Source organism: Dactylosporangium sp. NPDC049140 (assembly GCF_040648435.1).
In genome coordinates, this window is sequence record NZ_JBEZDS010000014.1 from 151152 (window position 1) to 207190 (window position 56039).

Sequence of the window (56039 nt, forward strand, 5' to 3'; positions counted from 1 at the left end):
GCGGAGAGGCCGCTCACCGGGGACTCAGCCTGGCGCCGCGGCGCCACCGGAGCGAAGCGGAGGTGGCGGCGTGAGCGGTTCGGAGCGAAGCGGAGAGGCCGCTCACCGGGGACTCAGCCTGGCGCCGCGGCGCCACCGGAGCGAAGCGGAGGTGGCGGCGTGAGCGGTTCGGAGCGAAGCGGAGGTCGTGTGAGCCTCGTCATCGATGCGCGGGGGAAACGGTGCCCGCTGCCGGTGATCATGCTGGCCAAGCTCGCCGCGCAGCAGGAGCCCGGCACCGAGATCGCGGTGCTGGCCGACGACCCGGCCGCGGCGATCGACATCCCCGCCTGGTGCCGGATGAAGGGGCATTCGTTCGTGTCCACCGAGGGCGACCGCCACACGGTGCGGCTCTAGACCGGCACCGCGACCCGGTCGACCTCGTGCAGCGTGATCCGGCCGCCGGTCGCGCTACCCCGTGTCACGGACCGCTCACGCGGCCGGCGCCCCCGCGCGGAGGCGGCGGATCAACAGGTACGCCTCGCAGCCCAGGCACAGCCCGAAGAAGCCGTTGAGGAACGCGGCGACCAGGGCGAACGCGGCGAAGACGATGCCGAGCACGGTCGCGCCACTCAGGTAGCCGGCCACCGTGACCACGGTGAAGAACAGCCCGACGGCCTGGGCGAAGCGGACCGGGGCCGGGTCCTCGCGCTCGGCCGGCGGGGCCAGGCGCGGGGCGACGAGGTAGCGGTAAAGCAGCGCGTACGGGGTCCGGCGGGGGTCGTAGGCGCCGATGGCGAAGATCACAGCCTGGGCGAGCGCCAGCCAGCCGGAGCCGGTGAGCAGGACGACCACGAAGACGACCGTGGTGATCATCGCGGCGAAGCGGGGGCCGCGCGGGTCGAGGCCGGGGGCGGTCATGCGGCGAGCACCTCCGTGACGGACCGGCGCAGGTCGGCGCGGTCGGGGACGCCGACGGTGCGGCGGGCGACGCGGCCGTGGCGGTCGACGATCAGCAGGGTCGGCAGCCGCCAGATGTCCAGCGACTTCACGGCCTCGAGGTGCTCGTCGGCGTCGACTTCTACATGACGTACCGCCGAAAGGTCTTTCGCCAGGTCGGCGCAGACGGCCCGGACCTGCCGGCACGGGGCGCAGGTGGCCGAGGTGAAATGCAGCAGGGTGACACCGGTCGAACCGGCGTCGGGCAGCAGGCCGGGCGGCAGATCGCCGCCGGAGGCACGGAGGCGACCGTAGCGGGCCCGGTAGACCAGGCCGGCCACGGTCGCCGCGGCGAGCACCGCCAGGACCACGTACGTCACGGCGGCAACGATACTCGCAACCCTACTTACTCGATAGGGATAGACTTCTCATAGGGATAGGTCCGTCACGCAGGCAGGAAGGCGCGGATCTCGTCGGCGGCGGTCTCGCCGTAGGTGTCCGAGATGCGCTTGGCGAACTCGTCGCGCTGGACCGTGTACTCCTGCGGGCCGACGGTCTCCAGGACCAGGGCCGCGACCATCGAGCCGACCTGGGCGGCGCGCTCCAGGCTCAGCCCCCATGACAGGGCGGCGAAGAAGCCGGAGCGGAAGCCGTCGCCGACGCCGGTCGGGTCGACGGTCTGCACGCCCCGGATCGCCGGCACGCGGATCTCCTCGTCGAGCTTGCGGCTGCGGATGACCACGCCGTCCTTGCCCAGCGTGGTGATCACGATGCCGACCCGGTCGAGCAGGTCCTCGGTGGTCAGGCCGGTCTTGCTCTCCAGCAGTTCCTTCTCGTACTCGTTCGTGAGCAGGTACGCGGCCCCGTCGACGAGCTTGCGGATCTCCGAGCCCGGCATGATCGCGAGCTGCTGGGAGATGTCGGCGGCGAAGGCGATGCCCCGCTCGCGGCACTCCTCGGTGTGGCGGATCATGCCCATCGGGTCGTTGGCGCCGATGATCACCAGGTCGAGGCCGCCGAGGCGGGCGGCGACCGGCGAGAGCTCGATGTTGCGGGCCTCGGACATGGCGCCCGCGTAGAACGAGGCGATCTGGTTCATGTCGTCGTCGGTCGTGCACACGAAGCGGGCGGTGTGTGCGACCTCACTCACCAGGATCGAGTCGCAGTCGACCCCGTGGCGGGTCAGCCAGCTGCGGTAGTCGGCGAAGTCGGCGCCGACCGCACCCACGAGGATCGGGCGCAGGCCCAGCAGGCCCATGCCGAAGGCGATGTTGGCGGCGATCCCGCCGCGCCGGACCGTGAGGTCGTCGACGAGGAACGACAGCGAAACCTTGTGCAACTGGTCGGCCAGGAGCTGCTCCGCGAAGCGGCCCGGGAAGTGCATCAAGTGGTCGGTCGCGATCGAGCCGGTGACGGCGATCTTCATAGGAGAACCTCGATGGTCGGGCGGGTGAGAGCCTCGACAGCCTACCTTGAGGACGCCGAACGGCCGCCCGGACGTAACCGGACGGCCGTTCAGGGAATTCGGGTCAGTGGAACGAGTCGCCGCAGGCGCACGAGCCCTGGGCGTTGGGGTTGTCGATGGTGAAACCCTGGGCGTCGATACGGTCGGCGAAGTCGATCGTCGCGCCGGTGAGGTAAGGCACGCTCATGCGGTCGACGACGACCTCGAAGCCGTCGTAGGTGCTGACCTTGTCCCCGTCGAGCGCACGCTCGTCGAAGAAGAGCTGGTAGCGCAGGCCGGAGCAGCCACCGGGCTGCACCGCGACGCGCAGCCGCAGGTCGTCACGGCCTTCCTGCTCGAGCAGAGCCTTCACCTTGAGAGCGGCATCCGCGGTCAGGCCGATGCCGGCCGGATTGTCCGTCTGAACGGGCTCGGCAAGCTGCGAAGCGGTCACGATCAAGCTCCCTGCGGTGATGTCTACAGTTCCTCGAAGGTCAACGCCACGGCCTGCGAGGGCATTCCCGTCCCATAGTGACACGACTTTCTGCTAGCGGCTCCACTGGCGGGCGAGGCGTTGTCCGAGTTCACGCAGCCCGTCGGCCGGGCGCCGCATCGCCTCGGCGACGCTGCCGAAGTGCTCCACCAGCGAATGGGACTCCGTGACGCCGATGGACGCGGCCTCCCGGCGGCCGGCGTCGACCCGCCCGGCGAGCACCACACAGGGCACGCCCAGATCACGGGCCGCGTTGGCCACACCGGCCACGACCTTCCCGCGCAGCGACTGCTCGTCGAAGGAGCCCTCCCCGGTCACGACCAGGTACGCCCGGTCGAGCTCGTCGTCGAGGCGGGTGAGGCGCCGCACCAGCCCGATGCCGGACTCGACCCGCCCGCCGAGGGCCAGGACCGCGGCGCCGAGGCCACCCGCCGCGCCCGCGCCGGGCCGGTCGGCCAGGCCGTCCGGACAGGACGGAAGAGTCTGCAGTACCTCCGCGAAGCGCGCCAGCGCCCCGTCCAGCGCGAACACGTCCTCCCTGCTCGCGCCCTTCTGCGGGCCGTAGACGGCGCTCGCGCCGTGCAGGCCCAGCAGCGGGCTGTCGACGTCGGTGGCGGCCACGAGCGTCGCCGCGCGCAGCCGGGGCACCCCGCCCAGGGCGGTGCACGCCGCCAGGGCGGCGCCGCCGTACGGCAGCGCGTAGCCGGCCGCGTCGAGCGGGGCGGCGCCGAGCGCGGCGAGCAGGCCGGCCCCGCCGTCGTTCGTCGCGCTGCCGCCGAGCCCGACGACCACCTCGCGGGCGCCCGCCTCGACCGCGGCGAGCACCAGCGGGCCCAGGCCGAAGGTCGTGGTGTGGGCAGGATCACGTTCGTGCTCGGCGAGCAGGTGCAGGCCACAGGCCTCGGCGCTCTCCACGTAGGCGGTCTCGCCGTCGAGCAGCACGTGCCCCTCGACCGGCCGGCCCAGCGGGTCGGTGGTCGGCACCGCGAACCGCTTCGCGTCGGGCAAGGCCGCGGCCAGCACCGCGCCGAAGCCCGGGCCGCCGTCGGAGAGCGGGCGCAGGACCAGCTCGTCGCCGGGCTTCTCGGCCAGCCAGCCGGCGGCGAAGGCCTCGGCGACCTCCGGGGCGGAGATCGTGCCGGCGAACTTGTCCGGGCACACGAGCACGCGCATCCGGCCATTGTGCACGTCACAGTCGCGGGGGTGACGCACCGTGCGACGATCGGTACGTGACCTGGGCTGAACCATCGTCAACCGCCACCGCGCTGCTGCTGCTGGGCCGCGGCACCGACCCCGACACCGAAAAGGGCGTCGAGTGCCCCGGCGACCTGCCCGCCCCGAGCGACCCTGACCTGGTCGAGCGCGCCCGCGCCGCCAAGGCCGCCCTCGGCGACCGCGTCTTCGTGCTGGGGCACCACTACCAGCGCGACGAGGTGATCCAGTTCGCCGACGTGACCGGCGACTCCTTCAAGCTCGCCCGCGAGGCCGCCGCCCGGCCCGACGCCGAGTACATCGTCTTCTGCGGCGTGCACTTCATGGCCGAGAGCGCCGACATCCTCACGACCGACCGCCAGAAGGTCGTGCTGCCGGACCTGGCCGCGGGGTGCTCGATGGCCGACATGGCCGTGCTCGCGCAGGTCGAGAAGGCCTGGGAGCGCTTCACCGAGCTGGGCATCGCCGGCGACGTGGTGCCCGTGACCTACATGAACTCCTCCGCCGACATCAAGGGCTTCGTCGGGCGCAACGACGGCGTGGTCTGCACCTCGTCGAACGCCGAGACCGCCCTGCGCTGGTCGTTCGAGCAGGGCAGCCGGGTGTTCTTCCTGCCCGACCAGCACCTCGGGCGCAACACCGCCGTGCTCAAGCTCGGCCTCGAGCTGTCCGACTGCGTGCTCTACGACCCGCACAAGCCGGGCGGCGGCCTGACCGACGAGCAGCTGCGCGACGCGAAGATGATCCTGTGGCGCGGCCACTGCTCGGTGCACGGGCGCTTCTCGCTCGACGCCGTCGAGGACGTGCGGGCCCGGGTGCCCGGGGTCAACGTGCTCGTCCACCCCGAGTGCCGCAACGAGGTCGTGACCGCGGCGGACTACGTGGGCTCGACCGAGTACATCATCCGCGTGATCGACGACGCCCCGGCCGGATCGGCCTGGGCCGTCGGCACCGAGCTCAACCTGGTCCGGCGCCTGGCGCTGGCGCACCCGGACAAGCAGATCATGTTCCTGGAGCGCAACGTCTGCTACTGCTCGACGATGAACCGCATCGACCTGCCGCACCTCGTGTGGGCGCTCGAGGAGCTCGTCGCCGGGCGGGTGCCGAACCAGATCACCGTCGACCCCTCCACCGCGCACTACGCGCGGGTCGCGCTCGACCGGATGCTGGCGCTGCCGTAACCGCGATCGGATCATCACCCTGTGTGGTGATCCGTGTCGGAGTCCCGTCTTCGTGCCAGCGCTGACGTGCGGCCGACTTTTGCATGCAGTAGATGTGGATATGCTGCGCGGGCGACGCGGTGCGCGATCCGCGCTCCCGTAACGCTGCGTGTCAGCGTCAAGCTTCTTCGTTCCTGCCTGCAGGAGGGTTTCCGTGACCAACTACGACGCCGGTGAGGTCCTCACCGTGCACGGCGGCACGCCGCTCAACGGCGAGCTCCGTGTGCGCGGGGCCAAGAACCTCGTCTCCAAGGCGATGGTCGCCGCGCTGCTCGGCGAGACCCCGAGCCGGCTGTACGACGTCCCCGAGATCCGCGACGTCGAGGTGGTCACCGGCCTGCTCGAGCTGCACGGCGTGAAGGTCACGCGCGGCGCCACCGACGGCGAGCTGGTCTTCGACACCTCCGACGTGGAGTCGGCGAACGTCGACGAGATCAACGTGCACGCCGGCTCCAGCCGCATCCCGATCCTGTTCTGCGGCCCGCTGCTGCACCGCCTCGGCCACGCCTTCATCCCCGACCTCGGCGGCTGCAACATCGGCGGGCGCCCGATCGACTTCCACATCCAGGCCCTGCGCGAGTTCGGCGCGGTCGTCGACAAGTCCGAGAAGGGCATGGACATCACCGCGCCCGACGGGCTCAAGGGCGCCAAGCTGGAGCTGCCCTTCCCGTCCGTCGGCGCGACCGAGCAGATCCTGCTCACCGCGGTGCGGGCGGAGGGCGTCACCGAGCTGCGCAACGCGGCCGTCGAGCCCGAGATCATCGACCTCATCTGCGTGCTGCAGAAGATGGGCGCGATCATCAAGGTCCACACGGACCGGGTCATCGAGATCCAGGGCGTGCCGCGCCTGGTCGGCTACAGCCACCGGCCGATCCCCGACCGCATCGAGGCCGCCAGCTGGGCCGCGGCCGCGCTGGCGACCCGCGGCGACGTGTTCGTCAAGGGCGCGCGCCAGGTCGACATGATGACCTTCCTGAACCTGTACACGTCCGTCGGCGGCGCGTTCGAGATCGACGACACCCCCGGCGAGGGCGGCATCCGCTTCTGGCACCCGGGCGGCGAGCTCAAGGCCGTGGCCATGGAGACCGACGTCCACCCCGGCTTCATGACCGACTGGCAGCAGCCGATGGTCGTGGCGCTGACGCAGGCCCGCGGCCTGTCGATCGTGCACGAGACCGTGTACGAGCGGCGGCTGGGCTACACCGCGGCGCTCAACCAGATGGGCGCGACGATCCAGACCTACCGCGAGTGCCTGGGCGGCACCCCGTGCCGCTTCGGCCGGCGCAACTTCATGCACTCGGCGGTCATCGCCGGCCCGTCCAAGCTGCACGCGGCCGACCTGGTGATCCCCGACCTGCGGGCCGGGTTCAGCCACCTGATCGCGGCGCTCGCGGCCGAGGGCACCTCCCGGGTCTACGGCGTGAAGCTGATCCAGCGCGGGTACGAGGACTTCGAGGGCAAGCTCAACGCCCTCGGCGCGCACGTCGAGCTCGGCTGAACAGCACTTCGAGGGATTTCGGCTGAGACGTAGCCGACGCTGCTGATCTTTCGCGGCGTCGGCTACCCTTCGTGTCGTGCCGTCGCTGTTTCGTCGTAAGCCAGAAGTGCCCGCCTCCGTCGTCATGTCGGAGCCCGAGCCGGAGGTGGGCCCCCGGGGTCACACCCCGAGCAAGCGCGACCAGGGCCTGAAGACGCCCAAACGCGTCATCGCCGGACGCCGGATGCCCGAGCCGCCCGCCGCCGATCGCAAGGAGGCCGCCAAGCGGCTCCGCGAGAAGCAGCGGCAGGAGCGCGTCGAGGCCCGCGAGGGCATGGCCGCCGGCGACGAGCGCTTCCTGCTCGCCCGCGACAAGGGCCCCGTGCGCAAGCTGGTGCGCGACATCGTCGACTCGCGGCGCACGATCGGCACCTTCTTCTTCGGCACCACGTTCCTGGTCATGCTCGTGGGCTTCAACCGCAACCTGAACTCGAGCATCTACTACGCGGCCAACGCGCTGTTCTTCGTCATGTTCCTGGCCACCGCGGTCGACGGGTTCATGATCTCGCGGACGGTGAAGAAGCTCGTCCGGCAGCGCTTCCCGGACGCGAAGGACCGCATGGGCTCGCTGTACCTCTACGCGATCATGCGCTCGATCTCCTTCCGCTTCATCCGCAACCCGAAGCCGCAGGTCAAGATCGGGCAGGCCATCTGACCCACCGCAGCACGCGGACACGTTTCGGCGGCGACGGTGGCGTCGGGAGGGTGCTAGGCCGTACCCTCCCTTCGCGACCGGACCACAGTTTTCACCGGGTAGCACGTGGCGGGCGCCGGTGCATGCGTTGTGCCGGAGTGTGGCGAGGAGAGCGAAGCTGTGAGCGACGAGTACCCGGGGGAAGAGCCGGGAACCGCCGCGCCCACCTGGGCGGCCGTGCCGACCATGCCGTGGGGCCAGCGTGGGCCCGAGCAGCGCCGCGACGAGCCCGAACCACGCCGCCGCGGCTCGCGTGAACACGGCCCGGACCAGGGCGAATACGAGCAGCACGGCTACGACGGCCCGCGCGCCCACGACGACCGCGCCCGGGGCGAGCGCCGGCGTGACGAGCGCGGCTACGACGACCGCCGGGCCCGTGACGAGCGCGGCCGCGACGACCGTCAGGGCCGCGACGACCGTGACCGTGCGTATGGGGGCCGCGGGTACGACGACCGCCGCGAGCGCGACGAGCACCACCGGCGCGACGAACCCCGCCGGGGCCACGACGACCGCCGCGATCCCCGCGAGTTCGACGACCGGCGCGACCCCCGCGGCTACGAGCGCGACCCCCGTGAGTACGACCGGGACCCGCGCGAGTACGAGCGCGATCCCCGCGACTTCGACCGGGACCCGCGCGACTACGACCGGCGCCCCCGTGAGGACCCGCGTGGCTACGACGACCGGCGCGGCCACCCGGACCAGGGCGGTTACCGCGACCCGCGCGACTCCCGGGACCCCCGCGGTCGCGATCCGCGGGAGCAGGGGCGGCCGGGGCCGGGCACCGCGTACGGGCGGCCCCGCAGCCGGGCCCTCGACGAGCCGACCGACGAGGTCCCCCGCGTGCGCCGCGACGCGCCCGGGCACCCGCGCAACCCCCAGGGCAGCGCGCCGGCGGCCGGGCGGTCGTCGGGGCGGGCCAGCGTGGGCGGCGTGGGCGGCGTGTACGGCTCGCCCCGCAACGCACCGATCAGCGGCGCGCCGGTCAGCAGCGGGCCGCTGAGCAACGCGCCCGTGAGCAGCGGCCCGCTGAGCAACGCCCCCGTCAGCAGCGGACCCCTCAGCAACGCCCCGGTGAGCAGCGGCCCGCTGAGCAACGCCCCCGTGAGCAGCGGACCCCTGAGCAACGCGCCGGTCAGCAGCGGCCCGCTGAGTGGCGGACGCCACAGCGGCGCGCCGCTCGGCAACCCGCCGGTCGGCAATGCACCACACGGCAACGCACCGTTGAGCAACGCCCCCGTCAGCGGCGGGCCGCTCAGCAACGCCCCCGTGAGCAGCGGCCCGCTGAGCGGCGACCCACTGAGCGGACCCCTCGGCAACACGCCGCTGAGCAGCCCGTCACTGAGCCCACCGCTCGGCAACGCGCCCGTCAGCAGCGGTCCCCTCAGCAACGCCCCGATCAGCGCCGCCCCGGTCAGCTCCGGGCCGCTGCACCAGGAGAACTCGTTCTTCGGGGCGCCGCCGGCCGAGGACCTGCTCCCCGAGGCGCCCGTCAGCGGCGCCGGCGAGGCGGAGGGGTCCGGCATCCGGGTCGAGTTCGTCGAGGCGCCGCCGCCCGCGGTCGCCTCCGGCACGGCCATGGGCACGTACCAGTCGGGCCGGGTCACCGGGGCCGGGGTCGACGGGCTGCAGGCGACCGGGTACCTGCCGATCGTGCGCCCCGGGGCCGAGGGCTTCCCGCCCGAGCTCGCCGCCATCGCGCCGACGTCGCCGCCCGGGCCGCGGGCCGAGCCGGCCGAGGAGCGCGGGCCCGACCCGGAGCAGGTGCTGGCCGGGTTCGTGTGGCGGTTCGACCCCGACACGCTGCGGGAGCAGATCGAGGGCGACGAGGTGACGCAGCTCACCGACATCCGCGAGCAGCTCACCGCGAAGCTCAACAAGGTCGAGGACAACCCGACCCGGGCGCGGCTGCTGAGCCTGCGCGCGGTCGTCTCGCGCATCCTGGGCGACCTGCCGAAGGCGTTCGCCGACGGCAAGCTCGCACTGGCCCACGCGGAGGCCACCGGGGAGCTGCGGCGCATCGCGATCGCCCAGGCCCGCCTGGCCCACGTGCTGCAGTGGCGGGAGGAGTTCGAGGAGGCCGACCGGCTGTTCACGCTGGCCAACTCCTCCGAGCTGCCCGACCGGCTGCGGGCCACGATGCACCAGCACTCGGGGCGGTGCGCGTACGACCAGGGCCGGTACATGGAGGCCTGCAACCACTTCGAGCGCGCGCTGGACCTGCGCAAGGAGGAGGACCCGGAGCTCATCGCGCAGACCGAGCTCGCGCTCGACGCGGTGTTCCGGCGGGTCGCCGAGAAGGGCTGGGGGCCGTACCCGCGCAGCCGCGAGGAGATCCTGCAGATCCGCCGGGCCCCCTCCCCCGCGTTCGACGAGCAGACCCAGCGCTGGGGCTACATCGAGCCCGACGGCAACTTCGTGATCGGGCCCGGGTACCTCGACGTGCAGCCGTTCCGCGACGGCGTGGCGTGGGTCCAGCGGCAGGGCGCCCAGACCTGGGAGCTGATCGACGACTCGGGCCGGGTGCTCATCGAGCCGTCGGCCGGGTACAGCGGCGTCGGGAGCTTCTCCGACGGCGTGGCCTGGGTCTCGCGCGACGGTACCAACGGCTGGATCGCGATCGACAAGAACAACACGGTGCTCATCTCCACCGGCTTCGACGACGTGCGGCCGTTCCGCCGGGGCGTCGCCGCGGTGCGCCGCGGGCCCTACTGGGGCGCAGTCGACCCGGCCGGGCGGATCGTCGTGCAGTTCCAGTACGACGGCTTCGCCACCGCGCTGCTGGACGGGCGCTACATCGACGGGTTCAGCGACGAGGGCCTCGCCGTCGTGTCCCTGGACGGGCGCAAGGGCGTGGTCGACCGCTCCGGGCGGGTGCTGGTGCCGCCGGTGCACCACACCATCATGATCCATCCGGTGGCGTTCCTGATCGTCGACGACGCCCAGCGGTGGGGCGCGCTGGACCGGCGCGGGCGGACCATCATCCAGGCCACGTTCGCCAGCCGGACCGGGGTCACCGACGAGATCGACCGCCTGCTCGCCGACACCCGGCCGGTCATGTAGCACGCAGCCGGGCGATAGGGTCGGAGCATGGAGTTTCGACACCTCGGCCGTTCCGGGCTGCTCGTCAGCGAGATCTCGTACGGCAACTGGATCACCCACGGCTCGCAGGTCGAGGCCGAGCAGGCCACCGCATGTGTGCACGCCGCCCTCGACCTCGGCATCACGACCTTCGACACCGCCGATGTCTACGCCGGGACCCGCGCCGAGACGGTGCTGGGCGACGCGCTGAAGGGCCAGCACCGCGACGGTCTGGAGATCTTCACCAAGGTCTTCTGGCGCAGCGGGCCCGGGCGCAACGACAGCGGCCTGTCGCGCAAGCACATCATGAAGTCGATCGACGGCTCCCTGCGGCGCCTGCAGACCGACCACGTGGACCTTTACCAGGCCCACCGGTTCGACTACCACACGCCGCTCGAGGAGACCATGGAGGCCTTCGCCGACGTGGTGCGCTCCGGCAAGGCGCTCTACATCGGCGTGTCGGAGTGGCGGGCCGAGCAGATCCGGGCCGCGGCCGCGCTGGCCAAGGAGCTGCGGATCCAGCTGGTGTCGAACCAGCCGCAGTACTCCGCCCTGTACCGCGTCATCGAGGCCGAGGTCGTCCCGGCCTGCGAGGAGCTCGGGCTCGGCCAGGTCGTCTTCTCGCCGCTGGCCCAGGGCGTGCTCACCGGCAAGTACAAGCCGGGTCAGCCGCCGCCGGCGGGCTCGCGGGCCACCGACGAGAAGTCGGGTGCGGCGTTCATCTCACGGCTGCTGCAGGATGACGTGCTGGCGGCGGTACAGCAGCTGCGCCCGCTGGCTGAGCAGGCCGGATTGTCGATGGCCCAGCTCGGGGTGGCCTGGGTGCTGCAGAACCCCAACGTGTCGTCGGCGATCGTCGGCGCGACGCGGCCGGAGCAGCTCGAGGACAACGTCAAGGCGTCCGGGGTGAAGCTCGACGCGGAGCTGCTCAAGCGCATCGACGAGTTGCTGGACCCGATCGCGCAGCGGGACCCCGGGCTGACCCAGAGCCCCGCCGAGCGGCCGTAGTTTCAGTAGCGGTCCCAGAACCGGAACAGGTGCAGGCCCAGGGAGGCCTGGTAGGACGGGAGTCCTATCAGGTCCCCCAGCCAGTACACGACATCGAAGAAGTAGCCGTTGATCTTCGGTGACCAGAGCAGCGCGATGAGGATGAGCATCCCCCAGGGCGCCATGTGGTTGAAGCCGCGCTGCCACTGCGGGGACAGCCACGGGTAGATCAGGTTGCCGCCGTCGACGCCGGGGATCGGCACGAAGTTGAGCACGCTCGCCGTCAGCTGCAGGAAGGCCAGGAACGCGAGCCCCGCGAAGAACACCGGGTGCTCGCCGGTGTCCAGGCCGAACGTGAACGGCAGCACCAGCAGGATCGCCAGCACCAGGTTCATCGCCGGGCCGGCGAAGCTGATCAGGCTGTCGACGAACCGGCTGCGGATCGCGCCGTGGTTGACCCACACCGCGCCGCCGGGCAGGCCGATGCCGCCCAGGATCACGAACACGAGCGGCAGCACGATCGACAGCAGCGGGTGGGAGTACTTCAAGGGGTTGAGCGTCAGGTACCCGCGGTGTGCGATGTCGTCGTCGCCGCCCTTGAACGCGACCAGGGCGTGCGAGTACTCGTGCAGGCACAGCGAGATCGCCCAGCCCGCCGCGACGAAGAGGAAGACGTTGAACTGCGCGTCTCCGAAGTCGGCCCAGGCCATCCAGCCGCTGACCGCCAGCAGCGCGATGAGCCCGAGGAAGATGGCGCTCGGCCGGAACGCCTCCCGGGGCAGCCGGCCGACCCGGCTGCCGTATCGCCCGTACGACACGGTCAGCCCCCGGCCGGCAGCAGGCTCATCTTGTACTCCGTGCGGTCGTCCTCGGTGAGGATCGCCGAGGCCGCGCCCTTGGCCACCAGGTCGCGCCAGGTCTGCCCGAGCCACGACTCCGCGTCGGACTGGCTGGAAAACGCCTCGGTCGGGCCATCGACGGGCCTGCTCTCGGCGTCTTCGAACTGCCACGTCCACGCCATGGTCACTCTCCTGTCCCAGGTAGAAGACTTCGAGCGTATCGGCCGCGTGGCCCTGAGCCGAGTCCGGCCACCGGTGTCCCTCTAAAGTACGGGGCATGCGGTTGCTGGTGCTCGGAGGAATCCGGTCCGGGAAGTCGGAAGTGGCGGAGGCGCTCGTCGCCGGGGCCGGGGCGGTGCGATACGTCGCCACCGCGCGCGAGAGCACGTCGGACGCCGGGTGGGCGGCGCGCATCGCCGCGCACCGGCAGCGCCGGCCGGGGTCCTGGGCGACCGAGGAGGTCGGTGACTCCCCGGAACGCCTCGCCGAGCTGCTGACCGGCGCGAAGGCCGAGGACGCGATCCTCGTCGACGACCTCGGCAACTGGCTGACGGCCGTGTACGACGGCGGCGGCGACCTGTCCGACGCGCCGATCGCCGCGCTGGCCGACGCCGTGCGGTCCTGCGGCGCGGGGCTGCTGGTGCTGGTGGGGCCCGAGGTGGGGCTGGGGGTGCTGCCGGCGACCGAGGCCGGGCGGGCCTTCGCCGACGCCAGCGGCCTGCTCAACCAGCGCGTGGCCGCCGCCTGCGACGGCGTGGCCCTCGTGGTGGCCGGTGAGGTGTCCTGGCTGCGCGGCGGCGACCTGGTGCAGCACGCGGGCGCGCGCGAGGCCGCGGCGGCCGCCGAGCCCGCCGCCGCGCGGACGCCGGAGCCCGAACCGTTCGTCTTCGATGCCGCCGGGGCCGGCGCGGTGCTGTCCACCGCCGACGGCGGCGACACGCTGTCGTTCTCCCCCGGCATGGAGCTGCCGCTGCCCGACGAGTCCACCGCCCACGAGGCGGCCGAGCGGCTGCTCACGCTGCGGCTCAACGGCGCCGGCCTCGGCGGGCTGGTGCCCGTCGTGCGCTTCGCCGGCGGGGTGCAGGGCCGGCCCGACCCGCGCCCGTTCCAGCAGCCGCGGGTGCTCGTGCTGCGCGGCGACCGCACCGGCGGGTTCGCGGCCGGGGACTCCGCCGAGGCCGCCGACCGCCGCCTGGACGAGGTCGTGGAGGGCACCGGCACCCTGGCCATGCTCGCCGCCAGCGCCGGCGCGAGCGTCCAGGCCATCGACTGCCCGTCCGCGGGCCCGGCCGAGCTGCACGACGCCCTGGACGACACGGGCGTGGACGCGGCGCTGACCCTGGGCTGGCGGCTCGCCGACGCGGCCGCCAACGAGGGCGTCGACCTGCTCGTGCTGGGCGCCTGCGGGGCCGGGTCGGACGCGGCCGCGGCCGCGATCGTGGCCGTGCTCACCGGGGCCGAGCCGGCCGCCCTGCTGGGCCGGGTCGTGGACGCCTCCGGCTTCGTCGACGACGCCGCCTGGATCCGCAAGATCGGCGCCATCCGCGATGCCCGTCACCGCATCCGCTCGCGCAGCCGCGAGCCGCACGTGATGCTCTCGATGCTGGGCGGCGGCGACATCGCGGTCGCCACCGGCGTCGTGCTCGGCGCCGCCTCCCGCCGGCTGCCGCTCATGGTCGACGGGCCGGTCGCGATCGCGGCGGCGCTCGTGGCCCGCGACTACGGCGCGCAGACCCGGCACTGGCTGCTCATGCCCGACCACGGCGACAACCCGACGGTGAAGCTGGCCGCCGACGTGCTCGGCGCCGCGCCGCTGCTGTCGCTGCGCCTCGCGCTCGGCGAGGGCGCGACCGCGCTCGCGGCGCTGCCGATGGTCAACACGGCCCTCACGATCGCCGCCGCGACCCCGGTCCGCGCCCCGGAGGCGCCCGCCGACGCGGCCGCGGACGACGGGCTCAGCGAGCAGGAGCGCATCGAGGTGGAGATCCAGCGGGTGGTGGCGGACTCGCCGACGGCCGAGATGCCGTACGTGAAGCCGTCGTGGGAGGACTGAGGCTCGCGCTGAGCCTGTTCACGGTCGCGCCGGTGCGCGCGGACCGGGTGGACCGGCCGACGGTCCGGGTGGCGATGCTCCTCGCGCCGGTCGCCGGGGCCCTGCTGGGGCTGGTCCTGGCGCTGCTGGCCGGCGGGCTGGTGCGGCTGGGCGCGGCGCCGCTGCTCGGCGGGGCGGTGCTTGTCGCGTTCGCGCTGCTGCTCACCCGCGGGCTGCACATCGACGGCCTGGCGGACACCGCCGACGGGCTCGGCTCGTACGCCGGGCCCGACAAGGCCCTCGAGATCATGAAGAAGTCCGACATCGGGCCGTTCGGCGTGGCCGCCATCGCCGCGGTGCTGCTCGTGGACGCGGCCGCGGCGAGCGCGCTGACCCTGGCCCCGATCGTGCTCGCGTTCGCCGCCGGGCGGCTGGGGGCGACGGTGGCCTGCCGGCGGGGGCTGCCCGCGGCCCGGCCGGAGGGGCTCGGCGCGCTGGTGGCCGAGACGGTACCCCGGTGGCTGCTGGGGCTGGTGACGCTCGTCACGGGCGCGCTCGGGGTCCTGGTCGACCCGCTGCGCGGCCCGCTCGCGGTGCTTGTCGCGGTGCTTGTCGCGGGCGCCCTGACGGTGCATGCGCGGCGGCGGCTGGGCGGTGTGACGGGTGACGTCATCGGCGCGAGCATCGAGCTCGCCACCGCCGCCGCGCTGACCGTCCTGGCTACCTGACCGAGGACTTCACGAACGGCGGCTTGACCACGCGCACCGCCGAGCGGCGGCCGCGCACGTCGAGGGCCACCTCGTCGCCCTCGCTCACGCCGGCCGCGGTGTCGACGAGGGCCAGGGCGATGCCGACCTTGCGGGTGGGCGAGAAGGTACCGCTTGTCACCTCGCCGATCGGCGCGCCGTCGGCGGACAGCACCGCCATGTGCGCGCGCGGGATGCCGCGGTCGAGCGCCTCCAGGCCCCAGAGCACCCGGCGCGGGCCCGCGGCCTTCTCGGCCAGCAGCGCCTCGCGGCCCCAGAACTCCGGCTTGCTCCAGCCGACCGCCCAGCTTGAGCGCGCCTGCACCGGGGTGATGTCCAGGGAGAGGTCCTGGCCGTGCAGCGGGTACCCCATCTCGGTCCGCAGCGTGTCGCGCGCGGCGAGGCCGCAGGGCCGGGCGCCGGCCTCGACGATCGCGTCCCAGAGGGTGTGCGCGTCGTGGGACGGCACGACGAGCTCGTAGCCGTGCTCCCCGGTGTAGCCGGTGCGGCAGACGACGACGTCGGTGCCCTGGTAACCGGCGACCGTGAAGCTCATGTACTCGTGGTCCGTGGGCAGGCCCAGGCCGGCGAGCAGCTCCGCCGAGCGCGGGCCCTGCACGGCCAGCACGGCGAAGAGCTCGTGCTGGGCCACGATGCTGATGCCGTTGGGCGCGGCGGCGGTGAGGCGGCGGACCACCTCGGCCGTGTTCGCCGCGTTCGGGATCAGGAAGACGTCGTCGTCGCCGAACCGGTACGCGATGAGGTCGTCCACCACGCCCCCGGTCTCGTCCAGGCAGAGGGTGTACTGCGCCTGGCCCGCGCTGATGCGGTCGAGGTCGTTGCTGAGGCAGGCGTTGACGAACGCGGCCGCGCCGCGCCCCCGCACCCGGGCCTTGCCCAGGTGGGACACGTCGAACACGCCCACATCCCCGCGGACGGCCGCATGCTCCTTGAGCACGCCGCCGCCGGCGTACTCCAGGGGCATCTCCCAGCCGCCGAACGCCGCGAACTTGGCCCCGAGCGCCGCATGACGGTGATACAGCGCGGGGTGCCGCAAGGGTTGGGTCATGCCCGCAACCTATCGCGTTGGTTATCGTGTCCTGCACCCGATTCGGCGGCATGCTGAAGTTGCGGCGACCCCGCAGTGAACCATCCGGCCCCGAGCACAGCGAACCATCAGTGATGTGGAGCACCAGTGACCTCCCTGACCCTGGTCGACACCGACCCCGCCACCCTGGCCGTCGACGCCGTCGTGATCGGCGTGTACGCGGACGCCGGCGGTGACGCGAAGCTGCTGCTCGCGCCCGGCGCCGAGAGCGTGACGGCGGCGTTCAGCGACCGTCCGGGCGGCGGGCTCGCCGAGACCCTGCGGGTGCTCGGGGCGACCGGCGCGCTCGGGGAGGTGACCAAGCTCGCCGCGTTCGGCGCGGTGACCGCCCCGCTCGTGGTGGCGGTCGGCCTGGGCACGCCCACCGGCGGCGACGCGGGCCGGGCGCCGGTGGCCGAGTCGCTGCGCCGCGCGGCCGGGTCTGCGGCCCGGGCCCTGGCCGGTTCGGCCTCGGCCGCCCTGGTGCTGCCGCTGGCCGACGACGGCGAGACGGGTGCCGCGGCGCTGGGCCCCGGCCTGCGGGCGGTGACCGAGGGGGCGCTGCTGGGCGCGTACCGGTTCGCCGGCTACAAGTCCAAGCCCGTCGCCGGCCGCCGGGACCCGCTGCGCAAGGTGCTCGTGCACGTGCCGGACGCGGGCAACCGGGCGGCGAAGGCCGCGCTCAAGCGCTCCGGGGTGCTCGGCGCCGCCGTGGCCCGCACCCGGGACTGGATCAACACGGCGCCGAACGAGCTGCGGCCGCCCGCGTTCGCCGAGCAGGTCGCGGCGGCGGCGCGCGAGGTCTCCCTCGATGTGTCGGTACTGGACGAGAAGGCGCTGGCCCGCCAGGGGTACGGCGGCATCCTGGCCGTCGGCCTGGGCTCGGCGGCCGCCCCGCGCCTGGTGCGGCTGGCCTACGAGCCGGCCGGGGCCACCCGGCGCGTCGCGCTCGTGGGCAAGGGCATCACCTTCGACACCGGCGGCGTTTCGATCAAGCCGACCGCCGGCATGTGGGAGATGAAGTCCGACATGTCCGGCGCCGCCGCGGTCGTCGCCGCGATGCTCGTGATCGCCCAGCTCAAGCCCAAGGTGGCGGTCGTGGCGTACGCGCCGATGGCCGAGAACATGGTCTCCGGCAGCGCGTACCGGCCGGGCGACGTCGTGAAGATGTACAACGGCGCGCAGGTCGAGGTGCTCAACACCGACGCCGAGGGCCGCATGATCCTCGGCGACGCGATCGCGCGGGCCTGCGAGGACGACCCGGACTACCTGCTCGAGGTCTCGACCCTCACCGGCGGGCAGGTGATCGCGCTGGGCAAGCGCATCGCGGGCGTCATGGGAACGCCGGAGCTGTGCGACCGGGTCCGCGACGCGGGCGACCGGGCGGGCGAGCCGGCGTGGCCGATGCCGCTGCCCGAGGACGTGCGCAAGGGCATGGACTCCGACGTGGCGGACATCTCACAGGTGAACGCGGGCATGGACCGCGCCGGCCACATGCTGCAGGGCGGCGTCTTCCTGTCGGAGTTCGTCGCCGACGGCGTGCAGTGGGCCCACATCGACATCGCGGGCCCCAGCTACCACACCGGCGAGCCCTTCGGTTACTGGACCAAGGGCGGCACGGGGGTACCGGTACGCACGCTGGTCGAGCTGGTGGAGGAGATCGCCGCCGAGTAGGGGCCGAGCCGCAGTTCCCCCGAGGTGAGCGGAGCGGGCCAACTCAGCTCTTCTTGTTCCTGGCGTTGTAGTCGCGCCAGCGCTGGGGGTAGCCCACCAGCGCGATGTCGTACACGGGCATGCTCAGGCGGTGCGCGAACTGGCGCGCCGCCTGCGGGCTGTCCATCCGCCGCCGCGTCCACTCGCCGTCGTGGGCGATGAGCAGCAGTGTCGTCTCGGTCACGGTCGTGCGGGGCTCGATGAAGCCCTCCACGCCGCGCCGGGAGCGCACGAACTCCTCCAGGTAAGCCAGGTCCTCACGGCTGGCGGCACGGCCACCCGCCGCCGGCTTGCGTCGGCGGAACCAAGCCACGATCGCTCCTCAACGTCGAGTCCCTGCACAGGTCGTGCACAGGGTACGACGTCACGACCGGTCCCCGGGACCCCGCGAAGGCGCCCTACCGTCGCAGGCGGGCAGCGCAAGTGACAAGATGGCCCAGGATGGTCATAGCGAAGGGCGAACCCCGCATTCGCACCGTCACGAGCCGGCAGGCCCGTGCATCACCTGGGAGAATTCGTGAGCGACCCACACGCCAACTCCTTCGACGTTCTCGTCCTGGGCGGCGGCAGCGGCGGTTACGCGACCGCCTTCCGCGCGGCTCAGCTGGGCCTGTCCGTCGCGCTGGTCGAGAAGGACAAGCTCGGCGGCACGTGCCTGCACCGCGGCTGCATCCCGACGAAGGCGCTGCTGCACGCGGGCGAGGTGGCCGACGCCGCCCGCGAGGCGGACCAGTTCGGCATCCAGGCCGTGTTCAACGGCGTCGACATGAAGGCCGTGAACGCCTACAAGGACGGCGTGGTCACCAAGCTGTACAAGGGCCTGCAGGGCCTGGCCAAGGCCCGGCAGGTGACCCTGATCGAGGGCGAGGGGCGCCTGGTCGCGCCGGACGCCGTCGAGGCCGCCGGGACGCGGTACACCGCGAAGAACATCGTGCTGGCCACCGGCTCCTACTCCAAGACCCTGCCCGGCCTGGTCGTGGACGGCGAGCGGGTCATCACCAGCGAGCACGCGCTGGGCCTGGACCACGTGCCGGCCTCCGCGGTCATCCTCGGCGGCGGTGTCATCGGCTGCGAGTTCGCCAGCGCGTGGAAGTCCTTCGGCGTCGACGTGACGATCGTCGAGGCGCTGCCCCGGCTGCTCGCGGTCGAGGACGAGGCGAGCTCGAAGGCGCTGGAGCGGGCCTTCCGCAAGCGGGGCATCAAGTTCAAGGTGGGCAAGCCCTTCGAGGGCGTCGAGCGCACCGACGGCGGCGTGAAGGTGTCGATCCAGGGCGGCGACACGATCGAGGCCGAGCTGCTGCTGGTCGCCGTCGGCCGCGGCCCGACGACCGCCAACCTCGGCTACGAGGAGCACGGCGTGAAGATGGAGCGCGGGTTCGTCATCACCGACGAGCGGCTGCGCACCTCCGTGCCGGGCGTCTTCGCGGTCGGCGACATCGTGCCGGGCGTGCAGCTGGCCCACCGGGGCTTCCAGCAGGGCATCTTCGTGGCCGAGGAGATCGCGGGGCTGCACCCGCAGGTCTTCGACGAGGCCGGCGTCCCCCGGGTGACGTACTCCGAGCCCGAGGTCGCCTCCGTCGGGCTGAACGAGGGCAAGGCCCGCGAGCTGCACGGCGACGACAAGATCGAGACGTTCCAGTACGACCTGACGGGCAACGGCAAGAGCCAGATCCTCAAGACCGCCGGCTTCGTGAAGCTGATCCGGGTCAAGGACGGGCCGGTCGTCGGCGTCCACATGGTGGGCGCCCGGGTGAGCGAGCTCATCGGGGAGGCCCAGCTCATCTACAACTGGGAGGCTTTCCCCGGCGACGTCGCCCCGCTCGTTCACATGCACCCGACCCAGAACGAGGCTCTCGGCGAGGCGCACCTGGCGCTGGCCGGCAAGCCGCTGCACGTTCACTGATCACTGGCAACCGACCGCCACCAAGCAAAGTAGGAGTCGTTTCAGATGCCGGTATCGGTCACCATGCCCCGGCTGGGCGAGAGCGTCACCGAGGGCACCGTCACCCGCTGGTTGAAGCAGGAAGGCGACCACGTCGAGGCCGACGAGCCGCTGCTCGAGGTCTCCACGGACAAGGTCGACACCGAGATCCCGTCCCCGGCCGCCGGGGTGCTGACCCGGATCGTCGTGCAGGAGGACGAGACCGCTGAGGTCGGCGCCGAGCTCGCCGTCATCGGCGACGGCACGGACGGCGACGCGGACAGTGGTTCCGCGCCCGCCGCCGAGGTCGAGGAGGAGCCGGCGGCCGAGGCGGAGCCGGAGGGCGTCGAGCCCGAGGAGCAGCCCGCCGAGGCGCCGGAGGAGCCCGAGGCCGAGGCGCCGGCGGCGTCCGGCGGCGGCGAGAGCACCGCGGTGAAGATGCCCGCGCTCGGCGAGAGCGTCACCGAGGGCACCGTCACCCGCTGGCTCAAGCAGGTCGGCGACAGCGTCGAGGCCGACGAGCCGCTGCTCGAGGTCTCCACCGACAAGGTCGACACCGAGATCCCGTCGCCCGTCTCCGGCACGCTGCTGGAGATCAAGGTGCCCGAGGACGAGACCGTCGAGGTCGGCGCGGAGCTGGCCGTGATCGGCAGCGCCGGGGCCGCGCCCGCGCCCGCCAAGGCTGAGCCCAAGCCGGAACCGAAGGCCGAGGCCAAGCCGGAACCGAAGGCGGAGCCCAAGCCCGAGCCGAAGGCCGCCGCCCCCGCGCCGAAGGCGGCCGAGCCGCAGCCGGCCGCGAGCGCGCCGGTGCAGGCCGGACCGGCCACCAACGTCACCGCGACCGGCTCCGCGCCGGCGAGCGGCAACGGCAAGGTGGCGGGCGACGAGGCCGGCTACGTCACGCCGCTGGTCCGCAAGCTCGCCGCCGAGCACGGGGTGAACCTCTCCGGGCTCGCCGGCACCGGCGTCGGCGGGCGCATCCGCAAGCAGGACGTGCTCGACGCGGCGGCCAAGGCGAAGCAGGCCGCCGAGAAGAAGCCGGCGCCCGCGGCCGCCCCGGCCGGCGGCTCGACCGCCGCGGCCCCGAAGGCGGCCCCGAGCCCGCTGCGCGGCCAGACGCAGAAGCTCAGCCGGATGCGGGCGCTCATCGCCCGGCGGATGGTCGAGTCGCTGCAGATCTCGGCCCAGCTCACCACCGTCGTCGAGGTCGACGTCACCAAGGTGGCCAAGCTGCGGGAGAAGGCCAAGGCGCAGTTCCTGGCCACGCACGGCGTGAAGCTGTCGTTCCTGCCGTTCTTCTCCCTCGCCGCGGTCGAGGCGCTGCGGGTGCACCCGTCGGTGAACTCCTCGATCGACCTCGAGTCGGGCACGGTCACCTACCACGACGCCGAGCACCTCGGCATGGCCGTCGACAGCGACAAGGGCCTGATCGTCCCGGTCATCAAGAACGCGGGCGACCTCAACCTCGCCGGGCTGGCCAAGCGCATCGCCGACGTGGCCGAGCGGACGCGCGGCAACAAGCTCAGCCCGGACGACATCGCGGGCGGCACGTTCACGCTGACCAACACCGGCAGCCGGGGCGCGCTGTTCGACACGCCGATCATCAACCAGCCGCAGGTGGCGATCCTGGGCACGGGCGCGGTCGTCAAGCGCGCCGTCGTGCTCAGCGACCCGGAGCTCGGCGAGGTCATCGCGCCGCGCTCGATGGTCTACCTGGCCCTGTCGTACGACCACCGCATCGTCGACGGCGCCGACGCCGCGCGCTTCCTGGGCACGATCAAGGAGCGCCTGGAGGCCGGCAACTTCGAGGCCGACCTGGGCCTCTAGCCCAGCCCGTCAAGGGGCGTCCCGGTGGTCGGGGCGCCCCTTGATGTTCCCCGGGGACGGATCCGGGCAAGATGACCTCATGCAGATCCTGATCGCGGGGGCGTCCGGCTTTCTCGGGCAGCGACTCATCCCTCACCTGCGCGCCGCCGGGCACCAGGTCACGCCGCTCGTACGGCGCCGGCCCCGGCCGGGCGAGGTGCGGTGGGACCCGACCGCTGGCGTGCTGGACGCCACCGTCGTGGCCGCCGCCGACGCGGTGATCAACCTGGCCGGGGCGGGCGTCGGGGACAAGCGCTGGACCGCTGAGTACAAGAAGGTGCTGGTCGACAGCCGGGTCGACACCACGCGGACGCTCGCCCGGGCGATCGCCGCGGCCCCGCGCAAGCCGCAGGTGCTGCTCAACTCCTCCGCCGTCGGCTTCTACGGCGACACCGGCGACCGGGCCGTCGACGAGACCTCCCCCGCGGGTGAGGGGTTCCTGGCCGACCTGTGCAAGGTCTGGGAGGCCGCGACCCGGCCGGCCGAGGACGCCGGGACGCGGGTGGCGCTGCTGCGCACCGGGTTCCCGCTGGACCCGGCGGGCGGCCTGCTCAAGCCGATCTACCTGCAGTTCAAGCTGTTCGCGGGCGGGCGGATGGGCAGCGGGAAGCAGTACCTGCCCTGGATCTCCGTCCCCGACTGGCTCGGCGCGGTCGAGTTCACGCTCGAGCGCGGATCCGAGGGCAAAGGAATCGCCGGACCGGTCAACCTCACCGGGCCCGAGCCGGTCACCAACGCCGACTTCAGCGCCGCCCTCGCGCGGATCCTGCACCGGCCCAACCTGTTCCCGGTGCCGGGCTTCGCGCTGCGGGCGGCCGTCGGCGAGTTCGGCGGCGAGGCCCTGGCGAGCCAGCGGGTGCTGCCGGCGGTACTGGTGCGCGAGGGTTTCCCCTTCGCGCACCGCACCGTGGAGGAGGCCCTTCAGCAGGCCGTGTCGTCGATCACGTAGAAGTCGGAGCCGGTCTGGCGCAGGCCGTGCGTGGTGAACACGTTGTAGAGGCCCATGTTCTGGTTGGAGCCGTTGGCGTACGTGTACCCGCCCGACTGGTGCGCCCGCCCGGCGACCACGTGCGCGTAGTTCGAGGCGCGCACGCACGGCCCGGAGCCCTGGCTCGGGGTCGGACTCGCGGTCGGCGAAGAGGTCGGCGATGAGGTCGGCGAGGTGCTCGTCGGGCCGGTGGTGGGGCCGCCGGTCGAAAGGCCCCAGTCCAGCGCCTGGTAGTACGCCGAGCAGATGGTGTCCTTGTAGTACGTGCCCGCGGTGCCGCACTGCTCGGTGGCCGAGCCGGGGTCGACCGGCGTCGCGTGGGTCATGCCCGACACGAGGTACACCTTGACCTTGTCCCCGTAGTTCGACAGGGACGTGCCGCCGGGCAGCGAGGCCGTCGCGGTCGGCGTCTGCCCGACGCCGAGCACGTCTGTCCACTGGTCGCGCAGCTCGGTGGCGTTGGCCGGGGCCACCGTGGTGTCGGAGGTGCCGTGCCAGATCGCCACCCGCGGCCGCGCGCCGGAGTAGCCCGAGTACGCGGCCCGCACCAGGTCGCCCCAGGCCGCCGGGGTCTTGTCGACGCCCGGGTTCATGCAGCTGTACGCGGCCGTCGCCGACGTCGCGCACCGGTACGGCAGGCCGGCCATGATCGCGCCGCCGGCGAACACGTCGGGGTAGGTGGCCAGCATCACGGCCGTCATCGCGCCGCCCGCCGAGAGGCCGGTGACGTACACCCGCGCCGGGTTCGTGCCGTAGTTGGCCACGGCGTAGTCGACCATCTGCTTGATCGACAGCGGCTCGCCCGAGCCCCGGGCGGTGTCGCCCGTCTCGAACCAGTTGAAGCAGCTCGTGCTGTTGTTCGCGGACTTCTGCTCGGGCAGGACCAGGGCGAACTTCCACAGGTCGGCGTACTTGCGCCAGCCGGAGTTGGTGAAGTAGTCGGTGGCGTTCTGGGTGCAGCCGTGCATCGCCACGACGACGGGCGCGCCCGACGGGAGGCCGTCGGGGCGGTACGAGTACATCGTGAGGTTGCCGGGGTTCGAGCCGAAGCCGCTCACGGTCGTGAGGGTCGCGGCGTAGGCGGGCGTCGAGACGGTGGTGAGCGCGACCGCGGCGATCAGTGCGGCGGCCGCGGGCAGGATCCAGCGCAGTGGCCTGGGCATGGCGGTGCCCTTTCTTCGTGGGGAGCACCACGCTAGGTGTGAGCTTCGACGCACCACTATGTCCGGATCCCACACAGTTCTTTCCTCGGCCATGACCATCGGACGCAGATAGTCTGGCGTCGTGACCAGCGTGGTGGGAATGCGGATCGTCCGGGCGGGGCTCGTGGACTACGAGGCGGCGCTCGCCGAGCAGCGGCGCGTGCACGCGGAGGTCGCCGACGGCGCGGCCCCCGACACGGTGCTGCTGCTGGAGCACCCGAGCGTGTACACGGCCGGCAAGCGCACCGAGCCGGCCGACCGGCCCTTCGACGGCACGCCGGTGATCGACGTCGACCGCGGCGGGAAGATCACCTGGCACGGGCCGGGGCAGCTGGTCGGCTACCCGATCGTGCGGCTGCCCGATCCCGTGGACGTGGTGGCGTACGTGCGGCGCATGGAGCAGCTGCTCATGGACGTCTGCGCGGAGCTCGGGGTCGCCACGGTCCGGGTCGAGGGCCGTAGCGGCGTCTGGGTCCCGGCTGACGAGCGCGGGCCGGATCGCAAGGTCGCGGCGATCGGCATCCGGGTCGCCCGCGGGGTCACCCTGCACGGGTTCGCCCTCAACGCCGACTGCGACCTCTCGCGGTACGACATCTTCGTGCCCTGCGGCATCCGCGACGCGGGCGTGACGTCGCTCTCGGCCGAGCTGGGCCGGGACGTGACCGTCGCCGAGGTCCTGCCGGTCGTGGAGCGGCACCTCACGACGCTGTGCTGATCCGGTAGGCCACGACCGGGATGAGCTCGGGGTCGACGTCGTCCATCCGGTCGTGGTCGTCGCAGGCGAAGCCGAACAGACCCTGCATCGAGGAGCAGCTGATCTCGTCCGGGTCGGCCGGCTCGAAGCCCAGCGGCTCCCCCTCGTCCTCGCTGGAGCCGGGGTCGGCGCCCACGCTCACGGCGCGCACCCGGGAGCCGTCGCGCCAGACCCCGTAGCTGCACCAGCCGGCGTCGCTGTGGGCGGCGTGCAGGTACACGTGGCGCCGCTCGGTCGCGGCCAGCACCACGGGGTCGAGCTCGGACGGGCGGCGCGGGGTCAGGCCCCAGCTGCACACCAGGTCGAGCCCCGAGAAACAGCCGACGAAGACCACGTCGGCGGGCGGGTTGAGGGCGTCGACCAGCAGCTCGTCGCCGATCTCCTCGACGTGGGCGCCCGGGAAGAGGCGCTCGGCGAGCGCGCGGGTGGCCGGTTTGTCCAGCACCGGGTAGGACCGCAGGACATCGATCGGGTTGCCGTCGGAGAACGCGACGAGGGTGTCGTTGAGCGCCACCTCAGGCCTATTGCCTGCCCGAGTGATTCGGAAACCTCCCGCTCCACGGCGGCGATGGTGAATCCATCTGGAAGTGACGTCAATCGCGTTCCCGGTTCCTGGGCAGTCGCCGGGCGTAGTCTTCGAAACGTGACCGCCGTTGTTCCCGAAGGCCGTCGTCTGCTGCGCATCGAAGCGCGCAACGCGGAGACGCCGATTGAGCGCAAACCGTCGTGGATCAAGGTCTCGGCCAAGATGGGTCCCGAGTACACACATCTGCGGGGGCTCGTCCAGCGCGAGGGCCTGCACACGGTCTGCCAGGAAGCCGGCTGCCCGAACATCTACGAGTGCTGGGAAGATCGCGAGGCGACCTTCCTCATCGGCGGTGATCAGTGCACCCGCCGCTGCGACTTCTGTCAGATCGACACCGGCAAGCCGGCCGAGTTCGACGCCGACGAGCCGCGCCGGGTCGCCGAGTCGGTCGCGACGATGGGGCTGAAGTACGCCACCGTGACCGGTGTGGCCCGCGACGACCTGCCCGACGGCGGCGCCTGGCTCTACGCCGAGACGGTCCGGCAGATCCACTCGCTGGTCGAGGGGTGCGGCGTCGAGCTGCTCATCCCCGACTTCAACGGCGACCCCCAGCAGCTCAAGGAGGTCTTCGCCGCCCGCCCCGAGGTGCTCGCGCACAACGTCGAGACGGTGCCGCGGATCTTCAAGCGCATCCGGCCCGCGTTCCGCTACGAGCGGTCGCTGGACGTGCTGACCAAGGCGCGCGAGGACGGCCTGGTCACCAAGTCGAACCTGATCCTCGGCATGGGCGAGGAGCGGGCCGAGGTGTCGCAGGCGCTCCGGGACCTCTACGAGGCCGGGTGCGAGCTCGTGACGATCACGCAGTACCTGCGCCCGACCCCGCGGCACCACCCCGTGGAGCGCTGGGTCAAGCCCGAGGAGTTCGTCGAGCTGCGCGAGGAGGCCGAGCAGATCGGCTTCGCGGGCGTGCTGAGCGGGCCGCTGGTGCGTTCGTCGTACCGTGCCGGGCGCCTCTACCGCCAGGCGCTGGACAGCCGGGCTCTCAACTCTTGACGTCGTCCCTCTAGACTCGGAGGCATGGCAAAGGCCCAGGAGCCGGAGAAGGTTTCCTTCTTCAGTCGGCTCAAGCAGATCGGCATGGTGTTCTCGTTCACCGCCAAGCGCGACAAGGCGTTCGTGCCCCTCGTGGTGACGGTCGTTCTCGTGCCGCTGATCGCGGTCGGCGTCGCCATCGCGCTGGGCGTGTCCTGGATCTGGGCCCCGCTCGGCGTCCTGCTGGCGCTGCTCGGCACCGTCATCGTGCTCAACCTGCGCTCGCAGAAGGCGATGATGAAGGAGGCCGAGGGCCAGCCCGGGGCCGCCGCCTCGATCATCGAGAACATGCGCGGCGACTGGCGGGTCAGCCCGGCGATCGCGTCCACGACGCAGTTCGACATGGTGCACCTGGTCATCGGGCGCCCCGGCGTGATCCTGATCGGCGAGGGCAACCCGGGCCGGGTCAGGGGGCTCATCGGCCAGGAGCGGCGCCGGCTGGTCAAGGTGATCGGCAACGCCGAGCTGCGCGACTACATGGTCGGCAACGAGGAGGGCCAGATCCCTCTCGCCAAGCTGCGCAACCTGCTCGTCCGGCTGCCGCGCACGATCACGGCCAAGGACGTCAACGCGCTCGACAAGCGGCTCACCGCGCTCTCGGCGCGTCCGCAGATGCCGCGGGGCGCACTGCCCAAGAACATGAAGCCCCCGAAGGGGCAGTTCAAGGCGATGCGCGGACGCTGAGCGCCCGTCCTACACGGCCTGCACGACGGAGCCCGAGGCCCGGTCGTGCAGGCCGCGCTGGTTCTCGTCCATGATCAGGGCGGTGATCAGCGGGAGCATCACGATCGCCCGCAGCAGCGCCCGCGGTACACCCAGCGGACCCCCTGTGTTCATGGACACACAGCGGATGCGGAAGAGCCGCATGCCCAGCGTCTGGCCGAAAAACCCGAGAAACAGCCCGTAGACGACCACGAAGAGCCCCGGCGCGAGCCACGGTTCATCGGTCGGGCTCGCGAACGCCCCGGCGATGAGCAGGCACGATATCCAGTCGATCAGCAGCGCGCCGAAGCGGCGGGCGAGCGAGGCCGGCACGATCTCCACGGGTTCCACGACGAGTCAGACTATCGAACGACGTACCGCCGCCGATCGGCCGAGCCAGCCGCGGCGAAACACAGCGGAAACAATCGAGACATGCCGGGGCAATCGCGCAGTTCTACGGTCGCGACCAACCAGCCACCTTCACACTGAAGTGATCACCAGACTGGTCTGCCTGCGACCTGGAGGACGAGTGTTCGCCAATTCTGAAGAGCTGTTGCGGTACCTGAAGGATGAGGGCGTCCGCTTCGTCGACGTTCGCTTCTGCGACCTGCCGGGCGTGATGCAGCACTTCAACGTTCCCGTCGAGTCTTTCGACGCGGCGGTCTTCAGTGACGGCCTGGCGTTCGACGGCTCCTCGATTCGTGGATTCCAGGCGATCCACGAGTCGGACATGCTGCTGCTGCCGGACCCGGCGTCGGCCTTCATCGACCCGTTCCGCGTCGAGAAGACCCTCGCCCTCAACTTCTTCATCCACGACCCGTTCACCCGCGAGGCCTACTCGCGTGACCCGCGTAACGTGGCGAAGAAGGCCGAGGCGTACCTCAAGTCGAGCGGCATCGCCGACACCGCGTACTTCGGCCCCGAGGCGGAGTTCTACATCTTCGACTCGATCCGCCACGAGACGTCGGCGAACCAGGCGTTCTACTACATCGACTCGGTCGAGGGCTGGTGGAACTCCGGCAAGGAAGAGCCGGGCGGCAACCGGGGCTACAAGACCGCCTACAAGGGCGGCTACTTCCCCGTCCCGCCGGTCGACCACTACGCCGACCTGCGTGACCAGATCGTCCAGCGGCTGCTGGGCGCCGGCTTCGTCGTCGAGCGCTCGCACCACGAGGTCGGCACCGCCGGCCAGGCCGAGATCAACTACAAGTTCTCGACCCTGCTGCACGCCGGCGACCAGCTGCAGCTGTTCAAGTACATCGTGAAGAACGCGGCGTGGGCGGCCGGCAAGACCGCGACGTTCATGCCGAAGCCGCTCTTCGGCGACAACGGCTCGGGCATGCACACCCACCAGTCACTGTGGATGGGCGGCGAGCCGCTGTTCTACGACGAGGCCGGCTACGGCGGCCTGTCGGACACGGCCCGCTGGTACATCGGCGGCCTGCTGCACCACGCGCCGTCGCTGCTCGCGTTCACCAACCCGACGGTCAACTCGTACCGCCGCCTGGTGCCGGGCTACGAGGCGCCGGTCAACCTGGTGTACTCGCAGCGCAACCGCTCGGCCTGCACCCGCATCCCGGTGACGGGCACCAACGCCAAGGCCAAGCGCGTCGAGTTCCGCGTGCCGGACCCGTCGGCGAACGTGTACCTCGCGTTCTCGGCCATGCTCATGGCCGGCCTGGACGGCATCAAGAACAAGATCGAGCCGCCGGCCCCGATCGACAAGGACCTGTACGACCTCCCGCCGGAGGAGGTCGCGAACGTCAAGCAGGTCCCCGGCTCGCTGGACGAGGTGCTCACCACCCTCGAGGGCGACCACGGCTTCCTGCTCGAAGGCGGCGTGTTCACGCAGGACCTGGTGGACACCTGGATCTCGTACAAGCGCGCGAACGAGGTCGACCCGGTCCGCCTGCGGCCGACCCCGCACGAGTTCGCCATGTACTACGACGTGTGATCTCCGCACGTCCCGCACGACCGCAGCGGCCCGTCCCGGATCAGGGGCGGGCCGTTCCGCGTCCGGGCTCACGCCGAACGGCACGGTGCCGTACGAGCGCCAGGTGGCACGACGCCGGCGCTGAGAGCGCTAGGCGCCGTCGAAGATGCGTTCCACGGCGGCTCTCGCCCGGCGGGCCACGCGTAGGTACTCGTCCAGGAACTCCTGAGGCTCCGCCCCCGGGTCCAGGGCGGCCGCCGCCGCGGCCAGGTCCGGGCCCTGCCGCGGGAGCTGGTCCGTGGCGCGGCCGCGGACCAGGGTCAGCAGGTTGCGCACGCGCGAGGCCTGGCGCCAGGCCGCCCCCAGTTCGGCCGCGTCGGTCGTCGACAGCAGGCCCGCGTCCGTGGCCGCGGTCAGGGCGGCCAGGGTCCGCGGGGTGCGCAGGGCCGGGACGGTGTGGCCGTGCTGCAGCTGCAGGAGCTGGACGGTCCACTCGACGTCGGCCAGGCCGCCGCGGCCCAGCTTCGTGTGGGTCGCGGGGTCGGCGCCGCGCGGGAGGCGCTCGCTGTCCACGCGGGCCTTCAGGCGGCGGATCTCCTGGATCTGCTCGCGGGTGAGGCCGCCCTGGGGGTACCGCTTCGTGTCGGCCAGCTCCAGGAAGCGGGCGCCGAGTGACTCGGAGCCGGCGACCGCCCGCGCGCGCAGGAGGGCCTGGGCCTCCCAGACCTTCGACCAGCGGGTGTAGTACTGCCGGAACGCCCCGAGACTGCGCACCAGGGGGCCCTGGCGGCCCTCGGGGCGCAGGTCGGCGTCGACGCCCAGCGGCGGGTCGTGGGCCGGGCGGGAGAGCAGGCGGCGCAGCTCCTCGGCGATCGTGAGGGCGGCCCGGGCGGCGGCGTCGTCGGCGGTGCCCGGCGGGGCCTCGTACACGAACAGGACGTCGGCGTCGGAGGGGTAGCTGGTCTCGGCGCCGCCGAGGCGGCCCATGCCGATGATCGCGAACTCCAGGCCGGGGGCGGCCGCGGCCGTCACGCCCAGGGTCGCGCGCAGGGTGGCGTCGATCACGGCCGAGAGGGCGTCGCCGACCGCCGTCACGTCGAGCAGGCCGAGCAGGTCGGCGCCGGCGATGCGGAACAGCTCGCGGCGGCGCAGCGCCCGGACGGCGTTGATGGCGGTCTCCGGGTCGCCGTGGCGGGCCGCGGCGGCCGCGAAGCCCTCGGTGAGGACCTCGGCGCTGCGCGGAACCAGCTCGGCGTCGTCGGCCAGCAGGCGCAGCGCCTCCGGGTCGTGGATGAGCAGGTCGGTCACGTACCGCGACAGCGCCAGCAGCCGCGCCAGGCGCAGCGCGACCGGGCCCTCGTCGCGTAGCAGCCGCAGGTACCAGGGGGTGTTGCCGACCTTCTCCGACACCTGGCGGTAGGCCAGCAGGCCGCGGTCGGGCTCGGGGGCGTCGGCGAACTCGCTCAGCAGCGCCGGGAGCAGCTGGCGCTGGATCGCCGCGGTGCGGGAGACGCCGCCGGTGAGGGCCTCGATGTGCCGCAGGGCGCCGGCCGGGTCGGCGAAGCCGAGCAGGTCGAGGCGGGCCCGGGCGGCGTCGGGGGTGAGCCGCAGCTGCTCGGTGGGGACGCGCGCGACCGCCTCCAGCAGCGGCCGGTAGAAGAGCTTGGCGTGCAGGCGGCGGACCTCGCCGGCGTGGCGGACCCACTCGGCGCGGAACGACTCCACGGCGTCGCGGGCCGCGTTGGGGCGGTAGCCGAGCGCGTGGGCGAGCCAGCGCAGGCCGTCGGGGTCGTCGGGCACGGTGTGCGTGCGACGCAGGCGCTGCAGCTGGAGGCGGTGCTCGACGACGCGCAGGAAGCGGTACGCGCGCAGCAGCGCCTCGCCGTCGGCCAGCCCGACGTAGCCGCCCTCGATGAGCGCCCGCAGGCCGGCGAGGGTGGTCGGGGTGCGCAGGGACTCGTCGGCCCGGCCGTGCACGAGCTGCAGCAGCTGTACCGCGAACTCGATGTCGCGCAGCCCGCCCGGGCCGCGCTTGATCTCCCGGTCGACCTCGGCCCGCGGGATCGCCTCGATGATCCGGCGGCGCATCGCGCGGACCTCGTCGACGGCCTCGGGCCGCTCGGCGGCCGACCAGATCAGCGGCCGCAGCTCGGCCAGCCACTGCTCGCCCAGCGCGAGGTCGCCGGCGGCCGGGCGGGCCTTGAGCAGCGCCTGGAACTCCCAGGTCTTGGCCCACTTGCGGTAGTACGCCAGGTGCGAGGCGACGGTCCGCACGAGGGCGCCGCGGCTGCCCTCGGGGCGCAGCGCGGCGTCGACCGGCCAGGCCACGACCCCGCAGATCTCCATCATCCGGGCGGCCAGCACGCTGCCGGCCCGCATCGCGGTCTCGGTGTCGGCCCCGCCGACCGGCTCGGCGACGAAGACCACGTCGACGTCGCTGACGTAGTTGAGCTCCCGGCCGCCGCACTTGCCCATCGCGACGACGGCGAGGCGGCACTCGTCGTCACCCCGCTCGGCGACGGCGATGGTCAGCGCCGCCTGCAGGGTCGCGTCGGCGAGCTCGGTCAGGCGCCGCATCGTGGCTTCCACGTCGGCGGCCGCGGTGAGGTCGGCGGCCACGATGCGCAGCAGCTCGCGGCGGTACCCACTGCGCAGCAACGGCACCGTGGACACGTCCCGGGTCTCGTAGCCGGCCGCGCGCTGGCTCTGCTCGCCGACGAGCTCGCGCCACTCGTCGGGGTTGGCCACGAGCAGGTCGCCGAGGGTCGCGGAGACGCCGAGCACGCCGATGAGCCGCCGGCGCAGGGTGCGGTCGGACAGGACCGCGTCGCGCACCTCCTCCCCCGCGGCCTCGACGAGCCGGTGCAGCTGGAACAGGGCGAGGTCGGGGTCGGCGGCGAAGTACAACGTGTCGAGCACGGCCGCGGTCTCGTCGTCGGCGGGGCGGCGCGCGTCCGGGTCCCACAGCCGCAGCCCGTCGGGGCCGGCCATCGCCTCGGTGCGCCCGTTGTCGGTGAACCCGAACCGGGCCAGGTGCGCGGGGCTGGCCTTGATCGGGTCCATCAACGCGGCCCGATCAGCGGCAGGGAGCGCAGCCCGCCCTCGCCGGCACGGGGCGTGCGGCCCAGCGCCACGGCCGCGAACCGCTGCGCGAACGGCCGCCAGACGTCGGCGACGTCGTCGAGCGCCCCCTCGACCCGCTCCAGCATCTCGACCGGGTCGATGTCCAGCTCGACGAGGGTCTGCACGCCCTCCATCGCCCAGTCGGCGAACATCCGCAGGTCACACTCGATGTGGAACTGCAGGCCCCAGGCGGCGGTGCCCAGGCGGTACGCCTGGACCGGGTAGTGCGTCGAGGCGGCCAGCAGCGTCGCGTGCATCGGCAGCTCGACTATCTCGTCGCGGTGCCACTGGAACACGTCCGGGGCGAACGGGACGGCGGCGAAGATCGGGTCGTTGTCGGCGACGTCGCGGCGGGCGACGAGCCGCACGCCGATCTCCGGCCCGGCGGCGCTGCGCTCGACGGTGCCGCCGTGGGCGTTGGCGAGCAGCTGGGCGCCGAGGCAGATCGCCAGGGTCGGGACCCGGTGCCGGACCGCCTTGCGCATCAGCCCGTCGAGCTGCCCGAACCAGGGCGCGCCCCGCTCGCCGGCCTCGTCCGGGAAGGCGTCCTGCTCGCCGCCGAGCACCACCAGCGCGGCGTAGCCGTCGAGGGTCTCGGGCAGCGGCTCGCCGGCGTGCGGCCGGACGACCTGGAGCTGCAGGCCGCCCTCGGTCAGCCAGTCGCCGAGCCGGCCCGGGCCGTCGGAGGGGTCGTTCTCGACCACGAGGGTGAGGTTCCCGATCGTCACCCTCTGACAATATCCACCGACCGCGCAGGGGGGAGGATGGGCGCATGAGCATCATCACGCCGGGATTCCATGGGCTGCGCCGCGGAGGCGGCCCGCAGCTGCCGCCCGGGCAGTACCTCGCCCACGACTTCCCCGTGCTGTCCGCCGGGCCGACGCCGAAGGTCCGCACCGAGCGGTGGGAGTTCGTGATCACCACCGAGACGGGCGAGGAGAAGTCCTGGAACTGGGCCGAGTTCACCGCGCTGCCGTACGAGGACGTCACCGTCGACATCCACTGCGTGACGAAGTGGTCGAAGCTCGGCACCGGATGGCGGGGCGTGGCGGTCGACACCCTGCTCCAGGACGTCGAGACGGCCGCGGACTACGTCATGGCACACTCCTACGACGGGTACACCACCAATCTTCCCCTCGAGGATCTCGTCGACGGGCAGGCCTGGGTGGCGTACCGGTATGAGGGCGGCGCGCTGACCCCCGAACACGGAGGGCCCGCGCGACTGCTGGTGCCGCACCTGTACCTCTGGAAGTCCGCGAAGTGGCTCCACAAGCTGCGGATGATGCTGGAGGACGAGCCGGGCTTCTGGGAGGAGGCCGGCTACCACAACTACGGAGACCCATGGCGCGAGCAGCGGTACCAGGGCGACTGACCTGGCGTAAGGCGGCCCTCCGGGCGATTCGGCAGGAAACGCCGACCGCACGCACATTGGTCTTCGACGTCGACGGAGGCTGGCCGGGCCACGTGCCCGGTCAGCACGTCGACGTGCGGCTCACGGCGCCCGACGGGTACCAGGCCCAGCGAAGCTACTCGATCGCGTCGGCGTCGGGCCTGGAGATCACCGTGCAGCGGCTGGACGGCGGAGAGGTCTCGCCGTACCTGACGGACATTTACGACATTTCCTGGCCGGTCGAGGTTCGCGGGCCCGTCGGCGGGTGGTTCGTGTGGCGGCCCGCGGACCCGGCGCCGGTACAGCTGATCGCCGGTGGGTCCGGCGTCGTACCGCTGATGAGCATGGTCCGGGCGCGGGGCGAGGTGGGCTCGAAGACCCCGTTCAAGCTGCTGTACTCGGTCCGGACCCCCGAGGACACGATCTACGCCGACGAGCTCCGCCGCCGGGCGCGCGACGACGGCGGGCTCGATGTGCAGTACATCCACACCCGCGTGCGCAACAAGCGCATCGGGGTCGCGGACGTGCACACCCACGCCTGGCCGAAGGACTTCGCGCCGAGCGTCTTCGTGTGCGGGCCGACCGGGTTCGTGGAGACCGTGGCCGACATCCTCGTCGCGCTCGGCCACGACGCATCCCGCATCAGGACCGAGCGCTACGGGTGACTACATCATGCCGAGGTACCGCTCCCGCTCGAACGGCGTGACGACGCGGCGGTACTCCTCCCACTCCGTCCGCTTGTTCTTCAGGAAGAAGTCGAAGACGTGCTCGCCGAGCACCTCGGCGACGAGCTCCGAGCCGGCCATGACGTCGATCGCCTGGGAGAGGTTCTCCGGCAGCGCCTCGTAGCCGGCCGCGCGACGCTCACCGTCGGTGAGGGCCCACACGTCGTCCTCGGCGCCGGGCGGCAGCTCGTAGCCCTGCTCGATGCCCCGCAGGCCGGCGCCGAGCATGACGGCGTAGGCGAGGTACGGGTTGCAGGCGGCGTCGAGCGAGCGGACCTCGACGCGGGCCGAGTTCGGCTTGCCGTACGCCGGGACGCGGACGAGCGCCGAGCGGTTCTTGTGGCCCCAGCAGACGTACGCGGGCGACTCGGTGATCCGGTTCGGCAGCGTCTGCGGGAACAGCCGCTTGTAGGAGTTCACCCACTGGTTGGTGATGGCCGTGTACTCCCGGGCGTGCGCGAGCAGCCCCGCGATGAACGCCTGGCCGACCTTCGACATCTTCATCGGGTCGCTGGCGTCGTGGAACGCGTTGCGCTCGCCCTCGAACAGCGAGAGGTGGGTGTGCATGCCGCTGCCCGGCTGCTCGGTGAAGGGCTTGGGCATGAAGGTCGCGTGCACGCCGTGGGACAGCGCGACCTCCTTGATGACGTGCCGGAACGTCATGATGTTGTCGGCCGTGGTGAGCGCGTCGGCGTAGCGCAGGTCGATCTCCTGCTGCCCGGGCGCGACCTCGTGGTGGCTGAACTCGACCGAGATGCCGATCCGCTCCAGCGCGAGCACGGCCTGGCGGCGGAAGTCGCGCGCGACAGCGTGCGTCGTGTGGTCGAAGTAGCCTCCGGTGTCGACCGGCAGCGGCACCGAGCCCTGCTCGCCGAGGCTCTCCAGCAGGAAGAACTCGATCTCGGGGTGGGTGTAGAAGGTGAAGCCCTTCTCGGCCGCCCGCGACAGGGCCCGGCGCAGCACGTGGCGCGGGTCGGCCCACGAGGGCGAGCCGTCGGGCAGCGTGATGTCGCAGAACATGCGGGCGCTCTCGCCGGACATGCCGCCCTCGAACGGGAACACCTGGAAGGTCGTCGGGTCGGGCATGGCGACCATGTCCGACTCGTACACCCGGGCGAAGCCCTCGATCGCGGACCCGTCGAACCCGATGCCCTCCTCGAAGGCGGACTCGAGCTCGGCCGGGGCGACCGAGACGCTCTTGAGGGTGCCCAGCACATCGGTGAACCACAGCCGGACGAAGCGGATGTCCCGCTCTTCGAGCGTGCGGAGTACGAACTCCTGCTGACGATCCACGAGATGCCCCCACCAGCTGTCCACGGCCAATTTCGGGCAAGTCTCGCCCGCCCGTATTACACACAAGTTACCGGACCAGCGTATGTGACCAGGCACGGGCGTGAACGGGCCGTAGTGGGTAACAGCCGGGGCATGACCACCGACCTCTGGCCCTCCCTCGTGGACCGGTTCCGGGAGCGCGCCCGGTCGCGCCCCGTCGCCCTGGAAATTTCCGGCGACCTCGCCTCGGCCGTGGCCGCCGTCGTCGCCTGCGACGCGCTCGGCCCCGACAACGTCACCGGCCTGGCCCTCGGCGACGAGGTCGCGCCGGAGGTCCGCGACCTGGCGCTGCGCACGGGCCTCGACTTCCGGTTCGAACCGGTCCAGCCGATCCTCGACGCGTTCCTGGCCGCGCTCACCCTCGACGCCCCGGTCGTGGCGAACCTGCAGGCCAGGGTGCACCGGGTGGTGCTCCTGGCGCTGGCCGAACAGGAGGGCCGGGCCGTCCTCGATCCCCTTTCGGACGTGCCCGCGGGTGTACTTCCTGAGCTCGCCCGATGGCGCAACGCACAAGGGGACATCGATATCATCCCGGTTTCGGCAATGTGAAAAACCGCATCGTCCCGGTAACAATCTCCGCTCACGGTGCGACCATCGGGGTGTTGAGCCCGGGGACCCCGGATGGGGCCTCGAGGATTGAAACGAGGAGGACGTCGATGTCCGAGATCCCGTCCCTGTACGGCGGCGCCGTCAACCGCCGGATTCGCACCCGCGACCTGATCGCCGCCAAGGAGCGCGGCGAGCGGTGGCCGATGCTCACCTCCTACGACCAGTACACCGCCGGCATCTTCGACGAGGCCGGCATCCCGGTCCTGCTGGTCGGCGACTCGGCCGCCAACAACGTCTACGGGTACGAGTCCACGGTCTCCGTGTCGCAGGACGAGCTCCTGCCGCTCGTGCGGGCCGTGGTCCGCTCGACCAGGCGCGCGCTCGTCGTCGGTGACCTGCCCTTCGGCTCCTACGAGGAGGGCCCGGCGCAGGCGCTGCGCACCGCGGTCCGCTTCATGAAGGAGGGCGGCTGCCACGCCGTCAAGCTCGAGGGCGGCCGGCGCGTGGCCCCGCAGATCGCCGCGCTCGTGAGCGCCGGCATTCCGGTCATGGCCCACATCGGCTTCACGCCGCAGAGCGAGCACGCCCTGGGCGGCTTCCGCGTGCAGGGCCGCGGCGACGCGGCCGAGGACGTGGTGGAGGACGCGCACGCGGTGGCCGAGGCGGGCGCGTTCGCGGTAGTGCTGGAGATGGTGCCGGGCGAGGTGGCCAAGCGCATCACGCACGAGCTGCGCATCCCGACCGTGGGCATCGGCGCGGGCGCGGACACCGACGCGCAGGTACTCGTCTGGCAGGACATGGCCGGACTGCGCACGGGGCGGACGCCGCGCTTCGTGAAGCGGTACGCCGACCTGGCGGGCGCGCTGTCGGACGCGACGCGAGCCTTCGCCGACGAGGTCCGCACGGGCGTCTTCCCGGCGCAGGAGCACACGTTCGACTGAGGTCTTTTCCACGGCGGCGGCCGGGGCCTGGAACGGCCTCGGCCGCTGTTGCGCGATAAGTCGGGCGCTCCGCGCCACGACTTATCGGATTTATACCCCGTTCGGGCATAAATGCCCTTAAATCGGATTCGGTGGGACTCAGTGCCGGCCGGGGTTCGTTGTGGTATGAGCGCGGGGTCACTTGGACGGGGGGCTGACCGACGACGCTCGGCCGGTGGCGGCGGGAGCCTCCGGCCCCCGCAACGTGTAAGCGTGGTCCCGGTTCGTTGTTTCTTGCGGTTATGCCTCTTGGCCGTTGTTTCCTGGCGGGTTCGCGCGGGTCGTCATTCGGTGGTCCGGACCGTGCGCCATATGAAACGGGGCAGGATTGGCGGCGGTGGTTTGGGATAATCGATATATGCGGGGGCAGCGGGGGTTGTTCAGCCGGGCCGAATTGGCCGCGATGCGCGATCCGACTCGGCGGCGTAACTATTCTGCGAGTGCTGAGCGGTTTCGGCGGGAACATCAGGAGCGTCGGAACTGGGGGCTTGTGCGGCGGCACAATACGAAGCTTGAGCGGATGTTCGGCCGTGTCGAGGCGGCCGAGGCGTATTTTCGGCAGCGGGCGCGGGCCGTTCTCGCGCCGGTCCCGCCGGAACCGGCGGTTGAGCCGGCGGAAGTTCTGACGCCGAACGCCGGGCGGGTCGAACCGGCCGGACGCCCGACGCCGAACGCCACCCAGGTCGAACCGGCCGGACGCGCCGTGCCGATGGTGTCGCTGGTTGAGCAGGCCGCACGCCGGACACCGAACGCCACCCAGGTCGAACCGGCCGGCCGCCCCGTGCCGATGGTGTCGCAGGTTGAGCAAGCCGGATGCCCCGTCCGGCCGGATGGGCGCCCCGCGGGGCCCGCCGCCGACACCGGCGGCGATCCCGCGCCGCCGCCCGGCCGGCACGACGCCGAACGTTCCGAGCCCGCACGTGCCCCACGAAACATTGAACAATCGAACGGAGCCCGGCGCAGCACGCGTTCCGCCGACGCCACCGAAAACCGGCAACAACGGGCCATTGCCCCCACACGGCACCCGCACCGCCAATGTGCTGCACGACAACCCGAACCGGCACGCTCGATGTATTGCCGGTCCGCCACAGCGATTCGAGCCGGGCCCAAATGGCTCCAACGCCGCCCGTTTCCGGCACGCAATGAAAAGCGAGCGACAAACATCCGCCCGCACCGATGACGGCCCGACGCATCGGGCGTGTCCTTGACCTACTGCCGGTCGGATCTATACCTGCCCGCGCATATTTCCGATTCAGGAAATTCACGGAGCTGGTAGCGCCATGTCGAGGTCGCACCGCACCGAGCCGCGCCAGGCCGATTTGCGCCGTGTCGGGTCGAGGGCGCGCCGTGCCGGGCCGGGCAGCGCGGTGCCGGGTCGCGTCGCACCGCGCCGGGGCGGGTCGGGTCGTGTAGGGCCACGCCGCGCCAGACCCGCGTCCGGGTCGGACGCACCGCACCGCACCGCACCGCGTCGCGCCACGTCTGGGCGCACCGCTCGGGTCGGGCCATACCGCCCGCGTCCGGCCGTGCCGGGCGGTGCTGCGTTGGGTGGCGCCGTGCTGTGTCGGGTTGTGTCCGGTCGCGGCGGGTCAGAACTTGAAGTGCGACACGAGCTGCCGCAGGTCCTGGGACCGGCGGCCGCGCCCTTCGCGGCGCCCACGCCGTGCGTCGTGGCCGCGGTCGCGTCGGCCACGACGGCGATGTTCGCGGCGATCTTCTCCGCGCCCGTGGCCGCCTCCGCGACCGAGCGGCTCATCTCCGCGGTCGTGGCCGACTGCTCCTCCACGGCCGAGGCGATCGTCGCCTGGTACTGGTTCCACGTCGCCCATCCAGCGGATCGCCTCGGCCGCGACGCCCGTGTCGGCCTGGATCGCCGTCACGCGCCGGCGGATGTCCTCGGTCGCCTTCGCCGTCTCCTGCGCCAGGTCCTTGACCTCGCTGGCCACGACGGCGAAGCCCTTGCCCGACTCCCTCGCGCGGGCCGCCTCGATTGTCGCGTTGAGCGCCAGGAGGTTGGTCTGCTCGGCGATTGAGGTGATGAGCTGCAGTACGTTGCCGATCTCGGCGAGGACACCGCGAGCCGCTCGACCTTCTCGTTCGCCGCGGTCGCCTCGCGCACCGCGCCCGAGGCCACGCCGGCCGCGTAGGCGGCGTTGCGTGCGATCTCGTGGATCGACACGCCCATCTCCTCGGCGCCGGTCGCGACCGTGCTGACGTGCCGGGAGACCTCGTGCGAGGACATCGAGGCGTCCTGCATCTGGCGGCTCGTCGAACCCGCGGCGCCGGAGATCTCCTCGCTGACCTTCGACAGCTGGCGGGAGGCGTCGGCGAGGCTGTCCGAGCTGGTACTGACGGCGGAGATCGAGCTTCGGATGCTCCCCAGGGCCGCGTCCAGGCTCGCGGCCATCTGGCCGATCTCGTCGCGCCCGGTCACGCCGGCGTGCTGGGTGAGGTCGCCGTGGGCGAGCGCGTCGAGCACCGCGCGCACCTTGCGCACGGGGTTGATGATCGCCCACGCCACCGGGATCGCGATGGCCAGGAACACCGCCAGGCCGATGGGCAGCGCGATCGACGTCGTCCAGCGCGCCCGGGTCCGGGTCCGGCCATGCCGTCGCGCTCCTGGCCGATCCGCTCGTCGAGCTGGTCCTCGAGCGCGCCGATCTTGTCGTCGACCGCGTGGTTGCGCTCGGCGATGTCGCCCTCGCGCTGCCGCACCGCGGACTGGTCGGTCTGGGCGTCCTTGATGAAGGTACCGATGAAGTCATTGAAGGAGATCGCGTCGGTCTTGATGCCGGCCAGGTCGGTGCGGACGTCGGCCGGCAGCGCCAGCGCGTCGAGCTTGCCGATTGTCTCGGTGACGGAGTCGAGGTCGCCGGGCAGGTCGTTGAGGATCGCCGCGATGTCCTGCTCGGCCAGCGCCCGGGTAGGCGTCGACCTTGAGTTCCGACTCCCGCGTGTCGAGGTGGTGCAGCAGGCTGCTGGCGACGTCGAGCACGGGCACGGTGTCGGCCTGGTCGCTGAGCGTGCGCTGGGACAGCAGCGCGGCGGTGCCCGTGGCCGCCGAGACGATGATTCCGGCGGCGCAGAGGATGCCGATCTTCGGCGCGATGCCCAAATTTGGCGAAGACGGCCATGAAGACCCCAATCACGGATTCCGGAGTTGTACCCGTGACATCGGCCACTGACCACGCACTCTGAACCTAAATCGCCACGTCCAGGCGCTCAAGTCCCCGAATGACGTATCCCGGCTTGTACACCGGGTCGCTCACCAGCCGCATCTGCGGCGCCTTGGCCAGCAGCGCGCCGAACGACGCGGCCAGTTCGATGCGCGCCAGCGGGGCGCCGAGGCAGTAGTGGATGCCCGCCCCGAACGAGATGTGCGGGTTGTCGCGCCGGGTCACGTCGAGGTGCTCGGGGTCGGCGAACGCGGCCGGGTCGTGGTTGGCCGAGCCGAACAGCAGCGCGACCTCGCTGCCGCGGGGAATCCGCACGCCGTGCAGCTCGATGTCCTCGAACACCCAGCGCTCGAACATCTGCAACGGGGTGTCGAACCGCATCAGCTCCTCGATCGCGGAGCCGGCGAGCCCCGGATCCGCCCGGACCAGCGCCAGCTGCTCCGGGTGCTGCAGCAGCGCCCGCCAGCCGTTGCCGGTCACGTTGACGGTGGCCTCGTGGCCGGCGTTGAGCAGCAGCACGCAGGTGCCGATGAGCTCGTCCTCGCTGAGCCCTTCCACCGCGGCCAGGGCACTGACCAGGTCGTCGTGCGGGTCGTCCTTGCGGCGCCGGGCCAGCGCGCGCAGGTAGTCGGTGAACTCCTCCGACGCCCGTACCGCCGTCTCGGCCGTCTCGCGCGACGGGTTCAGCTCGTACATCCCGCAGATCGCCGCGGACCAGGGCCGCAGCCGGTGCCGGTCGGCCTCGGGCACGCCGAGCAGCTCCGCGATGACGGTCACCGGCAGCGGCTCGGCCACCTGCGCGATGAGGTCGCCCCCGCCCTGCGCCACGAACGCGTCGACCAGCTCGTGCGCCAGGCGCTCGACGTACGGCCGCAGCGCCTCCACCCGGCGCGGGGTGAACGCCTGCGAGACCAGCCGCCGCAGCCTGGTGTGGTCGGGCGGCTCGCGGTCGAGCATGCCGTTGTTGTTGAGGGTCCAGAACGGCTCCTGGAACTCGGGCGGAGCCGTGCGGCCCATCTCCTCGTGCGAGGCCACGTGCAGGTAGCTGCGGCCCAGGCGCCGGTCGCGCAGCAGCGCGTTGACGTCCTCGTGGCGGCTGATGAGGTACTGCCGGCTGGGTTCGAACCACAGCACCGGCGACTCCTCGCGCAGCCGGGCGTAGGCCGGATACGGCCGCGCGACGAACTCCGCCGACCACGGGTCGAACCCGCCGGGCCCCGTCACAGGTCCGTCACCCGGATCCCCGCGTGCGCCTTGTACCGCTTGTTGATGGCGATCAGATTCGCGGTCAGCGCCTCGACCTGCCCGGCATTGCGCAGCCGCCCGGCGAACACCCCCCGCATGCCGCTGATCCGCCCCGCGAGGGCCTGCACCTGCAGCGTGGCGTCGCGGTCGTCGCCCAGCACCAGCACGTCCAGGTCGACCGCGTCAACGGCCGGATCCGCCAGCAGTACCGCGCTGACGTGATGGAACGCCGCACACACCCGAGCCTCGGGCAGCAGCCCCGCGGCCTGCTCGGCGGCGCTGCCCTCCTCGACGCGCAGCGGGAAGGGTCCCTGCTTGTCGAACCCCAGCGGGTTCACGCAGTCGACCACGATCCGCCCGCCCGTCAGCTGCGGCGCCAGCTCCGCGACCGTGGCCGCGTGGCCCTCCCACGGCACCGCGATGACGACAACGTCGGCCCCCGCGGCGAACGCGTTGTCGCCGCCCTCGACCGTCCCTTGCACCCCCGGCAGCTCGCGCAGCTCCTCGGCGGCCTGCTCCCCGCGCTCGGTGGAGCGGGACCCGACGAGGACCCGCTGGCCGGCCCGGGCGAATCGGTACGCGAGGCCGCGCCCCTGAGGCCCGGTCCCGCCGATGATGCCGACGGACAGCGCCGAGACGTCGGGCAGCTCGATCTGGTCGTAGCTCATGCCTCTGTTGTACCTCCCGCCGACCGTTCCCGATTCCCCGGCTCCCGCCAACTTCGCCACATCTACCCCTGCGGCCCGATCTCCTGGAACGTCACCTTCCGCTTGCCCGGATCGGCCTCCGTGAGCCGTACCGCGATCCGCTCCCCCAGCGGTAGCACGTCACCCTCGCAGCGGGCCCGCACCGGCGGCTCGTCGATCGCGATGTCGGCCCGGTGCTTGGCCCGGTCGACGTCGAGCACCGCCGCCTCGAACGTCTCGCCCACCCGCCCCTGCAGCAGCGTCGCCTCCACCAGGTCAACCGCCGAGCGCTCGGCCGACCCCGCGACCCGGTCGGTGCGCGTCATGACCTCCGGCAGCTTCGGCAGGGCCTCCCGCGCCCAGGAGGGGACCGCTGTGCCCGCGTGGAGGGCGAGGCACACCTCGGTGACGTAACGGTCGGCCAGGCGCCGCAGCGGGGCCGTCACATGGGCGTAGGGCGCGGCCACCGCGGCATGCAGCGGCTGCTCCGGCGGGCTCCCGTCGAACGGCGTGTAGCCGGCCCCGCGCATCATCTCGGCGGCCTGGTCGAGCAGCGCCGCCGCCCGCGGCTGGCCGGGGTCGAGAGCGGAGATGACCTGCCCCGGCGTCGCATTTTCCGGCCACGGTACGTCCAGCGCCTTAGCCGCCAGCCGCAGCGCCTCGACGGTCTCGGCCGGCGCCGGCGGCATGGTGCGCAGCAGCCCGACCCCGCCGGCGAGCATGATCTTCGCCGCGGCCATCCCGGTGAGCAGCGAGATCTGCGCGTTGTACTCCTCCACCGCGACCGGCGCCCGCAGCGTGAGCCGCCACCCGTCGCCGTCCGGCTCGATCTCCTGCTCGGGCAGCGGCAGGTTCACGGCCCCGCGCTCCAGCCCCCGGGCCACGAGCACCTTCCCGACCTCGGGCAGCAGCGCGATCGACGGGTGCAGCCGGCCCTGGTCCGCGTCCCGCTGCACCGACTCGTAGTCGAGCTTGGCCCGGCTGCGCACCCGCGCCCGCTGCACCTCGGCCCCGGTCGCGTTGCCCTCGACGTCGACGTCGATCGCCCACAGCACCGCCGGGCGCACCTGATCCGGTAACAGGCTCGCCGCGCCCTCGCTGAGCACCGGCGGATGCAGCGGGACCTTTCCGTCGGGCAGGTACACGGTCTGCCCCCGCTGCCACGTGTCCCGCTCCAGGGCCCCGCCGGGCTCGACGAACGCGGCGACGTCCGCGATCGCGTAGTAGACCCGGTAGCCGGTGTCGCGGCGCTCGATGAGCAGGGCCTGGTCGAGGTCCTTGGAGGTGGGCGGGTCGATGGTGACGAACTCGAGCTCGGTCCGGTCGGGCCGGTCGTCGAACGTCCGGCGCGCGGCGGCCTCGGCCTCCTGCTGCGCGGCGGCGGAGAACGCGTCGGGCAGCTCGAGCTCGTGGCGTAGGGCGCTGAAGTCGATGCGGGGGGCGATTACTCGGCGGGCGGTCACGGGTCAGTCTTACCAGCAACGGTCACCCCGGAAATCACGCGAACGGCCGGTACCATTCCCGGCCCGTGGACCGGCCCGGGACTCGGCCGCGGGACGGGCGGGGCGGTCGTTCTTCCGGCCGATGCGAGATGCCGCCGAACGCGGAAGGCTCGGTGTCGTTCCCGCCCGTGGACCGAGACGGGCGAGGCGGTTGTTCTTCCGGCGCGATGCGGGACGGCCGCTCAGCCGCGCGACCGGCGACCCGGCCCGTGCGGGACGGCCGCACAGCCGAGCGACCGGCAACGCGACCCATGCGGCACGGCCACTCAGCCGCGCGACCGGCAACGCGACCCATGCGGCACGGCCACTCAGCCGCGCGACCGGCAACGCGGCCCGTGCGGGACGGCCGCACAGCTGCGCACCCGGCCCGTGCGGGAACGCCGCTCAGCCGCGCGACCGGCGACCCGGCCCGTACGGGAACGCCGCACAGCCGCGCGACCGGCGAGGTGGCCGACGCGGAAAGGCCGCCGAACGCGGAACGGCCGGCCCCCGTGTTCCGTGGGCCGGCCGTTCTCGGTGCTGCGTTACGGGCGGGCGAGGGTCGCCCAGTCCTCCGCGGTCATGCTCGCGGCCTCTTCCGGGTTGTTGCCGTTCTCGCGGCCCGGGATGGCCTCCGACGCCAGGGCCGACGCCGGGTCGGTGTCGCCCGCCGAGGTCGCCTCGGGCGTCAGGCCGCCCTCGGACACCACGGCAGCGGGCGTCGCCGGCTCGGACGAGGTCGCCGCGGCGGGAGACGTGGTCTCCGGGGTCGCGGCCTTCTTCGCCGGGGCCTTGCGCGGCGCCGCGGTCTTCTTCGCCGCCGTCGACTTCGCGGCGGCCGGGGCCGTCGCCTTGGCGGTCGTCGTCTTCGTCGCCGCCGCCTTGGCCGGGGTGGCCTTCGCCGTGGTCGACTTGGCGGCCGTGGTCTTCGCCGGCGCCGACTTCGCGGCGGCCGGGGCCGTCGCCTTGGCGGTCGACTTGGTGGCCGTGGACTTCGCCGGCGCCGACTTCGCGGCCGCCGACTTCGTGGCCGTGGGCCGGGCCGGCGCCGACTTGGCGGCCGCCGTCGACTTCGCCGCGGACTTCGCCGGGGCCGCCTTGGCCGTGGTGGCCTTGGTGGCCGTCGACTTCGTGGCGGCCTTCGTCGCCTTCGCGGCCGACTTCGCCGGGGTCGCCTTCGCCGTGGTCTTCGCGGGGGCCGTCTTCTTGGCCGCCGTGGACTTGGCGGCCGTCGACTTCGCGGCCGTCGACTTGGTGGCGGCCTTCGCCGGGGCCGTCTTCGTCGCGGCCTTCGCCGGGGCCGCCTTGGCCGTCGCGGTCTTCTTCGCCGCGGTGGACTTGGCGGCCGTCGACTTCGCGGCCGTCGACTTGGTGGCGGCCTTCGCCGGGGCCGCCTTCGTCGCCGTGGACTTCGCCGCCGTCTTGGCCGGGGCCGTCTTCTTCGCGGCCGTCGACTTCGCCGCCGTCGACTTCGCGGCCGTCGACTTCGCGGCCGTCGACTTCGCGGCCGTCGACTTGGTGGCGGCCTTCGCCGGGGCCGCCTTCGTCGCGGCCTTCGCCGGGGTCGCCTTCGCCGTCGCGGTCTTCTTCGCCGCGGTGGACTTCGCCGCGGTGGCCTTGGCCGCCGTCGACTTCGCCGCCGTCGACTTGGTGGCGGCCTTCGCCGGGGCCGCCTTCGTCGCCGTGGACTTCGCCGCCGTCTTGGCCGGGGCCGTCTTCTTCGCCGCCGTCGACTTCGCCGCGGTGGCCTTGGCCGCCGTCGACTTCGCCGCCGGGGTCGCCTTCGCCGTCGCCTTGGCCGCCGTCTTCGCCGGGGCCGACTTGGCCGCGGTGGTCTTCTTCGCCGCCGTCGACTTGGCCGCCGTCGACTTCGCGGCCGGGGCCGCCTTCGCCGTGGTCGTCTTCTTCGCCGCCGTCGACTTCGCGGCCGGGGTCGCCTTCGCCGTGGTCGTCTTCTTCGCCGCCGTCGACTTGGTGGCCGCGGTGGTCTTCTTCGCCGCCGTGGTCGACTTCGCCGCCGGACCGGCCGCCTTCGTCGCGGTCGTCTTCCGCGCCGCCGGAGCCGCCGCCTTCGACGCCGCCGCCGTCTTGCGCGCCGCCGGAGCCGCCGACTTCGCCGCCGCCGCCGTCTTGCGAGCGGCCGGAGCGGCCGCCTTCGACGCCGCGGTCGTGCGAGCGGCCGCCGGGGTGGCCGCCTTCGACGCCGCCGTCTTGCGAGCGGCCGCCGGGGCCGCCGCCTTCGACGCCGTGGTCGAACGCGCCGCCGCCGGGGTGGCCGCCTTCGACGCCGCCGTCTTGCGCGCCGCCGGAGTGGCCGCCTTCGACGCGGCGGTCTTGCGAGCCGCCGAAGCCGGGGCCGCGGTGGTGGACTTGCGAGCCGCCGAAGCGGCCGGCGTGGACCGGGTCGCGCGCGACTTGGCGGCGGTCGTCGCCGTCTCCGTCGCGGCGGCCGGCGTCACGGCCGCGGTCGCGGTGCGGCGGGGGGAGCCGGCCGCGACCGTCTTGCGGGCCCTGGCGGGGGCCTGCCCGGTCGTCGCGGCGGCCGAGGCCGTCGCGGTCGTCGCGGCCGCGCGCGCTGCGGCCGATCTCGTGGTGGCCTTCTTTGCTGCGGCCATCGTGGTCCTCCTGGAGGAGTTCTCCCGCGTCCTGCGGGATTTTCGCGGTTGGGTTGTGCGGGTGGTCGGGTTCTCGGGGAGCCGGCATGTCCGGGCGGTTCGCGGTCGCTCCGGGCTCCGGCGCTTTTGCTAGTGCTTGCCTTCCCACCGTTCGTCTTCGGCGTCCCACGCCTCGTTGCGTTCCTGGACTGTAGCGAGGGCCTGTTCGGCCGCCGCCGCCGAGTCGAAGGGGCCGAGCCGGTCCCTGCCCGGGCACATGTTGGCCTCGGACTCGACCCGTTGGTGAGAAAGGCACCAGTAGTACCGCTCAGCACCGCTGCTGCTCATGACATCACTGTGCACCGCAAATGAAACATGCGCCACCGAAACCGGCAAATAGCTTGTTGGGATTCCACAGTAGACGCAACCGCCTGACAAGGGTCGTGGACACGCTCGACCGGTACATCGGCGTCCGACACCGGAATGGCACGGGCCGGAATGCATTGCCGCACAACGGTTCGGCGATCATGGCGAGGTCTTCAAATCCCGAACGACAGTGGGATTTGCCGTTCGCGCCTGTGGCAACTCTCACCCGCGGGTGAGCCGAACGGAGGAAACACATTCGAGTCGTCCGGTCGACCCTCGGATCCTCGTTTGGAGACGAACGAGGGCGGCCCGGGGGGATCGTCCACGGTGGACGGGGCCCGGATCGGACCCGGCCGGCCTTTGAAAGGAAGTGCAAGATGACGGGGTACCGAATCAGGCTCCCGGTCCCCTGCGGGACACTTGCTGCGTGAGCCTCCATGCCGATGACCTCCCGGACGTCCTCGCCGTCACGCCGCTGACCGGCCCGCCCGACGTGACCCTGCGCCCGCCCGGCTCGAAGAGCATCACCAACCGGGCGCTCATCTGCGCCGCCCTCGCCCCCGGGCGCAGCACGCTGACCGGGATGCTCTTCGCCAACGACACGCACGCGATGCTCGGCGCCGTCCGCGCGCTGGGCGCCGCCGTCACCGTCGACGAGGCGGCGCGGACGGTGCTCGTCGACGGCATCGACCCGCGCACCGCGACCGGTGAGGTGCGTATCGACGCCCGCCAGTCCGGCACGACGGGGCGCTTCATCCTGCCGGCGGCGGCCCTGCGCCCGGCGCGCGGCATCGTCGACGGCGACCCGCAGCTGCGGGCGCGGCCGTTCGGCCCGCTCGTGGACGCGCTGCGCGAGCTCGGCGCGACAATCGAGGACCTCGACCGCCCCGGCTACCTGCCCGTCGCCGCGACCGGACCGGTGGCCGGCGGCAAGGTGGCGGTGCCGGGGCACATCTCCAGCCAGTACCTCTCCGGACTGCTGATGGCCGGGCCGCTGATGGCCGACGGGCTCACCGTGGAGCTCACCTCGCCGCTGGTCTCCGTGCCGTACGTCGAGTCGACCACCGCCGTGATGGCCGCGTTCGGCGTCCAGGTGGACGGCCTGACGGTGCGCCCGCAGGCGTACCGGGCCACGGAGTACGACATCGAGCCCGACGCGAGCGCCGCCTCCTACCTGCTCGCCGCGGCCGCCATCACCGGCGGGCGGGTGAGCGTCGAGGGCCTCGGCACCGGCAGCCTGCAGGGCGACGTGCGCTTCGCGGACCTGCTGGAGCGGATGGGCGCGCGGGTCGAGCGGGACGCGCACCGCATCACGGTGACGGGCACCGGCGAGCTGCACGGCATCGAGGTCGACATGGCCGACATCTCCGACACCGCGCAGACCCTCGCGGCCGTGGCCGCGTTCGCGGACTCCCCCACGGTCGTCACCGGCATCGACTTCATCCGCCGCAAGGAGACCGACCGGATCGCGGCGATCGTGACCGAGCTGCGCCGCGCGGGCCTCGACGCCACCGAGGACGTCGACGGGTTCACCGTGCGGCCGGGGGCGATCGCGCCGACGGACTTCGAGACGTACGACGACCACCGCATGGCGATGAGCCTGGCCCTGCTCGGGCTGCGCGTGCCCGGCGTACGCATCAAGCACCCGCGGTGTGTTTCGAAGACCTATCCGACGTACTTCGAGGACCTGGCCCGCCTGCGATAGCTCGTTGGCGTTGTACACCGCCACCCCGAACCCCAGCAGCAAGACCGTCAGCGCCTTCGAGCTCGTCCTCATGCGCAGCCTGTCGGCGGCGCGGGGCCTTACCTGAGGAGTTCACTGGCCGTCGAACCAGAGCGCCTCCCACGCCCCGGGCGCGGCGCCCGTCGCCTTCATCTCCTCGTAGTACTGGCCGGTGTAGTCGAGGCGGCAGGTGAAGTACGTGCCGCGCGAGATGTTGCGCAGGTAGTACTTGCCGCCGTCGGTCCAGACGTCGAAGGTCTCCCAGATGTCGGCCCACTCGCCGCGGCCGCGCAGCATGCCCAGGTTCTTGCCGGTGTACCCGTACTCGGCCGTGACCAGGTACCCGGACGGGGCCTGCAGGAACACCGTGTGCCCGCCGTCGTCGGAGCAGATCTCGAAGACCTCCCAGCTGCCGGTCGTCCCGGGCACGGTGCGCGCGCGGAGCATGTTGTGGCTGGCGCCGGTGTACCCCTGCTCCTCCGCGATGTACCGGTTCGCGGCGAGACTGAGGATTTTGTACTCGCGGCAGCTGGCCAGCCCCGGCACGCCCGTGCCCTCGAAGCCGAGCTGCTGCTCGCCGTCGCGGGTCAGCGGCGTCGCGCCCGTCATGTCGATGTGGCCCGGCGACAGTCCGGCCGGGGGCGCGGCGGCGCTGCCCCGGGCGCTGGGGTGCCCGGGGTCGCCCTCACCGGCGCGCGCGAGCGCGAGAGGGGTCACGACCACCGCCACGACCGCGGTGGCCACCAACACGAGAATGCTCTTGCGCCGCACCGGGCACTCCGTTCACGCCGACGGCCGCTTCGTCCGGCCGTACCGCGGGAAATGCTCGGCCACCCCATCGAAAGGGGTCAAGGTGCCAAAGCCGATCTTAAAGCTTCTTTCAGCGCCTCTTGGCCGTTGTCACGCAGCGCGTTCGCGACCCCCGGGCCGCGCTGTGAAAACTGCTGAAAACGGGCTGAAAAGTTCACGCCCGAATACGCAAGGCGACGGACGAGTCGACCTGTACGCCGGGTTCTGTCCCCGCCTCTCGGCGGTGGACGGCCATCCATCTCGGCCTGCCGTCGCCGGCAGGCTCCAGCGGTCCACCCGCAGGCTCGGGCGGGCCGCCCTCGAACGCCTGCGCAGGCCGGTTCCCGTGGGCGCCGGCCCTTTTGACCTTGCTCCGGGTGGGGTTTACCTAGCCGCCCCGGTCACCCGGGGCGCTGGTGGGCTCTTACCCCACCGTTTCACCCTTACCAGCTCGCGCTGGCGGTCTGCTCTCTGTGGCACTGTCCCGCGGGTCGCCCCGGGTTGCCGTTAACAACCACCCTGCCCTGTGGAGCCCGGACGTTCCTCGGCGGTGCCGGAGCACCGACGCGGCCGCCCGGTCGACTCGTCCGTCGTGCTGACTATGGTAGTCAGACCATGGAACTCGCCGACATCGCACTGCTGGCCACGGCCGGGCTCGCCGCCGGCACGGTCAATGCGATCGCCGGCGGCGGGTCGCTGATCACCTTTCCGGCCCTGATCGCGACGGGGCTGCCGCCCGTGGCCGCGAACGTGACGAACACCACGTCGGTGTTCCCGGGGTACGTCGCGTCGGTCTACGGCAGCCGCACCGACCTGACGCTCGAGCACCTGCCGCGGCTGATCCCGACGTCGGTCGTCGCGGCGGCGCTCGGGTGCGCGTTGCTGCTGCTCACGCCGGCCGCGGCCTTCGACTACGTGGTGCCGTTCCTGGTGCTGGGGGCGACCGCGGTGCTGGCTTTCCAGGACCGGCTGCGCCGGCTCGTCGGGCACCCGCGGGAGCTGTCCGGGCGGCGCCGCACGCTGAGCCTGCACGCGATGGTGTTCGCCGGGTCGCTCTATGGCGGGTACTTCGGGGCCGCCCTCGGCGTCATGCTCGTCGCCGCGCTCGGGCTGGTGCTGGACGAGACGATGGCCCGCATCAGCGCCCTGAAGAACGTCATCTCGGCCGTCGGCGGGCTCGTCGGGGTGCTCGCGTTCGCGCTGTTCGGGCCGGTCGACTGGGCCGACGTGGCCGTGGTCGCGCCGGCCGCGCTGGTCGGGGGCTACGGCGGCGCCCGGCTCGCCCGGAGGCTGCCGAGCGCCGTGCTCAAGACCCTCATCGTCGTGTTCGGCACGGTGGTGGGGCTCGTCCTGCTGTATCGCGCCTTCTTCTAGGCCAGGTGGCCGGTCTCGTTGACCGAGCGCACCGCGACTCCCCCGTCCGGCCAGGAGTCCACCAGCGAGACGCCGGCCGGGTCGAGGTACAGCCGGAACAGGAACGAGTCGCTCGCGCCCAGCGCGTCGCGGAGCAGCAGCTTGATCGGGGTCACGTGGCTGACGACCGCGATCTGCCGGCCGTCGAAGCGGTCCTGCAGGCTGCGCACGGCCCGGCGCACGCGCATGGCGACCTGCTGGAACGACTCGCCGCCGGGCGGCGGGACGGCGGTGGAGGCGAGCCAGCGGTCCTGCTCGGCGCCGTACCGCTCGCGGACCTCGGCGTAGGTCAGGCCCTCCCACTCGCCGAAGTCGCACTCGATGAGGTCGTCCTCGACGATGAGCGGCACGTCGCCGAGGGCCGCGGCGGTCTCCAGGCAGCGCTTCAGCGGGGACGTGATGACCGCGGCGAGGTCCGGGGCGAGCGCCCGGGCCCGGACGGCGGCCTGAGCGGCCTGCTGGTGGCCCAGCGGGGACAGCGGGATGTCGCCGCGGCCGGAGTAGCGCTTCTCGGCCGTGTAGGACGTCTCGCCGTGCCGGACCACCACCATGCGCAGCGGTGATCCGGTCGCCGGCGGGGACCACGAGCGCTTCGGGGCGTCCGGCTCCTCGGCCTTGCCGTCCATCGCGGCGTTGGCCAGGCGGTCGGCGTCCTTGTTGCGTTCGCGGGGGATCCAGCCGTACCGCACCAGCGCGAAGCCCTGCGCGATCCCGCGCGCCTCGTCGGCCAGGGGGCGCAGGCCCGGGTGCTTGATCTGCCAGCGCCCCGCCATCTGCTCGATGACGAGCTTGGAGTCCATCCGCACGTCGACCTCGTCGGCGCCGAGCTCGCGGGCGGCCTTGAGCCCGGCGATGAGGCCGGAGTACTCCGCGACGTTGTTCGTCGTCACCCCCAGCGCCCCGAGGCGCTCGGCGAGCACCGCGCCGGCCTCGTCGCGCACGACCGCGCCGTAGCCCGCCGGCCCGGGGTTGCCGCGCGATCCCCCGTCCGCCTCGACGGTCACCCGCATGCGGCTACAGCCCCGACTCGGCGGTGCGCACCAGGATGCGCCGGCACTCCTCGCAGCGCACGACCTCGTCGGGCGGGGAGGCCTTGACCCGGGCCCGGTCGCCGCCGGAGAGCTCGATGCGGCAGCCCTCGCAGCGGCCCTGGCGCAGCATCGCCGCGCCGATCCCGCCGCTGGACTCGCGGATCTTGTCGTAGAGCCCGACGAGGTCGGCGGGCAGGTCGGCGGCGAGCGGGCGGCGGCCGGACCGGCGGAACTCCTCGTCCTTGGCGATCGCGGCGAGGGCTTCGTCGCGGCGCTGCTCGGACGCGGCCCGGGTCGCCCGGGCCGTCTCGAGCCGGCCGACGATCCCGTCGAGGGTGGACTGCGCGGTCTCGCGCTGCTCCATGAGCTCCAGCTCGGCGTCCTCGAGCTCGGACTGGCGCCGGTTGAGCGTGGCGATCTCGTGCTGCAGCGCCTCCAGTTCGCGGGAGGGGCCGGTGCCGGCGTCGAGGCGGGACTGGTCCTTGTCCTTGCGGGCGCGGACCTGCTCGGTGTCCTTCTCCAGCCGATCGATGTCGCGGTCGATGTCGTCGACGGCCACCTGGGCGCGGACCCGCTGATCCTCCAACGTGGACAGCTCGCGGGCCAGCGAGTCGAGCTCGGCGTGCTCGGGCAGGGCCTTGCGCTTGTGCGCGAGCTGGGTCAGCGCGATGTCGATCGCCTGCAGATCGAGCAGGCGGCGCTGGGCTTCCGGATCGGCCTTCACGAGTGGTTATCCTCCAACAGGACCCAGGGTGAGGTGTCCACATCGGACACGATGGTCTGCACGCCGGCCTCCGCGCGCAGGAACGCCGCGACGTCGTCCAGCCAGGGCCGCTCCGACGCCCAGTGCGTGACGTCGACGAGAGCCGGCCCGCCGTTCGCGAGGTGCTCCTGCGCCGGGTGGTGGCGCAGATCCGCGGTCAAGTATGCGTCAACGCCGGCCCGGGTGGCGTCGGCGAGGAACGCATCGCCGGCCCCGCCCGACACCGCGACCGTCTCCACCCGGGCGGCGGGGTCGCCTGCCACGCGTACCGAAGCCGCCGCACCTGGCAGTTTCGCCGCCGCATGCCGGCCGAACTGCGCCAGGGTCATCGGCTCGGGGAGCCGGCCGATGCGCCCGTGGCCGCGCTCGGGGGCCCGGGGATCCGGCCGCAGCGGGTGTACCTCCCGCAGCCCGAGCGTCGCCGCCAGCGCATCGGACACGCCCGGGCGGGCCACGTCGCCGTTGGTGTGGGCGGTGAACAACGCGATCCCGGAGCGGATCATCCGGTGCACGATGCGGCCCTTGTACGTCGTCGGCGCCACGCTGGAGACGCCGCGCAGCAGCAGCGGGTGATGGGTGAAGACGAACTGGGCCCCGGCCCGCGCGGCCTCGTCGACGACGGCGGGGTCGCAGTCGACGGCGAGCAGCACACGGGTCACGGTGGCGTCCGGCTCGCCGAGGACGAACCCGACGCGGTCCCAGTCCTCCGCCCACTCCGGCGGGTACCGCTGCTCCAGCAGTCTGACGAGTTCGGCGACAAGCACGGCGTAACGTTAGTCCACCGGTTCGGTGCCCGTGATGCGCTGGGCCTGCACGGACGGGTGGGCCTCCAGCGCGTCGAGCGGCAGGCGCCACGGGAAGTCGTTGCGCGTCTCGCCGATGCCGGGCTGGTGCAGTTCGAGCACGTCGTCGCCGTAGAGCACGGTGATGCCCCAGGAACGCAGCCGCGCGATCGACTCGCCGAAGGCGGGGTGGGCGGCCATCGCGCGGTTGGTGTACGGCACCGCCACGATCGGCAGCCCCAGCCCGAGGCCCTCGACGATGAGGCCGAGGGCCAGGGTGTCGGCGATGCCGGCGGCCCACTTGTTGACGGTGTTGACGGTCGCGGGCGCGACGATCATCGCCTCGGCGGCGGGCAGGATGTCGGGGTCGCCCGGGTACTTGTACCGGTGCCGCACGGGGTGGCCCGTCTGCTTGACGAGGCCGGGGATGTCGAGCCACTTCAGGGCGTCGGGCGTGGCCACCACGCAGACGTCCCAGCCACGCTCCTGGGCGAGCGCGACCAGATTGCCAACGCCGGCGGTGGCCGGTGAGCCACACACGACGGCGTACAGAACGGGTCGTGACATGCGGGCATTCTGCCCTGCGGCTCAGACTCCGACACTCATGTGCTCGGCAAGTTCCGCCACCGGGGCCGACGGGGCCCCCCGCGTGCGGCGCAGCACGTCGCTGAGCACCTCGCGGGCCAGCGGCCGGCAGCGGATCTCCGACGGGGCGAGCCGGTCGCCCTCCAGCAGCATCTCGCTCGCCATGTCGATGTCGCCGATGAGCGCCTGCGCACGGGCCTGGTCCAGATAGTGGTGGGCCCGGCGCTCGGGCAGCAGGGCGTTGAACCCGTCGGGATCGAGCGACTGGTGTACCTCCACCGCCACCCGGCCCTCGCCGAGCTCGACGGCGGCCGCGGCCCGGTGCAGCGTCACGTTCGTCGGGCCGAAGCACGACCAGTAGTAGTTGGCGTCGCCGTCCATGCGCCGGGCCGCCTCCTCCGCCCCCGAGAGCAGGTCGCGCACGGTCGCGCTGTCGCCGATGCGCGCGGCCGCCATCGCGCCCTGCAGCAGCAGCTGGCCGTAGACCGAGATGCGCTCGGGGGTGTTGTCGTTGCCGGCGGTACCCGGGGCGAGCCGGTTGGCGATGTTGACGTTGATCTCGAGCGCGGGGCGGGCCCGGCCGAGGGAGAGCAGCGCGCAGGCGACCCGCGTGGTGGCGGTGCCGGCCAGCAGCTGATCGCCGGCGCGCTGGGACACGGCGATCGAGCGGTCGGCGGCGAGCCAGGAGAGCTCGTGCTCGCCGAGCTTGCGCAGGGCGCTGGATGCGATCTGGTACACCTGCCCGAGCAGGTGGGCGGCCTCCACGGCCTGGGCGCCGTCGCTGTAGGCGGTGTCGGCGGCCTGGGCCTCGCGCAGCAGGCGGGGCAGGGTGCGGGCCAGCATGCCGTACTTCGCGTGCTGGTACGACAGCCAGGCGTGGGTCACCGCCTTGCGCATCTCCGGCAGCGGCGGGGGCTCCGGCGGCGCGTAGAAGAACGCGCTGATCTGGTCGTAGCGCTCCAGCGCGGCCCGGATCTCCTCGACCTCGATCTGGTCGACGCAGTTGATGCTGTCGGGGCGCCGCTCGGGGTCCCGGCCCAGCAGGATCTGCACGTCCAGCTGCAGGACGTCGGCGATCTCGTACACGACGGAGAACTTGTCCAGGCGGCGCACGCCGCGCTCGACCTTGTCGACCCAGCTCTTGGACTTGCCGAGCCGGTCGGCGAAGACCTGCTGGGACATCTTGCGCCGGTTCCGCCAGTAGGCCACCCGTCGGCCGATGGGCAACTCATCCACGTCGCTCACCTCCGGAGGTCACCCGGCCGGTAGACATCGCACGATTTGTGCGGTTCATCCCGGTCGTTTGCTCATACGTTCCGATGTGCAAGTTGCAGCCCCCGTCGCATTTCCAAACGACGCACAACGCGTCCGGTAACGCGACGTGATCCCGTGCGTACTTTCGAGCAATCTCGCCAGGCAGGAGATGGTCATGCCCTCGTTGCTCACATGGGGTAAGTCCCGGCTCGGCAAGGCCGCGGCCCGCTACGCCGCGCACGGCTGGCCGGTGCGGCCGGGCGCCTACCTGGTGGACCGGCACGCCGGACGTCACCTGCGGCAGCGCCGCTTCGACTGCGGCCGCCCCGGCTGCCCGACCGTCGCGTGCCACCCGGCGCCACGCCCGATGACCGGCGACGCGGCGCAGGCCCGGGCGCTGTGGCGCGAGCACCCGTACACGATCCTGCTGCCGACCGGGTACGCCTTCGACGTGCTCGAGGTGCCCGGCACCCTGGGCCGGGCCGCACTGCTGGGCGACGGCTTCGCGGCCGCCCAGCAGTGCGGCCCGGTGGTGGTGGCGCCCGGGGACCGCTGGATGTTCCTGGTCCTGCCCGGGCACGGGGTACTGCCGGAGCTGGCCGCGCACGCGGGGGTCGTCCTGCACGGGCAGGGTTCCTGGGTGCCGGCGCCGCCGAGCCCGCAGTTCGGGGGCCGGGTGCGGTGGGAGCTGACCCCGGAGGCGCACCACTGGCGGCCCGCCGAGCCCTACGCCATGCAGGCCCTCATGCTTGACGCCATCGGCGCCGGCCCCCTGGCCGCGGCCGGTCACCGCACCACCTGGCGCGCGGTCGCCTAGCCTCGGCGCCCCGGGCGGCGCGCCCCTGAGTAACTGCGTCGAGATCAACAAAGCCGGCTCTCTCACGGAAATGTTCACGTGCAGATTTCATGCCGGTGCCCAAAGTACGGCGCTGTGGCCCCACGGTCGACCCTTGTAAACCCTCCGAGACTACTCAAGGATCGGTAGGGTACCTACTCAAAGTAGAGTATTGATCTACTCCATTGATCATCATCAACCCGTAGAGCCGAGGCGATTCGGTCCGTTACGGG

At 72.4% G+C, this 56039-nt stretch carries 54 protein-coding genes, 1 other RNA gene and 1 pseudogene; 27 read left to right on the forward strand and 29 right to left on the reverse strand.

What is annotated here, in order from left to right; all coding sequences use genetic code 11:
• The first annotated feature begins 189 nt into the window (after window positions 1–189).
• Window positions 190–396, forward strand: a complete 207-nt coding sequence (locus tag AB0B76_RS23900; protein WP_360378936.1) for a sulfurtransferase TusA family protein — start codon at window positions 190–192, stop codon at window positions 394–396.
• 75 nt (window positions 397–471) lie between these two features.
• On the opposite strand, the gene AB0B76_RS23905 is transcribed toward AB0B76_RS23900, so the two are convergent.
• The 5 genes from AB0B76_RS23905 to AB0B76_RS23925 form a co-directional block, all read right to left on the reverse strand.
• On the reverse strand, window positions 472–900 hold the full coding sequence (locus tag AB0B76_RS23905; RefSeq protein ID WP_360378938.1) for a DUF4395 domain-containing protein: 429 nt from the start codon (window positions 898–900) through the stop codon (window positions 472–474).
• Entirely contained in the window at window positions 897–1298 is a 402-nt protein-coding gene (locus AB0B76_RS23910) for a thioredoxin family protein (RefSeq protein ID WP_360378941.1), read from the reverse strand. Before AB0B76_RS23910 ends, AB0B76_RS23905 begins: the two co-directional genes overlap by 4 nt.
• A gap of 65 nt (window positions 1299–1363) precedes the next feature.
• Window positions 1364–2344 carry a carbohydrate kinase family protein gene (locus tag AB0B76_RS23915; protein ID WP_360378944.1) on the reverse strand — a complete coding sequence of 327 codons (981 nt, stop codon included), beginning with the start codon at window positions 2342–2344 and terminating at the stop codon, window positions 1364–1366.
• Window positions 2345–2447: 103 nt separating this feature from the next.
• Window positions 2448–2816 carry an iron-sulfur cluster assembly accessory protein gene (locus AB0B76_RS23920; protein WP_350552481.1) on the reverse strand — a complete coding sequence of 123 codons (369 nt, stop codon included), beginning with the start codon at window positions 2814–2816 and terminating at the stop codon, window positions 2448–2450.
• 93 nt (window positions 2817–2909) lie between these two features.
• Window positions 2910–4028 (reverse strand): glycerate kinase, encoded by a 1119-nt coding sequence (locus AB0B76_RS23925; protein ID WP_360378948.1) that lies wholly within the window; start codon window positions 4026–4028, stop codon window positions 2910–2912.
• A 56-nt stretch (window positions 4029–4084) separates the two neighbouring features.
• Here AB0B76_RS23925 and nadA point away from each other — a divergent pair, with 56 nt between their 5' ends.
• From nadA to AB0B76_RS23950, 5 genes are all read left to right on the forward strand, one after another.
• The gene (nadA, locus tag AB0B76_RS23930; protein WP_360378951.1) at window positions 4085–5248 is read left to right on the forward strand and encodes a quinolinate synthase NadA; all 1164 of its coding nucleotides are present in this window, start codon (window positions 4085–4087) and stop codon (window positions 5246–5248) included.
• 193 nt (window positions 5249–5441) lie between these two features.
• Entirely contained in the window at window positions 5442–6785 is a 1344-nt protein-coding gene (gene murA / locus AB0B76_RS23935) for a UDP-N-acetylglucosamine 1-carboxyvinyltransferase (protein ID WP_360378954.1), read from the forward strand.
• A gap of 76 nt (window positions 6786–6861) precedes the next feature.
• Window positions 6862–7479 (forward strand): DUF3043 domain-containing protein, encoded by a 618-nt coding sequence (locus AB0B76_RS23940; protein WP_360378956.1) that lies wholly within the window; start codon window positions 6862–6864, stop codon window positions 7477–7479.
• A gap of 159 nt (window positions 7480–7638) precedes the next feature.
• The gene (locus AB0B76_RS23945; RefSeq protein WP_360378958.1) at window positions 7639–10578 is read left to right on the forward strand and encodes a WG repeat-containing protein; all 2940 of its coding nucleotides are present in this window, start codon (window positions 7639–7641) and stop codon (window positions 10576–10578) included.
• 27 nt (window positions 10579–10605) lie between these two features.
• A complete protein-coding gene (locus AB0B76_RS23950) occupies window positions 10606–11604 on the forward strand; it encodes an aldo/keto reductase family protein (protein WP_360378961.1) in 999 nt (332 codons plus the stop codon).
• Between the two features lie 2 nt (window positions 11605–11606).
• Here the strand turns inward: AB0B76_RS23950 and AB0B76_RS23955 are convergent, their stop codons facing one another.
• Entirely contained in the window at window positions 11607–12401 is a 795-nt protein-coding gene (locus tag AB0B76_RS23955) for a site-2 protease family protein (RefSeq protein WP_360378964.1), read from the reverse strand.
• 2 nt (window positions 12402–12403) lie between these two features.
• Entirely contained in the window at window positions 12404–12604 is a 201-nt protein-coding gene (locus AB0B76_RS23960; protein ID WP_360378966.1) for a hypothetical protein, read from the reverse strand.
• A 95-nt stretch (window positions 12605–12699) separates the two neighbouring features.
• On the opposite strand from AB0B76_RS23960, the gene AB0B76_RS23965 reads away from it, so the two are divergent.
• Window positions 12700–14475, forward strand: coding sequence for a bifunctional adenosylcobinamide kinase/adenosylcobinamide-phosphate guanylyltransferase (locus tag AB0B76_RS23965; protein ID WP_360378969.1), 1776 nt, complete (start codon window positions 12700–12702; stop codon window positions 14473–14475).
• Entirely contained in the window at window positions 14463–15182 is a 720-nt protein-coding gene (locus AB0B76_RS23970; RefSeq protein ID WP_360378971.1) for an adenosylcobinamide-GDP ribazoletransferase, read from the forward strand. The genes AB0B76_RS23965 and AB0B76_RS23970 overlap by 13 nt, the downstream gene beginning before the upstream one ends.
• Here the strand turns inward: AB0B76_RS23970 and gcvT are convergent.
• Window positions 15175–16269 carry a glycine cleavage system aminomethyltransferase GcvT gene (gene gcvT, locus AB0B76_RS23975; RefSeq protein ID WP_360378974.1) on the reverse strand — a complete coding sequence of 365 codons (1095 nt, stop codon included), beginning with the start codon at window positions 16267–16269 and terminating at the stop codon, window positions 15175–15177. The genes AB0B76_RS23970 and gcvT overlap by 8 nt on opposite strands.
• 126 nt (window positions 16270–16395) lie before the next feature.
• Between gcvT and AB0B76_RS23980 the strand changes: the two genes are divergently transcribed.
• A complete protein-coding gene (locus AB0B76_RS23980) occupies window positions 16396–17961 on the forward strand; it encodes a leucyl aminopeptidase (RefSeq protein ID WP_360378976.1) in 1566 nt (521 codons plus the stop codon).
• A gap of 43 nt (window positions 17962–18004) precedes the next feature.
• Here AB0B76_RS23980 and AB0B76_RS23985 read toward each other — a convergent pair whose 3' ends face one another.
• A complete protein-coding gene (locus tag AB0B76_RS23985; protein ID WP_360378978.1) occupies window positions 18005–18313 on the reverse strand; it encodes a hypothetical protein in 309 nt (102 codons plus the stop codon).
• Between the two features lie 204 nt (window positions 18314–18517).
• Between AB0B76_RS23985 and lpdA the strand changes: the two genes are divergently transcribed.
• From lpdA to AB0B76_RS24000, 3 genes are all read left to right on the forward strand, one after another.
• Window positions 18518–19903 (forward strand): dihydrolipoyl dehydrogenase, encoded by a 1386-nt coding sequence (gene lpdA, locus AB0B76_RS23990; RefSeq protein ID WP_360378981.1) that lies wholly within the window; start codon window positions 18518–18520, stop codon window positions 19901–19903.
• 45 nt (window positions 19904–19948) lie between these two features.
• Window positions 19949–21748, forward strand: a complete 1800-nt coding sequence (gene sucB / locus AB0B76_RS23995) for a 2-oxoglutarate dehydrogenase, E2 component, dihydrolipoamide succinyltransferase (protein WP_360378984.1) — start codon at window positions 19949–19951, stop codon at window positions 21746–21748.
• Between the two features lie 79 nt (window positions 21749–21827).
• Window positions 21828–22736: a TIGR01777 family oxidoreductase gene (locus tag AB0B76_RS24000; RefSeq protein ID WP_360378986.1), complete on the forward strand. Its 909-nt coding sequence runs from the start codon at window positions 21828–21830 to the stop codon at window positions 22734–22736.
• Here the strand turns inward: AB0B76_RS24000 and AB0B76_RS24005 are convergent.
• Window positions 22709–23938, reverse strand: a complete 1230-nt coding sequence (locus AB0B76_RS24005) for a PHB depolymerase family esterase (RefSeq protein ID WP_360378989.1) — start codon at window positions 23936–23938, stop codon at window positions 22709–22711. The two genes, AB0B76_RS24000 and AB0B76_RS24005, sit on opposite strands and share 28 nt — an antisense overlap.
• A gap of 139 nt (window positions 23939–24077) precedes the next feature.
• Here AB0B76_RS24005 and lipB point away from each other — a divergent pair, with 139 nt between their 5' ends.
• A complete protein-coding gene (lipB, locus tag AB0B76_RS24010; protein WP_360379132.1) occupies window positions 24078–24692 on the forward strand; it encodes a lipoyl(octanoyl) transferase LipB in 615 nt (204 codons plus the stop codon).
• Here lipB and AB0B76_RS24015 read toward each other — a convergent pair.
• Window positions 24676–25245 carry a hypothetical protein gene (locus AB0B76_RS24015; protein WP_360378992.1) on the reverse strand — a complete coding sequence of 190 codons (570 nt, stop codon included), beginning with the start codon at window positions 25243–25245 and terminating at the stop codon, window positions 24676–24678. The genes lipB and AB0B76_RS24015 overlap by 17 nt on opposite strands.
• A 129-nt stretch (window positions 25246–25374) precedes the next feature.
• Between AB0B76_RS24015 and lipA the strand changes: the two genes are divergently transcribed.
• Both lipA and AB0B76_RS24025 read left to right on the forward strand, forming a co-directional pair.
• Window positions 25375–26310 carry a lipoyl synthase gene (gene lipA / locus AB0B76_RS24020; RefSeq protein WP_360378995.1) on the forward strand — a complete coding sequence of 312 codons (936 nt, stop codon included), beginning with the start codon at window positions 25375–25377 and terminating at the stop codon, window positions 26308–26310.
• A gap of 24 nt (window positions 26311–26334) precedes the next feature.
• Window positions 26335–27033 (forward strand): DUF4191 domain-containing protein, encoded by a 699-nt coding sequence (locus AB0B76_RS24025; protein ID WP_360378998.1) that lies wholly within the window; start codon window positions 26335–26337, stop codon window positions 27031–27033.
• A gap of 9 nt (window positions 27034–27042) precedes the next feature.
• Here the strand turns inward: AB0B76_RS24025 and AB0B76_RS24030 are convergent, their stop codons facing one another.
• Complete coding sequence (locus AB0B76_RS24030; protein WP_360379000.1) at window positions 27043–27402, reverse strand: RDD family protein; 360 nt, start codon at window positions 27400–27402, stop codon at window positions 27043–27045.
• 178 nt (window positions 27403–27580) lie between these two features.
• On the opposite strand from AB0B76_RS24030, the gene glnA (AB0B76_RS24035) reads away from it, so the two are divergent.
• Complete coding sequence (glnA, locus tag AB0B76_RS24035; protein WP_360379003.1) at window positions 27581–29005, forward strand: type I glutamate--ammonia ligase; 1425 nt, start codon at window positions 27581–27583, stop codon at window positions 29003–29005.
• A gap of 129 nt (window positions 29006–29134) precedes the next feature.
• Here glnA (AB0B76_RS24035) and AB0B76_RS24040 read toward each other — a convergent pair whose 3' ends face one another.
• Together AB0B76_RS24040 and AB0B76_RS24045 are read right to left on the reverse strand one after the other, a co-directional pair.
• Window positions 29135–32050 carry a bifunctional [glutamine synthetase] adenylyltransferase/[glutamine synthetase]-adenylyl-L-tyrosine phosphorylase gene (locus AB0B76_RS24040; RefSeq protein WP_360379006.1) on the reverse strand — a complete coding sequence of 972 codons (2916 nt, stop codon included), beginning with the start codon at window positions 32048–32050 and terminating at the stop codon, window positions 29135–29137.
• Entirely contained in the window at window positions 32047–32829 is a 783-nt protein-coding gene (locus AB0B76_RS24045) for a type 1 glutamine amidotransferase (protein ID WP_360379135.1), read from the reverse strand. Before AB0B76_RS24045 ends, AB0B76_RS24040 begins: the two co-directional genes overlap by 4 nt.
• A 50-nt stretch (window positions 32830–32879) precedes the next feature.
• Between AB0B76_RS24045 and AB0B76_RS24050 the strand changes: the two genes are divergently transcribed.
• Window positions 32880–33479 carry a sulfite oxidase-like oxidoreductase gene (locus tag AB0B76_RS24050; RefSeq protein WP_360379008.1) on the forward strand — a complete coding sequence of 200 codons (600 nt, stop codon included), beginning with the start codon at window positions 32880–32882 and terminating at the stop codon, window positions 33477–33479.
• Complete coding sequence (locus AB0B76_RS24055) at window positions 33449–34162, forward strand: ferredoxin reductase (protein WP_360379010.1); 714 nt, start codon at window positions 33449–33451, stop codon at window positions 34160–34162. The genes AB0B76_RS24050 and AB0B76_RS24055 overlap by 31 nt, the downstream gene beginning before the upstream one ends.
• Here AB0B76_RS24055 and glnA (AB0B76_RS24060) read toward each other — a convergent pair whose 3' ends face one another.
• Complete coding sequence (glnA, locus tag AB0B76_RS24060; RefSeq protein ID WP_360379012.1) at window positions 34163–35515, reverse strand: type I glutamate--ammonia ligase; 1353 nt, start codon at window positions 35513–35515, stop codon at window positions 34163–34165.
• Window positions 35516–35647: 132 nt separating this feature from the next.
• Here glnA (AB0B76_RS24060) and AB0B76_RS24065 point away from each other — a divergent pair, with 132 nt between their 5' ends.
• The 3 genes from AB0B76_RS24065 (at window position 35648) to AB0B76_RS24075 (ending at window position 38263) form a co-directional block, all read left to right on the forward strand.
• Window positions 35648–36103, forward strand: a complete 456-nt coding sequence (locus tag AB0B76_RS24065; protein WP_360379015.1) for a hypothetical protein — start codon at window positions 35648–35650, stop codon at window positions 36101–36103.
• Window positions 36104–36210: 107 nt separating this feature from the next.
• Window positions 36211–37044 carry a 3-methyl-2-oxobutanoate hydroxymethyltransferase gene (gene panB / locus AB0B76_RS24070; RefSeq protein WP_360379017.1) on the forward strand — a complete coding sequence of 278 codons (834 nt, stop codon included), beginning with the start codon at window positions 36211–36213 and terminating at the stop codon, window positions 37042–37044.
• A gap of 559 nt (window positions 37045–37603) precedes the next feature.
• Window positions 37604–38263, forward strand: a complete 660-nt coding sequence (locus AB0B76_RS24075) for a hypothetical protein (protein ID WP_360379020.1) — start codon at window positions 37604–37606, stop codon at window positions 38261–38263.
• 409 nt (window positions 38264–38672) lie between these two features.
• Here AB0B76_RS24075 and AB0B76_RS24080 read toward each other — a convergent pair whose 3' ends face one another.
• Together AB0B76_RS24080 and AB0B76_RS24085 are read right to left on the reverse strand one after the other, a co-directional pair.
• Window positions 38673–39143, reverse strand: a complete 471-nt coding sequence (locus AB0B76_RS24080) for a methyl-accepting chemotaxis protein (RefSeq protein WP_360379138.1) — start codon at window positions 39141–39143, stop codon at window positions 38673–38675.
• A gap of 320 nt (window positions 39144–39463) precedes the next feature.
• Window positions 39464–39628: pseudogene (locus tag AB0B76_RS24085) on the reverse strand (HAMP domain-containing protein); the annotation flags it as partial.
• Window positions 39629–39759: 131 nt separating this feature from the next.
• Between AB0B76_RS24085 and AB0B76_RS24090 the strand changes: the two are divergent.
• Entirely contained in the window at window positions 39760–40023 is a 264-nt protein-coding gene (locus AB0B76_RS24090; protein WP_360379022.1) for a hypothetical protein, read from the forward strand.
• The gene (locus AB0B76_RS24095; protein WP_360379025.1) at window positions 40020–40268 is read left to right on the forward strand and encodes a hypothetical protein; all 249 of its coding nucleotides are present in this window, start codon (window positions 40020–40022) and stop codon (window positions 40266–40268) included. The genes AB0B76_RS24090 and AB0B76_RS24095 overlap by 4 nt, the downstream gene beginning before the upstream one ends.
• A gap of 15 nt (window positions 40269–40283) precedes the next feature.
• On the opposite strand, the gene AB0B76_RS24100 is transcribed toward AB0B76_RS24095, so the two are convergent.
• From AB0B76_RS24100 to AB0B76_RS24115, 4 genes are all read right to left on the reverse strand, one after another.
• Window positions 40284–41483 (reverse strand): cytochrome P450, encoded by a 1200-nt coding sequence (locus AB0B76_RS24100; RefSeq protein WP_360379028.1) that lies wholly within the window; start codon window positions 41481–41483, stop codon window positions 40284–40286.
• Window positions 41480–42172, reverse strand: a complete 693-nt coding sequence (npdG, locus tag AB0B76_RS24105; protein WP_360379031.1) for an NADPH-dependent F420 reductase — start codon at window positions 42170–42172, stop codon at window positions 41480–41482. The genes AB0B76_RS24100 and npdG overlap by 4 nt, the downstream gene beginning before the upstream one ends.
• A 62-nt stretch (window positions 42173–42234) precedes the next feature.
• Entirely contained in the window at window positions 42235–43653 is a 1419-nt protein-coding gene (locus AB0B76_RS24110) for an RNB domain-containing ribonuclease (protein ID WP_360379033.1), read from the reverse strand.
• A 563-nt stretch (window positions 43654–44216) separates the two neighbouring features.
• Window positions 44217–44381 (reverse strand): hypothetical protein, encoded by a 165-nt coding sequence (locus AB0B76_RS24115; protein WP_360379036.1) that lies wholly within the window; start codon window positions 44379–44381, stop codon window positions 44217–44219.
• A 46-nt stretch (window positions 44382–44427) separates the two neighbouring features.
• Here AB0B76_RS24115 and AB0B76_RS24120 point away from each other — a divergent pair, with 46 nt between their 5' ends.
• Window positions 44428–46419: a hypothetical protein gene (locus AB0B76_RS24120; protein ID WP_360379039.1), complete on the forward strand. Its 1992-nt coding sequence runs from the start codon at window positions 44428–44430 to the stop codon at window positions 46417–46419.
• Here AB0B76_RS24120 and AB0B76_RS24125 read toward each other — a convergent pair.
• Window positions 46416–46613, reverse strand: coding sequence for a hypothetical protein (locus AB0B76_RS24125; RefSeq protein ID WP_360379041.1), 198 nt, complete (start codon window positions 46611–46613; stop codon window positions 46416–46418). The two genes, AB0B76_RS24120 and AB0B76_RS24125, sit on opposite strands and share 4 nt — an antisense overlap.
• Before the next feature lie 445 nt (window positions 46614–47058).
• On the opposite strand from AB0B76_RS24125, the gene aroA reads away from it, so the two are divergent.
• The gene (gene aroA / locus AB0B76_RS24130; RefSeq protein ID WP_360379044.1) at window positions 47059–48336 is read left to right on the forward strand and encodes a 3-phosphoshikimate 1-carboxyvinyltransferase; all 1278 of its coding nucleotides are present in this window, start codon (window positions 47059–47061) and stop codon (window positions 48334–48336) included.
• A gap of 111 nt (window positions 48337–48447) precedes the next feature.
• Here the strand turns inward: aroA and AB0B76_RS24135 are convergent, their stop codons facing one another.
• Window positions 48448–49125, reverse strand: a complete 678-nt coding sequence (locus AB0B76_RS24135) for a hypothetical protein (protein WP_360379047.1) — start codon at window positions 49123–49125, stop codon at window positions 48448–48450.
• A 216-nt stretch (window positions 49126–49341) separates the two neighbouring features.
• Window positions 49342–49729: RNase P RNA component class A (gene rnpB, locus AB0B76_RS24140), an RNA gene on the reverse strand.
• Window positions 49730–49758: 29 nt separating this feature from the next.
• Here rnpB and AB0B76_RS24145 point away from each other — a divergent pair.
• Window positions 49759–50517, forward strand: coding sequence for a sulfite exporter TauE/SafE family protein (locus AB0B76_RS24145; RefSeq protein ID WP_360379049.1), 759 nt, complete (start codon window positions 49759–49761; stop codon window positions 50515–50517).
• Here the strand turns inward: AB0B76_RS24145 and AB0B76_RS24150 are convergent.
• From AB0B76_RS24150 to AB0B76_RS24170, 5 genes are read right to left on the reverse strand one after another with little or no spacing between them, the layout of a single operon-like run.
• Entirely contained in the window at window positions 50514–51566 is a 1053-nt protein-coding gene (locus AB0B76_RS24150; protein ID WP_360379052.1) for a histidine phosphatase family protein, read from the reverse strand. The genes AB0B76_RS24145 and AB0B76_RS24150 overlap by 4 nt on opposite strands.
• Before the next feature lie 4 nt (window positions 51567–51570).
• On the reverse strand, window positions 51571–52311 hold the full coding sequence (locus AB0B76_RS24155) for a C4-type zinc ribbon domain-containing protein (RefSeq protein WP_360379055.1): 741 nt from the start codon (window positions 52309–52311) through the stop codon (window positions 51571–51573).
• Window positions 52308–53114 (reverse strand): Nif3-like dinuclear metal center hexameric protein, encoded by an 807-nt coding sequence (locus AB0B76_RS24160; protein ID WP_360379057.1) that lies wholly within the window; start codon window positions 53112–53114, stop codon window positions 52308–52310. The genes AB0B76_RS24155 and AB0B76_RS24160 overlap by 4 nt, the downstream gene beginning before the upstream one ends.
• Before the next feature lie 9 nt (window positions 53115–53123).
• Window positions 53124–53699, reverse strand: coding sequence for a flavoprotein (locus AB0B76_RS24165; RefSeq protein WP_360379059.1), 576 nt, complete (start codon window positions 53697–53699; stop codon window positions 53124–53126).
• Between the two features lie 21 nt (window positions 53700–53720).
• Window positions 53721–54953: a helix-turn-helix domain-containing protein gene (locus AB0B76_RS24170; protein ID WP_360379062.1), complete on the reverse strand. Its 1233-nt coding sequence runs from the start codon at window positions 54951–54953 to the stop codon at window positions 53721–53723.
• Between the two features lie 193 nt (window positions 54954–55146).
• Between AB0B76_RS24170 and AB0B76_RS24175 the strand changes: the two genes are divergently transcribed.
• Window positions 55147–55788: a bifunctional DNA primase/polymerase gene (locus AB0B76_RS24175; protein WP_360379064.1), complete on the forward strand. Its 642-nt coding sequence runs from the start codon at window positions 55147–55149 to the stop codon at window positions 55786–55788.
• Window positions 55789–56039: the final 251 nt, after the last annotated feature.

Bases quoted from the DNA above. Each gene is read 5' to 3' on its own strand.
- AB0B76_RS23960 (WP_360378966.1), bottom strand. From the start codon at position 12,604: ATGGCGTGGACGTGGCAGTTCGAAGACGCCGAGAGCAGGCCCGTCGAT.
- AB0B76_RS24125 (WP_360379041.1), bottom strand. From the start codon at position 46,613: ATGAGCAGCAGCGGTGCTGAGCGGTACTACTGGTGCCTTTCTCACCAA.
- AB0B76_RS24050 (WP_360379008.1), top strand. From the start codon at position 32,880: ATGAGCATCATCACGCCGGGATTCCATGGGCTGCGCCGCGGAGGCGGC.
- npdG (WP_360379031.1), bottom strand. From the start codon at position 42,172: ATGAGCTACGACCAGATCGAGCTGCCCGACGTCTCGGCGCTGTCCGTC.
- gcvT (WP_360378974.1), bottom strand. From the start codon at position 16,269: ATGACCCAACCCTTGCGGCACCCCGCGCTGTATCACCGTCATGCGGCG.
- AB0B76_RS23905 (WP_360378938.1), bottom strand. From the start codon at position 900: ATGACCGCCCCCGGCCTCGACCCGCGCGGCCCCCGCTTCGCCGCGATG.
- AB0B76_RS24175 (WP_360379064.1), top strand. From the start codon at position 55,147: ATGCCCTCGTTGCTCACATGGGGTAAGTCCCGGCTCGGCAAGGCCGCG.
- AB0B76_RS23965 (WP_360378969.1), top strand. From the start codon at position 12,700: ATGCGGTTGCTGGTGCTCGGAGGAATCCGGTCCGGGAAGTCGGAAGTG.
- AB0B76_RS24145 (WP_360379049.1), top strand. From the start codon at position 49,759: ATGGAACTCGCCGACATCGCACTGCTGGCCACGGCCGGGCTCGCCGCC.
- AB0B76_RS24005 (WP_360378989.1), bottom strand. From the start codon at position 23,938: ATGCCCAGGCCACTGCGCTGGATCCTGCCCGCGGCCGCCGCACTGATC.
- AB0B76_RS24150 (WP_360379052.1), bottom strand. From the start codon at position 51,566: ATGCGGGTGACCGTCGAGGCGGACGGGGGATCGCGCGGCAACCCCGGG.
- AB0B76_RS23950 (WP_360378961.1), top strand. From the start codon at position 10,606: ATGGAGTTTCGACACCTCGGCCGTTCCGGGCTGCTCGTCAGCGAGATC.
- lipB (WP_360379132.1), top strand. From the start codon at position 24,078: ATGCGGATCGTCCGGGCGGGGCTCGTGGACTACGAGGCGGCGCTCGCC.
- AB0B76_RS24025 (WP_360378998.1), top strand. From the start codon at position 26,335: ATGGCAAAGGCCCAGGAGCCGGAGAAGGTTTCCTTCTTCAGTCGGCTC.
- sucB (WP_360378984.1), top strand. From the start codon at position 19,949: ATGCCGGTATCGGTCACCATGCCCCGGCTGGGCGAGAGCGTCACCGAG.
- AB0B76_RS24000 (WP_360378986.1), top strand. From the start codon at position 21,828: ATGCAGATCCTGATCGCGGGGGCGTCCGGCTTTCTCGGGCAGCGACTC.
- panB (WP_360379017.1), top strand. From the start codon at position 36,211: ATGTCCGAGATCCCGTCCCTGTACGGCGGCGCCGTCAACCGCCGGATT.
- AB0B76_RS24165 (WP_360379059.1), bottom strand. From the start codon at position 53,699: ATGTCACGACCCGTTCTGTACGCCGTCGTGTGTGGCTCACCGGCCACC.
- AB0B76_RS23915 (WP_360378944.1), bottom strand. From the start codon at position 2,344: ATGAAGATCGCCGTCACCGGCTCGATCGCGACCGACCACTTGATGCAC.
- AB0B76_RS24075 (WP_360379020.1), top strand. From the start codon at position 37,604: ATGTTCGGCCGTGTCGAGGCGGCCGAGGCGTATTTTCGGCAGCGGGCG.
- AB0B76_RS24055 (WP_360379010.1), top strand. From the start codon at position 33,449: ATGGCGCGAGCAGCGGTACCAGGGCGACTGACCTGGCGTAAGGCGGCC.
- AB0B76_RS24065 (WP_360379015.1), top strand. From the start codon at position 35,648: ATGACCACCGACCTCTGGCCCTCCCTCGTGGACCGGTTCCGGGAGCGC.
- AB0B76_RS23925 (WP_360378948.1), bottom strand. From the start codon at position 4,028: ATGCGCGTGCTCGTGTGCCCGGACAAGTTCGCCGGCACGATCTCCGCC.